The organism is Massilia eurypsychrophila, from assembly GCF_002760655.1.
GTDB lineage: Bacteria > Pseudomonadota > Gammaproteobacteria > Burkholderiales > Burkholderiaceae_D > JAFCUW01.
On sequence record NZ_PDOC01000005.1, the window covers coordinates 57546 to 112597 of the forward strand.

Consider the following 55052-nt stretch of genomic DNA (forward strand, 5'->3'; position numbering starts at 1 on the left):
GCGCGAGAGCGTGTTGGTGCGGCTTTCCTGGTCGGCGTCGTTAGGCTGGGCGACCAGGAAGCGGCCGGGGAACTCGCGCTCCAGTTCAGTGGCCAGCGCGCGTTCGAAGGCGCCGCGATCGACGCCCTCGCGCAGCTTGAGGTCGATGCGCGAGAGCTTGCCGGCCAGGTTGAAGCGCCACTGCGTCGCGCCGATGTCCATCACGCCGAGGCGCTGGCCGGCGCGCGCGCGCAGCAGGGGGCCGGCCACGCGCAGCTTGAAGTCGGTGGCGCCGGCGCGCAGCACGACGCTGCTGCCGGTCGACGCTTTGAGCCACGTCATCGCGGCCGGCGACAGGAACACGGCGTCGTCGGCCAGCACGTCCATGCGGCGCTCGGCCGGCGGCACGCCCATCAGGTCGGGCGAAATGGCGCCGGCGCGAAACGGATCGAGGCCGATGATCTCGAGGGCGCCGCGCACGCCCGGGACGCCGGCCTCGATGGCGAGCACAGGGGAGGCGAGCGCCACACCGTCGCGCTGGGCCAGGCGCGGGTAGATCGCTTCGTCGAACAGCGCCTCGCGCCCGCTGACCTGGATGTCGGCCTGGCCAGCCAGGCTCTTGACGGCGGCGGAGAACTCGTTGAAGGCGGCGGCGTTGATCAGATGGATGGCGAAACCCATGGACACGCCGACGGCGATGGCGGCGATGGCGAGCAGGGCGCGCACCGGATGGGCGCGCCATTCGCCAAACAGCAGCCAGCGCGACAGCAGGCCCGGCCCCGTCACAGTACTTTGCCGGGGTTCATGATGCCGAGCGGGTCGAGCGCGCCTTTAATGGCGCGCATCATGTCCAGTTCCACCTTCGATTTGTAGCGCGCCAGGTCGTCGCGCTTGAGGGCGCCGATGCCGTGTTCGGCCGAGATCGAGCCCTGGCAGGCGTCGACGCTGTCGTGCACGATGCGGCTGATGGCGGCCTGGTTGGCGAGGAACTGCTCGTGCGGTTCGCCGTCGGGCGGGGCGACGTTGTAGTGCAGGTTGCCGTCGCCGAGGTGGCCGAAGCAGACCACTTGGCACTGCGGGAAGGCCTGCTGCAGTTTGGCGCCGGTGCTGTCGATGAAGTCGGCGATGCTGGACGCCGGCAGCGAGATGTCGTGCTTGATGTTCTTGCCGGCGGCCGCCTGCGCCAGCGGAATGTGTTCGCGCAGCTGCCACAAGGCGCGCGACTGGGCGCTGGAAGTGGCCAGCACGGCGTCGTCGGCGAGGTCGAGTTCGACCGCTTGCTCGAGCCCGCCTTCCAGCAGCGCGACCGCGTGCTGCTCCGATTCGCTGCTCGACACTTCGAGCAGCACATAGTGCGCGTGGCGCTGGACGAACGGCTTGGGCAGGTGCGGAAAATGGGTGGCGACGAGCCGCATGCAGTAGTCCGACATCAGCTCGAAGCCCGTCAGGCTGGCGCCGCAGCGGTCCTGCATCAGGTTCAGCAGCGACAGCGCGTCGCGCGGCGAGGCCAGCGCGACGAGCGCGGTGAGCGTCGATTCGGGCAGCGGAAACAGCTTGAGGACGGCGCCGGTGATGATGCCGAGCGTGCCTTCGGCGCCGATGAACAGGTCGCGCAGGTCGTAGCCGGTATTGTCCTTGCGCAGGCCGCGCAGGCCGTTCCAGATGTCGCCGTGCGGCGTGACCACTTCGAGGCCGAGGCACAGTTCGCGCGCGTTACCGTAGCGCAGCACGGCGGTGCCGCCGGCATTGGTCGACAGGTTGCCGCCGATAGTGCAGCTGCCTTCGGCCGCCAGCGACAGCGGGAACAGGCAGTCCTGCGCGGCCGCGGCCTGCTGGATGTCGAGCAGGATGCAGCCGGCGTCGACCGTCATGGTGCGGTTGACGGCGTCGATGGCGCGGATGCGGTTCAGGCGCGCCGTTGAGAGCACCACGGCCTGGCCGCTGGCGTCGGGCACGCCGCCGAGCACCAGGCCGGTGTTGCCGCCTTGCGGCACCAGCGCGATGCGCGCGTCGCTGCAGGCGCGCACCAGCGCCGCCACCTGCGCGCTGTCCTTCGGGCGCAGCACCGCCAGAGCGCGGCCAGTGAAGCGGCCGCGCCAGTCGGTCAGGTACGGCGCACAGTCCTGCTGCGATGTCAGCACGTAGTCGGGGCCGACGATGGCGCGGCAGCGCTGCAGGAAATCAGCACTCATTTTTGGCCGGCTTGACCTTGTCGATCAGTTCCTGGGCGAGCTTCTTGGCGGCCTTCTTGTACGGCCGCAGGTACAGCAGCGCGCACACGAAATAGATCACGACCAGGCCGACTTCGCCCATCGCCATGGTGCGCGACAGCGGCAGCAGGTCGCTCCAGGCGCGCACCACGCCTTCGGTGAAGTACAGCAGGATCACCATCGCCGACCACTGCAAGGTGTAGATGTCGCGCTTGATGACGCCGCGCAGCGGAATGAGCAGCAGCACCGCCTTGAGCGCCAGGATCGAACCGCCCGGGCGCAGCGGCGCGACCCACATTTCCCAGGCAACCAGCCAGGCGATCAGCAGCACCAGGCTGATGATAGCGCCGAGGTGAAAATATTTTTGCGAAGTCATCATCGTGCTCCCTGCAGGGTAGCCGCGGTTAGCGCCAGGCGTCGTCCAAGCGCGATCGCGAGCCGTTTTTCGTCGTCGGTGACGGCCTTGTCGCCGTCGATGCCAGACCAGTGGGTGGCGCCGTACGGGCTGCCGCCACTGGAGGTGGTCATCAGTTCAGGGTGGGTGTAGGGTAGGCCCATCACCATCATGCCGTGGTGCAGCAGCGGGATCATCATCGACAGCAAGGTCGATTCCTGGCCGCCGTGCAGGCTGCCGGTGGATGTAAACACCACCGCCGGCTTGCCGGACAGGGTGCCGGCGAGCCACTCGGCGGCGGTGCCGTCGAGAAAATACTTGAGCGCCGCCGCCATGTTGCCGAAGCGCGTGGGCGAGCCGAGCGCCAGGCCGGCGCACTCGGCCAGGTCGGCCAGCTCGACATACGGCGCGCCGCTGGCCGGGATGTCCGGCGCGGTCGACTCCGCCACGGTCGACACGGCCGGCACGGTGCGCAGGCGCGCGTCGACCCCGGGAACGCTTTCGATCCCCTGGGCGATCAGCTCGGCCAGCTTGCGCGTGGCCCCATGGCGTGAGTAGTACAAAACGAGAATTGTCGGAGTGGGTTGGTTCATCGTTGGTATTATAGGGCGCTTTACACTCTGATATAACCGCTGCCGGATGCTTTCTAAAACAGTCCATTCACTTTCGAGGTCGACCAGCGAGATGATCAACGTCAGCGTGGATATTGTGCGCGGACTGACCTGGAGCGAGGCGCGCGATTTGCTGCGCTTCGCCGGGCGCCGCCTGAACGAGGAGAAATTGCCGCAGGTGGCGGGCAGCCTCACCTTCACCACCACCCTGGCGCTGGTGCCGCTGCTGACGATCGTGCTGGCAATCTTCACCACTTTCCCCGTCTTCAATTCTTTCCGCGCGTCGCTGGAAGGTTACTTCGTGCAGACGGTGATGCCGAAGGGTATCGCCAATACCGTCATCAACAATCTTACCCAGTTCGCCAGCAAGGCCACGCGATTGTCGGCGGTCGGCGCGGTGGCGCTGCTGTTTACGTCCAGCGCGATGATGGCGACGGTGGAACGCGCTTTCAACCAGATCTGGCGCGTGCGGCGCCCGCGGCCGCTGGCGCCGCGCATCATGATGTACTGGGCGCTGCTGACGCTCGGGCCGCTGCTGTTCGGCCTGTCGCTGACGGTGACGTCGCAGTTGTTCATGGCCACCAACGACTGGATGCGCCCGATGCCGGTGGTCGGCGCGCTGCTCTACACGCTGGTATCGGTGGGCCTGACGACCGGCGCCTACATGCTGCTGTACATGGCAGTGCCGAACCGCTACGTCGACTGGCGCGACGCGATCTGGGGTGGCCTGGTGGCGGCGGTGGCGTTCGAAATCGCCAAGCGGCTGTTCGGGATTTTCATCAAGCAGTTCCCCAACTACACGATGATCTACGGCGCGCTGGCGGCGCTGCCGCTGTTTCTGCTGTGGATTTACCTGTCGTGGATGATCACGCTGGTGGGCGCCTTGATCACCGCCGCGCTGCCGGTGGTGAAGTACGAGCGCTGGTGGTACGAGCCGGTGCCCGGCGGCGCCTTCGTCGACGCGGTGGCGATCCTGAAGGTGCTGCACGACGGCGCCAGGGTGGCCGATTCGGCGCTGGTGTCGTCGGCGTCGATCCGCGCGCATACCAGGATCGGCTACGAGGAGATGACGTCCTTGCTGGACCGGATGGTCACCGAGGGCTGGGTAGGGCGCGTGCAGGCTGACGTGCCGGCGCGGCTGCGCTGGGGCAAACGGGTCAGGGAGAGCGACGACAACTGGGTGCTGCTGATTAATCCGGACAAACTCAAGCTGTCGGACGTGTACCGCCTGTTCGTGTTCGGCGGCAGGCCGGCCGATGCCGGCGCGGCCAAGGACCTGGACCAGGCCTCGGCGATGACGCTCGATACGCGGGCGCTGGCCGGGAAAGTGGAGGAGGCCGTCGAGCGCGGGCTGGAACAGACGCTGGCCGAGCATTTCGGCGTAGGCGCGCGGTAACGCAAGCGCATTTACGGCGTTACCAGCTGAGTTTGCCGGTCAGCATCTGCCAGTACATGATCCAGTCGGCGCGCAATGAAAACAGCGGCTGCGCGAACGACGCCGGCATGTTCTTCTCGAAGACGAAGTGGCCGATCCAGGCGCCACCGTAGCCGGCTATCAGCGCGGCAAGAATCCACCACGGCCTGCCGGTCACCACCAGCATCGCCAGCGCAACGAGCGCCAGCGACGAGCCGATGAAGTGCGTGCGCCGGCACATGCGGTCGGCATGCTGGGTCAGGTAGAACGGATAGAACTCGGCGAAACTGGCAATCTTGGCGACCATGCAATGCTCCTGGTTTTAAACGCTGGTGGCGGCGAACGCGAACAAGGCGTCGAGCACCGCGCCGGGCTGCTCGCTCATCAACGAGTGGCCGGCGTCGACGTGAACGATTTTGCCATGCGCGACGCACGACGTCAGCATTTTCGTCGAGCGCGCCGGCGTCATCATGTCCTTGCTGCCGACGATGAACAGCGTCGGGCACTGCAGCGCGCGCGCGGCCGCTTCGCCGTTGGCGTACGCATTGCAGGCGGTGAAGTCGGTGTGGAACAGGTGCTGCGGGTTGATCGCCGACATGCGCTGCATCAGCCGGCGCGACACGCCCATCGTGCTCACGCCCGCCGACGGACAGGATGGATTTTGCGCCCGCATCGAATGCGAGAAGATATTGACCATGTCGATGGCGGCCGGTTCGTCGCTGCGCGAGGTCTCGAGCAGCGCGTCCGACACCTTCATCGGGTAGGTCGTGCCCAGCATGGCGACGCCGCTGACGCGCTGCGGCGCCAGGTACGACGCCTCCAGCGCCACCAGCGAGCCCATGCTGTGCCCGACCAGCATGGCGCGCTCGACGCCGGCCGCGTCCAGCACCGCCAGCAGCCAGCCGGCCATGTCTTCGACGCTGGCCTTGGCGGCGCCCTTGCTGCGGCCGTGCCCGGGCAGGTCCACCGCCAGCACGTTGTAGCCGTGATGGGCGAAGTAGCGGGTCTGCTGGCTCCATACCGAATGGTCGTTCTGGGCGCCGTGGATGAACACCACGGTCGGTCGCTCGGCATCGAAGGGCCGCCCGCCGGTGTAGCAGTATGCCTGCGCGCTTTCTGCAAGGAGGATCATGTCAGGCTCCTTTCTGCGACAGCTTCAGGCCGCGCGCGAGGTCTTCGATCAGGTCGTCCACATCTTCCAGGCCGACCGACAGGCGCATGGTGCCTTCCTTGATGCCGGAGGCGGCCAGCTGTTCGGCCGGCACGCGGAAGTGGGTGGTCGAGGCAGGGTGGATCACCAGCGACTTGGCGTCGCCGACGTTGGCCAGGTGCGAGAACACCTGCAGCGCGTCGACGAAGCGGCGGCCGGCGGCGCGGTCGCCCTTGAGGCTGAACGAGAACACCGCGCCGCAGCCTTTCGGCAGCAGCGTCTTGGCCAGTTCGTAGTCGGGGTGCGAATCGAGTTCCGGGTAGGAGATTGAATCGACCGCGGCGTGCGACTGCAGGAATGCGACCACCTTGCGGGTGTTGGCGACGTGGCGGTCCATGCGCAGGCTGAGCGTCTCGATGCCCTGCAAAATGGCGAAGGCGTTGTGCGGGCTCATGACGGCGCCGAAGTCGCGCAGGCCTTCGCGGCGGGCGCGCAGGGCGAACGGCGCCACGGTCGACTCTTCGGCGAACACCATGCCGTGGAAGCCCTCGTAGGGTTCGCACAGTTCGCCGAAGTGGCCGTGTTCCTCGTAGGCGGCCTGCCAGTCGAAGGTGCCGCCGTCGACCAGCAGCCCACCGATGGCGGTGCCGTGCCCGCACAGGAACTTGGTGGCCGAGTGGAACACCAGGTCGGCGCCGTGATCGAAAGGACGCAGCAGATACGGCGTGGTGAAGGTCGAGTCGAGCATCAGCGGCAGCTTGTGCTCGTGGGCGATGGCGGCCACGCGCGGGATGTCGAGCACGTCGAGGCCCGGGTTGCCGAGCGTCTCGGCGAACAGTACCTTGGTGGTCGGGCGGATCGCCGCGCGCCAGGCGTCGCCGTCGCGCGGGTCGACAAAGGTGGTGTCGATGCCGAAGCGCTTGAGCGTGTAGGCCAGCATGTTGTGCGAGCCGCCGTACAGCGCGCGCGAGGCGACGATGTGCGAGCCGGCGCCGGCGATGGTGGCAAGGCCGAGGTGCATCGCGGCCTGGCCGCTGGCGGTGGCGATGCCGGCCACGCCGCCCTCCAGCGCGGCGATGCGCTCTTCCAGCACCGCATTGGTCGGGTTCGAGATGCGCGAGTAGACGTGGCCGGCGCGCTCCATGTTAAACAGCGAGGCGGCGTGGTCGGAGTCCTTGAAGGCGAACGACGACGTGAAATACAGCGGCGTCGCGCGGGCGCCGGTAGTGGGGTCGGGCGTGCTGCCGGCGTGCAGCGACTGGGTGTCGAAACCGGGGTATTTCGGACCGCTCATGATGGGCTCATCGTGTGGAAAGGATGGGCCGAATCGTAGCACTGATTATGCGGTTGCGAAACCGCCTCGCCTGGCGGACCGAAGCTTTCGGTGCTCAGGCGAGCGCGGTGTCGAGGATCATCATGACGATAAAGCCGGTCACCAGCGAGCCGGAGGCAAATTCATTCAGGCCGTCCTTGTGCGATTCCGGGATGATGTGGTGGCAGATCACATACAGCATCGCCCCCCCGGCGCACGCCAGGCCCCACGGCAGCAAGCCGGCCGACACTTCGATCAGGGCGGCGCCCGCGACGGCGGCAATGGGCTCGATGATGCCCGATGCGACACCGAGCGCCACCGAGAACACTCGGCCATAACCGACCGCGCGCAGCGCCATGGCCACCACCAGTCCTTCCGGGATGTCCTGCAGGGCGATGCCGGTGGCCAGGCCGGCAGCCTTGGCCGGTTCGACGCCGGCGTAGGCGACGCCGATCGCCAGCCCTTCCGGCAGGTTGTGGATGGCGATGGCGGCGACGAACAACCAGGCGCGCTTGATCGACTTGCCGTTGCTCGCTTCGTGCACCTGCAGTTCGGCGCCGGCGAGCCGGTCGAGTCCCATCACCAGGGCCATGCCGATCAGCAGGGCGGCGGCGGTGATGGCCGACGCCTCCCATGCGCCGGCCCCCGCAGCCCGGCTCGCCGCGAGCGAAGGGATGACGAGGGAGAACGACGTCGCCGCCAGCATGACGCCGGCGCCCAGACCGAGAAACGCATTGCACAGCCTGTCCGATAGTTTTTGCGCGAACAGGACGGGCATCGCGCCGAGCGCCGTGGCGAGGGCCGCGATGGCGCCCCCTTGCAGCGCGCCGAGCAGGCTGGGCGGCAAGCGCATCAACGGCTTCGCAATCTCGTCCATGAGGACCAGCAGGCCGGCGACGGCGATGGCGCCGCCGACCAGCAGACGCGGGACCTGACTCAGGCGCACGTTCATGGGCGCTCGGTCAGTGAGGCTTGGAACCGGCCTGCGGGCTCGCACCCATGCCCAGTTCGGCGCCCGTCGTCGGGTCCTTGCTGGGATCGGACGCCGTGCGCGCAGCCATCTGGGCCAGCGTGGTGTCCTCGTCCGGCGTGACGTTGACCGAGGCATGGCCATCGCCGCCGCCGACAGCGACCTGTTGCTCGCGATCGCTGACGACGTTCCAGTCCGGGCCGCTGTTCCAGGGACCGTTGACCTCCGGTCCGCCCTGCGACATGTCGTAATAGACGCTACTAAATTCAGGCCGGCCCGGAAGCTTGCCAGGAGGGAAGTTCGGCGTGATCGAATACAGCGCTTTTTCGAACGACTTCTGATGGGCCACTTCCCGCGTCATCAGAAAACCGAGGGCTTCCTTGACGCCGGGATCGGTGGTCAGGTTGATCAGCCGTTCATAGATGATCTTTGCGCGCGCTTCAGCGGCGATGTTCGAGCGCAGGTCGGCCGTCGGCTCGCCGATGGTGTCGATGTAGGCCGCGCTCCATGGTACGCCGCCCGAGTTGGTCAGCGGCGGGCCGCCGCCATACAGCACCTGGGTCAGGTGGCTGTCGTTGCCGGCCCCGGTAATGGAGCGATAGATTTCACCTTCCTCTTCGACCCCTTCGGCAAGCCGGCCCTTGGCGCCCTTGTTGAGCATGACGACGATGTTGCCGATGACTTCAAGGTGACTCAGTTCTTCTGTCGCGATGTCGAACAGCATGTCCTTGCGGCCGGGATCGTCCTCGCCGATTGCCTGGGTAAAGTAGCGGCATGCGGCGGCAAGTTCTCCCTGGGGGCCGCCGAATTGTTCGAGCATCAGATTGGCCAGGCCAGGATTGGACTCGCTGACCCGCACTGTGTATTGCAGACGTTTGTTGTGAGCGAACATAACCTTCCCCCATTGACTTCCGCCATCCGGCGGTGGATGCATGGCGACATGCCAGCATCAGTCAATGGTGCGCCACATGCCCGGCCGTTTCGTCGGTAACTTGCTGATTTGATTGTAGGAGGGGCGCGCACGAAGCTGCCGGAACGGGTGCCGAGGTGTCCGAACAGAAATAACCCACCGTGACGGCATGCGCGCGCCGAGCGGCTTTGATTACCCGCAACGCTGGATTTTTTGCTACGCTTAGGCTACATTCGGTACGAGCCTTTTACACAACGCAATCGGCCTTACCAAAATCCGCAGACAAAGGTGCCATCATGAAAGTCTCTGAAATTCTCCAAGTGAAGGGCAACATCCTTTACACCGCAACTCCCGAGATGGCGCTGGTCGACGCGGTCAACACGATGGCCGAGAAGGATATCGGCTCGCTGGTGGTGATGGAGTTTGGCGACCTGGTCGGCATGCTGACGTTCCGCGAGGTGATCAAGGTGCTGCACAAGAACGGCGGCTCGGTCGGCGCCGGCACCGTGCGCAAGCACATGGACGACCATCCGATCACGGTCACGCCCGACACCGAAGTCAACGAAGTGCGCCGCATGATGCTCGAGAAGCACGCGCGCTACCTGCCGGTGATGAACGCCAAGACGCTGCTGGGGGTCATTTCGTTTTACGACGTCGCGCGCGCCGTGCTCGAAGCGCAAAGCTTCGAGAACCGCATGCTGAAGGCCTACATCCGCGACTGGCCGGCCGAGGTCGAGCAGGAAGACTAGCGTCCGACCCAGGGTCATGGCCGCAACGGAACAACCGGGGTCAGACTCCGACCGCGTTCTCGCTTAGCCATTGGTACAGGCCTTCGGGCGGCATCGGCCGGGCGAACAGGAAGCCCTGCGCCATCGGGCAGCCGAGCGCCTGCAGGATCTGCGCCTGGCGCTCGTCCTCCACGCCTTCGGCCACCACCGACAAGCCGAGGTTGCGGCCGAGCTGGATCACCATCTCGGCGATGCTGCTGCCGCGCGCCGAACCGGTGATCTCGGTGACGAACGCGCGGTCGATCTTGAGGCGGTCGATCTGCAGCCGCTGCAGGTACGACAGCGACGAAAAGCCGGTGCCGAAGTCGTCGATCGCGATCGACACGCCGGTGCGCTTGACGTCGGCCAGCATCTGGATCAGCAGGTCCGGCTCTTCCATCGCCATCGATTCGGTGATCTCGAGCTCGATGTATGCGGGCGGCGCGCCGCTGTCGTCGAGCGCCGTGCGCAGCATCTCGAGAAACACCGGATGGCGGAACTGCACCTGCGAGACGTTGACCGACATCGTGAAGTCGCGGTGGCCGGCCGCGCGCAGGCGCACCAGCTCGGCGCAGGCGGCGCGCAGCACGTACTCGCCGATCTCGATGATCAGGCCCGAATATTCGGCAATCGGAATGAAGCGCGCCGGCGAGACGAATTCGCCATCGGCAGGGCGCCAGCGCAGCAGCGCTTCGGCGCCGACCGGACGGCGCGTGGTCAGGTCGATCTGCGGCTGGTACACCACCGACAGCTCGCCCTTGGCAAAGCCGGTGCGCAGCGCGTGCATCATGCGCACCCGCTCGCGGATCTCGACGCCCATGCAGCGCGTGAAGTAAAAGTGGCCGGTGCGCTGCTGCATCTTGGCGCGCTTGAGGGCGATGTCGGCGTCCTTCAGCGCATCGGCGCCACTGCCGTCGTGTTCCGACAGGCGCACCAGGCCGAGCGTGGCCGACAGCTGCACGTCCTGGCCGTCGATCGAGAACGGCGTCTGGAACAGGCCAAGGATATTTTCCGGATTGACCGAGGCCGAGTCGCCCAGCACGCTGAAGATGTCGCCGCCGATGCGCGCGATGGTCAGGTGGCGGCCGAGGCGCGCCTGCAGGCGCGTTGCCACCGCCACCAGCAGCAGGTCGCCGAACTGGTGGCCGAGGGCGTCGTTGGTTTCGGCGAAATGGTCAAGGTCGACCAGCGACAGCGTGGCGTTGTCGCGCAGCGGACCGACCAGCGTGGCGTCGAGGATTTCGACCAGGCGGGTGCGGTTGGGCAGCTTCGAGAGCTGGTCGTAGAACGCGGCGTTGTGCAGGTGCGAGACCAGTTCGACGTTTTCCAGGCCGACCGAGACGTTGCTGCAGAAGACTTCGAGCAGGCGCTTTTCGATGTCGCCAAGCGGGCGCGCCAGCCGTACGTAGGCGGCGAAGTCGCGGCTCGATTTGCCGCTGAAGTAAAGCGTGGCGTGATCCATCTCGAACGTGCTGGCGCGCCGCGCCAGCGTGCGGCCGATGGCGTCGGCGACGGGGGCGTCGTCGTGCGCATCGAGCACGCCGCCACTGAGGCGGCGAAAGGTGCCGGCACAGGCCATCACCTGCAGGCGCTCTGCGCGCACGGCGCCTGGCTCGTGCACGCACAGCACGCCGTCCGCTTCGGCGCCGAGGATATCGGCGATCTGCGTCAAGACGCCGGAGGCGAAGTTTTTCACGCCGTGCAGCGACATCAGCTCGGTGCTGGCGCGGACGATCTGGTCGAGGCCGCGCCGGCTGCTGTTGATCGCGCGGATCTGCTCATACGAGCGGATCGCCGCCGTCACCGTCGTGTACAGCTTGATGCGGGTCAGTTCGGACTTGGTCTTGTAGTCGTTGATGTCGAAATCGCGGATGGCATCGATTTCGGGGGCGTAGCCGGGCTGACCGGTGCGCAGGATGATGCGCACGTCGGCCAGCTTGAGCGTTTCGCGGATGTAGCGCACCAGGTGCAGGCCGGCGTCGTCCTGTTCCATGACGACGTCGAGCAGGATGACGGCGATGTCGTCTTCAACGGCGAGCAGTTCGCGCGCCTCGGCGGCCGAATAAGCGTGCAAAAATTGCAGCGGGCGATGCTGCATGTCGAGGTTGCCGAGGGCGAACGTGGTGGTGGAGTGGACGTCTTCGTCGTCGTCGACGATCAACACCCGCCACACCGCCTCGGAAGTGCTGCCGGCAACGGGCAGCGCGTGCTCTTCCAGGAATATCAGGTCGTCTTTATCGTCCTGGACATCCTCCAAAGGCTCTGTCGCGGGATGCATGTAGGGGCTTCTCCTGGCTTGACTCAGTATGTTGTGTTCTTAAGTATATAGCGGTTTGCCGGGCGGAAGCATATTTGAATGTTGCTATATAAAAATATTTTTGACTCATAGTAACTTTTCCGCGACGCGAGCGACCGGCTGGCCATGCTATTTTACCAGCCGACTCAGGGGCGCCCCGATGCTTGCGTGCGCAGGCTGGTAGAATTGGTGTTTCCGCCACTCGCACCTATCCCCATGTCCGGCAATACTTTTGGCAAGCTGTTTACAGTCACCACCTTTGGCGAATCGCACGGTCCGGCGATCGGCTGCGTCATCGACGGCTGCCCGCCTGGCATGGCATTGTCGGAAGCGGACATCCAGCCCGAACTCGACCGGCGCAAGCCGGGCACCTCGCGCCACGTCACCCAGCGCCAGGAACCGGACACGGTGCAGATCCTGTCCGGCGTCTACCAGGGCGTCACCACCGGCACCCCGATCGCGCTGCTGATCCCGAACGAGGACCAGCGCAGCAAGGATTACGGCAATATCGCCGAGAGCTTCCGGCCCGGCCACGCCGACTACACCTACTGGCATAAGTACGGCGTGCGCGATCCGCGCGGCGGCGGCCGCTCGTCGGCCAGGCTGACGGCACCGGTGGTGGGCGCCGCGGCAATCGCGAAAAAATGGCTGCAGCAGCAGTACGGTACCGTCTTCACGGGCTGCATGAGCCAGCTGGGCGACATCGAGGTGCCGTTCCAGGGCTGGGAACACGTGCGCAACAATCCGTTCTTCGCCGCCAGCGGCGACGCTGCACTGATCGCGCGGATGGAAGCGGCAATGGACGAGCTGCGCCGCGCCGGCGACTCGATCGGCGCGCGCATCGACGTCGTCGCGCGCAACGTGCCGGTCGGCCTGGGCCAGCCGATCTACGACAAGCTCGACGCCGACATCGCCTACGCCATGATGGGCATTAACGCCGTCAAGGGCATCGAGATCGGCGCCGGCTTTGGCGCGGTGACGCAAAAAGGGTCGGAGCATGGCGACGAACTGATGCCGCAGGGCTTTGTCGGCAACAACTCCGGCGGCATGCTGGGCGGGATTTCGACCGGCCAGGACATCACGGTGTCGATCGCGATCAAGCCGACGTCGTCGATCCGCACGCCGCGCCGTTCAATCGACAAGGAAGGCAATCCGGTGATGGTGGAGACGTTCGGCCGCCACGATCCGTGCGTCGGCATTCGCGCCACGCCGATCGCCGAAGCAATGCTGGCACTGGTGCTGATGGATCATGCGCTGATGCGACGCGCGCAGTGCGGCGATGTGCAGGTGGCGACGCCGGATATCGCCAGAGGCTTATCTTAACGGCGTCTCGGTCGAAACCGGGACGCTACGCGACGCGGACAGACGTCACCAGTTCGACCGGCTTGCGCTGTTCGACGCTGCGCACCACCAGCGAGCGCACGTCGTTGAGCAGGGCGAACTCGATCTGGCTGAGGGCAATCGGCGGGAAGCTGTCGTCCCAGTCGCCATAAATGAAGCCGGCCGGGTGGCCATTGGCGCACAGCGGCAGGATGACGAAGCTGCGCGCCTCCGACAAGGTCGACTTCCACCACTGCGGCAGCTTGGCGGCAAACTTCGGATCGCGCGCGTTGTCGATGAAGATCACGCGGTCGCTATTGAGGGCGGCGTGGAACACGTTCGGCTCGTAGACGTCGCTGAACGTCATCGACGCCAGGCGCTCGCGCACGCCGTCGCCGAAACCGACCTTTGCCGAGTACTTGCCGTCGCGCCGATGGCGCAGGAAGGCGACCGCGCGCGAAAACGTCAGGCCCTGGTAGACCGTCTCGAGCGCCATCGACATCATCTGGCCGGCCGTGCCGGTGGCGACCAGCTCGCGCATGTCGGCCACGCCGCTGATCAGGATGCGGTTGCCTTCGGCGCGCTTGCGGGTCGACGCCAGCGCCTTGGCGCGCCGTTCGACCGGCTTCGACAGCGGCGCAATGGTCAATTCGTCCGCCGCATCGGCTTTGGCGATGTCGACCGCCTTGACGATCGCTTCGGGCGAGACGCCGAGCATGGCCGAAAAGCTCGCGGCCAGTTCCTGCACGCGCGCCGCGCCGCCCTGGTCGTCGTTCCACAGCGCGTCGGCGCAGGCCGACGACATCGAGCCTATTGCCGCCAGCCAATCGCCGTGGCTGAATTTGGCGCCGCGTTCGCCCGGCGCGACGCGGCGCATGCCGTCGACCAGGTTGCGCGGCAGGCCCCAGTGTTCGGCAGCGGCGCAACCGAGCGCTTCGAGCGTGATGCCGAGGACCTCGAGCGCGGCGGCGTCGCCGTCGGCGTCAGGGTGCTGCTGCAGCCGCGTCCAGGTGTCGGGCATATAGAACGACACCATCATGCGCCCCAGGGTGTGCAGCATCGAGCACACCACCGCTTCCTCCGGGTCGCGCGCGCTGGCGCCGATGGCCAGCTGCTGCGCCACCATCCCGGCCAGCACCGCCTTTTCCATCTCGGCGTGGGCGGACGACGAATCGTTCGACGCCGCCGCCAGCTCCTCGATCAGCTTGAGGCCCAGCGCCAGGTGGCCGATGGCGTCGGTACCAAGCACCAGCATCGCCTTGGTGACCGTATTGACGCGCTGGCCGAAGGCCGAATACATGCCGCTGTTGGCAAGGCGCAGCACCTTCTGCGTCAGCACCGGGTCGGTCAGCACGGTCTGCGCCATGTCGAATTCGTGCTCGTCCTCACCGCGCATGGCGCCGAGGATGGCGCCGATGGCCCGCGCAAAACCGGGCATGTCGCCTTTTGCGCGGATCCGGTCCCACAGGAAGGCGAGGGTGGCGTCGGCGCTGATCGCGGCAGCCGGCTTGGCGAGATTGGTCATGGGGTATCCGCCCTTCTATCGGTTGGCTGGAGCGTGGCGTACTTGTCTTCCTTGAGCGCGGCCATGGCGACGTGCGAGGTCATCGGCTTGCCGGTCAGGTAGCCCTGGATGTAGTCGCAGCCGCGCTGCTCGAGAAAGGCCAGCTGCGGCTCGGTCTCGACGCCTTCGGCCACCACCGACAGTCCGAGGTGGCGCGCCAGGTCGAGCACGGCGTTGCAGATGGCGCCGTCCTTGAGCGACTCGGGCAGGTCCTTGATGAAGGCGCGGTCGATTTTCAGCACCGAGATCGGGAAGCGCTTCAGGTAGGCCAGCGACGAGTAGCCGGTGCCGAAGTCGTCGATCGCGATGCGCGCCTTGCGTTCGGCCATGCGAGCGAGGATGGTCTCGGCGTGGGCCGGGTCGATCATCAGGGTGCCTTCGGTGATCTCGAGCACCAGCTGTTCGCCGCGCAGGCCGGAATAGGCGAGGGCGTCGTCGAGCACATCGAGGAATTTGTCGTTGCGGAACTGGCGCGGGCTGATGTTGACCGAGACGTACAGCGAGCGCCGGGCCGCTTCTTCGAAGCACTTGAGCTGGACGCAGGCTGCCTTCAGCGCCCATGCGCCGAGCAGGTTGATGAGCCCATTGGTCTCGGCGATCGGGATGAAGCGCACCGGCGGCACCATGCCCAGGGTCGGATGCTTCCAGCGCATCAGCGTCTCGAAGCCCTGGATCTGGCGCGTGCGGGTGTCGACGATCGGCTGGTAGTACAGCTGGAATTCGCCTTCGCGCACTGCCTGGAACATCGCCGCCTCGAGCGAGATGTCGTATTCGGGCGGGCCGCTGCGCAGCGGGCTGTAAACCACGCAGCGCGCCTTGCCGGTTTCCTTGGCGCGCGACATGGCGGCATCGGCCAGCGCCACCAGCCGCACTTCGTCTTCGGCGTGCCGCGGGTAGATCGACACGCCGGCCGAGGCGCCGACATAGATCGTGTGGCCTTCGACCTCGAACGGCGTCTGGAAGGTCGCCAGCAGGCGGCCGGTCACCAGCTTGACCTGGGCGTCGGCAAAGGTGCCCGGCAGGACGGCGACGAATTCGTCGCCGCCGACGCGCGCCAGCGTGTCGGAGTCGCGCAAGGTCTTGCGCAGGCGCGCGGCGGCCTGGCGCAGCACGGCGTCGCCGATCGGGTGGCCAAGGCCTTCGTTGACCTTCTTGAAGCCGTCCAGGCCGACGGTGGCGACCGAAAAGGCCTGGCCGGAGCGGCGCGCGTTGGCGATCACCATGCGGATCCGGTCCGACAGCAGCAGCCGGTTCGGCAGCCCGGTCAGGGCGTCGTGGGTGGCCATGTGGCGCAGCCGTGCTTCGGTCGCCTGCTGCGCCGTCATGTCGCGTCCGACCGCCAGCAGCCCAGGCGCGCCGCCGGCGCCGGCCAGGCTGGCGATGCGCAGCTCGAACCAGACTTCGGCGTCGGGGGTTTTCAGGCGCACGGGAACGTGTACAGGGTCGCCGGCGTCGAAGCCGGCGATGGCGGCGGTCAGCGCCGGCTGGTCGGCGTCCGCGGCGAGGGCGGCGAGCATCATGCCGCACAGCGGGCGCGCCTGCCCGAGCAGGCCGACGGCGCGCGCGCTGGCGCCGACGATGCGCCCGTCGAGGTCGAGCCGGAACACGATATCGCCGGCAGCGTCCAGCAGCTGGTCCAGGTTTGGCTCTTGTTCCGGCATGGGTAGAATCGGTGAACTAGCGCGCATCGTTAGAATACTGGGCTGTCAGCAGTGGGCGGTCAAAAGCCGCGGCGACCGTGCGGCGGTTTGATTCCGTAACGCAATTATTTCAAAATATTATGGAATGTATCATTGAATCATGCCTAAACGCATTATAAATAGCGGCGCGCCGCCCGGAGCGGCGATTCATTGACGCAGCGCAGGGGCAGAAGAGCGCCGCCACGGTATCGCGCTTGTGGTATTAATAAAGCAAAGCTATTTCCAGGAGAGGCAGCATGAACGAATTCGACACGCACGAGGTGTTCAACCAGGCCTCGGCGTTTGCCGACATCAATCTGTTCGATTGCGACCCGGCGCTGCAGGAAGCGCTCGAGCGCGAGGGCGGCGGCTGGGATGCGGCAGCGCTGCGCGCGCTCGGCGCGATCCTGGGCGAGGCCGCCACGCTTGACCTCGGCCGCCAGGCCAACGCCAATCCGCCGACACTGATCAATTTCGACCGCGGCGGGCGCCGCGTCGACGAAGTCGAGTTCCACCCGTCGTGGCACCAGCTGATGGCGCTGATGATCGGCGCCGGCGTGCACGCCACGCCGTGGGACAGCGGCCAGCGCGGCGCCCAGGTTGCGCGCGCGGCCAGGTTCGTGCTGTTCGGCCAGGTCGAGAATGGCGCCCAGTGCCCGGTGACGATGACGTTCGCCTCGGTGCCGGCGCTGCGCCACGCCGGCGCCATCGCCGAGCAGTGGCTGCCGAAGATCCTGTCGCGCGAGTACGATCCGCGTTCGCTGCCGATCGGCCAGAAGCGCGGCGCCCTGATCGGCATGGGCATGACGGAAAAGCAGGGCGGCACCGACGTGCGCGCCAACACCACCCGCGCCGAATTGTTCGACCCGGCCGAAGCGCGGCACCGGTTTGGCGAGGAGGGCGCCGGCGCCTACCGCATCGTCGGCCACAAGTGGTTCTTTTCGGCGCCGCAGTCGGACGCCCACCTGATCCTGGCGCAAACGGAGCTTGAGGGCAGCGCCGGCCTGTCGTGCTTCTTCGTGCCGCGCTTCCTGCCCGACGGCAGCCGCAACGACATCCGCGTGCAGCGCCTGAAGGACAAGCTGGGCAACCGCTCGAATGCCTCGTCCGAGGTCGAATTCTGCGGCGCCTTCGGCTGGATGGTGGGGCCGGCCGGACGCGGCATCCCGACCATCCTCGAAATGGGCGGTTATACGCGGCTCGATTGTGTTCTGGGCAGCGCCGGCATCATGCGCGCCGCGCTGACCCACGCGCTGCACCACGCCAGGGAGCGCGCCGCGTTCGGGCGCAAGCTGGCCGACCAGCCGCTGATGCAGAACGTGCTGGCCGACCTGGCGCTCGAATCGGAGGCGGCCACCGCGTTCGGCATGCGCCTGGCGCGCTGCTTCGACGACAGCGCCGACCCGGCGCAGGCGCTGCTGGCGCGCATCCTGACACCGGCTGGCAAATACTGGATGTGCAAGCGCGGCCCCGGCTTCTGCTTCGAGGCGATGGAAGTGGTCGGCGGCAACGGCTACGTCGAAGACGGCCCGCTGGCGCGCCTGTACCGCGAGGCGCCGGTCAATTCGATCTGGGAAGGCTCGGGCAACGTGATGTGCCTCGACCTGCTGCGCGCCTTCGGCAAGACGCCGGCCGCGCGTGACGCGCTGGCGGCGGAGCTGGCGCTGGCCGGCGACGCCGATGCCGACTTCAATGCGTATGCCGGCGCGCTGCTGGCCGACCTGGCGGGGCAGCAGGGCGACGAGTACGGCGCGCGCCGGCTGGCCGAGCGAATCGTCATCGCGGTGCAGGCCGCGCTGCTGCTGCGCCACGCGCCGGCCTATGTATCGTCGGCTTTCGTGCGCTCGCGCGTGACGCTCGATGTGGGCGGCGCCTACGGCCGCCTGCCGGCCGGCGTCGATTGCGCGGCGATTTTGGCGCGCGCGCTGGTCGAGAAAGAAAAAAGCTGATATTTCTGATATTTATTTTCCAAACTGCGGACAAGGGGCGCAATGGCTGGGATAATGCCGCCACAAGTCACCATAACCACTGAATGCCGCTCATGAAACAAGATCCACGCTTCCCCAATCTGTTCATCCTGGATCACCCGCTGATCCAGCACAAGCTGTCGCATATGCGCGAGCACGACACGTCGACCCGCACCTTCCGCGAGCTGCTGAAGGAAATCACGCTGCTGATGGGCTACGAGATCACGCGCGACCTGCCGATGACGACGCGCTCGATCACCACGCCGCTGGTGACGATCGACGCACCCGTCATCGCCGGAAAAAAACTGGCGATCGTGCCGATCCTGCGCGCCGGTATCGGCATGAGCGACGGCCTGTTAGAGCTGGTACCGTCGGCGCGCGTGGGCCACATCGGCGTGTTCCGCGACCCGGCCACCCACAAGCCGGTGGAATACCTGGTGCGCCTGCCCGATACCGCCGATCGCATCTTCATCCTGTGCGATCCGATGGTCGCCACCGGCAACTCGGCGGTGTACGCGATCGACGTGCTGAAAAAACGCGGCGTCAAGGATGACCAGATCATTTTCCTGGCGCTGGTGGCCGCACCGGAAGGCGTGACCGTGTTCCAGGCCGCGCACCCGAACGTCAAGCTGTACGTCGCCTCGCTCGATTCGCACCTGAACGATCACGCCTACATCGTGCCGGGCCTGGGCGATGCCGGCGACCGTATCTTCGGCACGAAATGACAGGACGATGGCAACTCTGATCGACCAGGACTTTTTCGCCCGCCTGCGCGTGCTCAACGACAAGTTCGCCAGCGGCGTGCCGGCGACCTTGGCGCAGCTCGGCGCCTTGCGCGCGGCGTTCGAGCCGAAATCGCCCGACCCGCACATCGTCACCGAGCTGCACCAGATCCTGCACACGATCGCCGGTTCGGCCGCGACCTTCGGCTTTCGCACCATGGGCCAGCAGGCGCGCGCGCTCGAGCAGCGGCTGCGCGTGCTGATGGCGTTCGAGGTGATCGCCGCGCGCGACTGGCAGCACTGGCTCGATGGGCTCGACGCGTACCGCGCGTGGGCGGCGATCGATCCGCGCGCCGACGAGTATCCTGATGGAAGCGGGCAACAGTAGTCTCTAGCGTGGCGGGCGACGTTTGACATACCGCAAACTTGGCCCTTCTCAATGGCCTATATTTGACCTGCCGCAGCCGAGAACGTGGGCCCGCAAAAGTTGATGTTCGGAATTATTAGGGTGCGGCGCATTTTTATTTTGCGAAGTAGGTGTTTTTTTGGTTTTATTCGGTATAATACGGGATCGTTGGATTCGAGGTAGTAAGTGCAGTCTGTCTGTCATTTCTTTCTTGCTTCTTTAAACGATCTAAAACGGGCGCAAGCCCAACTTAACTGAAATAGGAAATTGTAATGGCAACTGGCATCGTAAAATGGTTCAATGATTCGAAGGGCTTCGGCTTTATTACCCCTGACGAAGGCGGCGAAGATCTGTTCGCTCACTTCTCGGCTATCCAGTCGAACGGCTTCAAATCTTTGCAAGAGAACCAGCGCGTCTCTTTCGAAGTAACCGCTGGCCCTAAAGGCAAGCAAGCTTCGAACATTCAGCCTATCTAATCGCTGAGTCAACGAAATAAGAAAATCCTCGGTTTCCGGGGATTTTTTTTCGCCTGAATATTTGTAACGAGGACGTTTGCCTTCCTCACTGAGCACCGGTGGTAGGGATTAGTGAGAACAGATCACGCAGCGCGCCAGTAATCCGGCTGGTTATACGTGTGCCGCAGGAAATCGACGAACGCGCGTATGCGCAGCGGCAAGTGCCGCCGCTGCGCGAACACCGCGTGAATATCATTGCCCGGCGCGGCAAACTGATCGAGCACCGTCACCAGCCGCCCCGCGCGGATCTCCGGCCCCACCTCCCACATAGACCGCCACGCCAGCCCTTTGCCGGCGAGCGCCCAATCGTGCAGCACCTCGCCGTCGTTGCAAACCATGTTGCCGGCCACTTTCAAGGTCACCGGCTTGCCATGGTCGAGGAAGGTCCAGCCGCGCTGGCTGCCTTCGCTGCTGATCGCCAGGCAGTTGTGGCGCGCCAGGTCGGCGAGCGCCTGGGGCATGCCGTGCCGCTTGAAGTACGCGGGCGAGCCGACCAGCACGCGCTGGTTGTCGGCCAGCTTGACGCCCACCAGGTTCGAATCAGACAAGCTGGCAATCCGGATGGCGACGTCGATGCCTTCGCCGACCAGGTCGACCAGCCGGTCATTCAAGTTGAGGTTGATGGTGACGTCGCGATGTTCGGCGAGGAAGGATGGCAGCAGCGGCGCCACGTGCTGGCGGCCGAAGCCGGCCGGCGCCGACACCAGCAGGTGCCCGCTGGCGCGCGCGCTGCGCTCGGCCACCGCGCTCTCGGCTTCCTCCAGCTCGCCAAGGATGCGCTGGCAATCTTCGAGGAAAGCGGCGCCTTCGTTGGTCAGCGCCAGCTTGCGCGTGGTGCGCTGCAGCAGCTTGACGCCGAGCCGGGATTCGAGCGCATCAAGCCGGCGTCCGATCATCGCCGGGGCGATACCTTCCGCGCGCGCCGCCGCCGACAGGCTGCCGCGGGCGACAACCTCGACAAAGGTGGAAATCTGGCGAAACTGGCCCATGCAGCGCACTCCTGTTATCTGTGACAAAAACGCACAGATGAATGTATTTATTGTCTCGTTTAACTACTGTTTAGTGAATATACTTGAAATCATATCAAACGCCAAACGCCCTATACTGAGGGTATGGCGCGCGCTCGCAGCGGTTCGGTTTGCTGCGTCGCGGCAGATCCGATCATTCAACTACAACAGGAGTCACGCATGAGCATCGCCACCCCGGACGGTATGGAAATTACCGGCGCCATCGAGCCAGGATTCGACCAGGTTCTTACCGCTGAAGCGCTGGCGCTGGTCGCCCAACTGTCGCGCGCCTTCGAGCCGCGCCGTCAGGAGCTGCTCGCCGCCCGCGTCGAACAGGCCAGGCGTCTCGACGCCGGCGAGCGCCCGGACTTTCGCGCCGACACCGCGCACATCCGCGCCAGCGACTGGCAGATCGCGCCGATCCCGAAGGCGCTCGAGCGCCGCCGCGTCGAAATCACCGGCCCGACCGAACGCAAGATGGTCATCAACGCGCTCAATTCCGGCGCCGATGCCTACATGACCGACTTCGAAGACTCGCAGACGCCGAACTGGGACAACCAGGTCACCGGCCAGATCAACCTGATGGAAGCGATCCGCGGCACCATTTCGCTCGAGCAGAAGGGCAAGACCTACAAGCTCAACGACAAAGTCGCCACGCTGATCGTGCGCCCGCGCGGCTGGCACCTGGACGAAAAGCATGTGCTGGTCGACGGCAAGCGCGTCTCCGGCGGCATCTTCGACTTCGCCCTGTACATGGTGCACAACGCGCGCGAATTGCTGGCGCGTGGCGCCGGCCCGTATTTCTACCTGCCGAAGATCGAATCGCACCTCGAAGCGCGCCTGTGGAACGACATCTTCGTGATGACTCAGGAAGAACTCGGCCTGCCGCAGGGCACCATCAAGGCGACCGTGCTGATCGAGACGATCCTCGCCGCTTTCGAAATGGACGAGATCCTGTACGAGCTGCGCGAACACAGCGCCGGCCTGAACGCGGGCCGCTGGGACTACATCTTCTCGTGCATCAAGAAATTCAAGCTCGACAAGAATTTCTGCCTGGCCGACCGCGCCAAAGTGACGATGACGGCGCCGTTCATGCGCGCCTACGCCTTGCTGCTGTTGAAGACTTGCCACGCCCGCGGCGCGCATGCAATGGGCGGCATGGCCGCGCTCATTCCGATCAAGAACGATCCGGAAAAGAACGAGACCGCCATGGCCGGCGTGCGCAACGACAAGGGCCGCGACGCCACCGACGGCTACGACGGCGGCTGGGTCGCGCACCCGGGCCTGGTCGAACTGGCGATGACGGAATTTACCAAGGTGCTCGGCGACCGCCCGAACCAGCTCAACAAGCTGCGTCCGGACATCGACGTCACCGCCGCGCAACTTCTCGACTTCAAGCCGGAGGCGCCGATCACCGAAGCTGGCCTGCGCTACAACATCAACGTCGGCGTGCATTACCTCGGCGCCTGGCTGGCCGGCAATGGCTGCGTGCCTATCCACAATTTGATGGAAGATGCGGCCACCGCCGAGATCAGCCGTTCGCAGGTGTGGCAGTGGATCCGTTCGGACAAGGGCGTGCTCGACGATGGCCGCAAGGTCACCGCCGAGATGGTGCGCGCGATGATTCCGCAGGAGCTGGCCAAGGTCAAGGGCGATGCGCCGAATGGCGACAACCCGACTTACGACCGCGCCGCCAAGATCTTTGAAGAAATGGCGACATCGGAATCGTTCGCCGAGTTCCTGACCTTGCCGCTGTACGAAGAAATCTAAGGGCTAGCGCTTGCGCTCCGCAAGGGGCGCCTGCGCCAGAAAATCGGCGAGCACCTGCTCGTCGATCCGTCGGCCCTGCAGGTGCCGGATCAGCGCATCGATCCGGTCGCTGCCCCAGAACAGTTCATTGCCGACCCTGAAGGTCGGCACGCCGAACAGGCCGTCGGCGATCGCCTTTTCGGTGTCCGCCGCCAGCTGCATCTTGATGGCAGGCTGCTGCGCCGCCGTTTGCATCACCGCCGCGCTCAAGCCGCAATCGGTCGCCAGCTTCAGCAGCACCGTCGTGTCCGACACATCCTCTCCACGTTCCCAGCACGCGTTCATCACCGCCGTGGCGAAGCGCCGCCGCTCGTCCTGGCGCGTCAGCGACAGGCACATGCGCATCGCCTGCAGCGGATTGAACGGATGGCCAGGCGGCCCCTTGAAGCCGGCGCCGAGCGCTTCGCGCATCACGTCACGGAACATATACGCGCGCTTGGCGGGAATTTCCGCCGGCCCGATGTTGCCGTGCGCGTTGAGCAAAGCCGCAAACAAGACCGGCTGGAACACGATCTGCGCGCCGGCTGCTTCGATGCGCGGCAGTGCACTGGCCGCCAGCCACGCGTACGGGCTGACCGGGTCGAAGTAGAACGTGACGATCTGAGTCGAGTCCATTGGCGCCTAGAAGGTGTTTTTCCACTCGCGCAGCGCCGCAAAGGCGGCGAGCGGGGCGGCGTCGGCCGCCAGCTTGTCCGCAGCGACCAGGCTGGCGACGATTTCAGCCTCCCGGTAGCGCAGGAAGGGATTGGTGGCTTTCTCCAGGCCGATGTTGGACGGCACGGTTGGCTCGCCGGCGGCGCGTTTAGCGCCCTCGACCGAGACGCGCCGGCGCAGCGCTTGGTTGCCCGGTTCGACCGCGCTGGCAAAGCGCAGGTTGGCAAGCGTGTATTCATGCGCGCAATAAACGGCCGTGTCGTCGGGCAGCGCGGCCAGCTTGCCGAGCGAATCGGCCATCTGCGCCGGCGTGCCTTCGAAGATGCGGCCGCAGCCGCCGGCGAACAGGGTGTCGCCGCAAAAGAGCCAGTGCGCGCCAGGCGTTTCCCGCACATACGCGATGTGGCCGCTCGTGTGGCCAGGCACATCGAGCACGCGCAGCGTCAAGTCAAGGCCGGGAACTGCGACCTGATCGCCTTCGCCGAGTGGCTGAGTGAGCGCGGAGATGTTATCGTTGCGCGGGCCGAACACCGGTACCGGCGCATGGGCGAGCAATTTGGGTACGCCGCCGATATGGTCAGCATGGTGATGCGTGAGTAAAATAGCAGTAAGTGTCAGCTTGTGCGCTGCCAGTGCTGCCAGGATGGGTTCGCTGTCGCCGGGGTCGACCACGGCCGCGTTGACGCCGTCATGCACCAGCCACAAGTAGTTGTCCTTGAACGCGGGCACGGTCAGCACGCGCAAGGCGCTACGGGGTAGATTGATCATAGTGTTGTTGGTTTCGACGAAAAGGCAGGCATGGACAGCGCGGCATCACAAAAATCCATTATAGCGCTCGACGGCTGGCTGCAAACTCCGGCCGGCGTCTACGTGCGTGCTTGGGAACAAGCGTGCCTGGACGAATTAACGGCTGATATTTTCGGCTACAACGCCGTGCAGATCGGCCTGCCGCAGATCGACGCGCTGGCGGCCAACCGCATGCCCAACAAATGGCAGGCGGCAACGCGCGCGTCGTCGCTAGACCAACTGGCCGTGAGTGCGGCGGGCAAGCAGATCGCGGTGGCGCTCGACTTTGCCGAATTGCCGTTCGCCTCGCAAAGCCTGGACCTGGTGGTGCTGCCGCACGTGCTCGAGTTCGCCGCCGAGCCGCACCAGGTGTTGCGCGAGGTCGAGCGCGTGCTCATTCCCGAAGGCCAGGTCATCATCTGCGGCTTCAATCCGGCCAGCCTGTGGGGCTTGCGCCAGGGCATAGGGCGCATCGCGCGCAGCCCGTACCTGCCGGTGGCCGGGGAATTCATTTCTTTGCCCCGCATGAAAGACTGGTTAAAATTGCTGAACCTTGGCGTTACCCGCAGTCATTTCGGCTGCTATGCGCCGCCATGCCGCAGCACCAAATGGCTCGACCGTTTCGCTTTCATGGAGCAGTCCGGCCAGCGCTGGTGGCCATACCTTGGCGCCGTCTACATGGTGCACGCGATCAAGCGCGTCAAGGGCATGACCATCATCGGACCGGCGTGGAAAAAATCAGCAACGGCGCCCAAAGCGGTGCCGGCAACTAACAGAGAGTAAAAGCAGACGGATGAGTAAAGTAGAAATTTTCACCGACGGCGCGTGCAAGGGCAATCCTGGAGCCGGCGGCTGGGGCGCCTTGCTGGTGGCAGATGGTCACGAAAAGGAAATCTTCGGCGGCGAACTGAACACCACCAACAACCGCATGGAGTTGCGCGCCGTGATCGAAGCGCTCACCACCCTGACGCGGCCGTGCGAAGTGGTGCTGCACACCGACAGCCAGTACGTGCAAAAGGGCATTTCCGAGTGGATCCACGGCTGGAAAAAGCGCGGCTGGAAGACCGCGGCCAAGGAGCCGGTCAAGAACGAAGACCTGTGGCGCGCGCTTGACGCCATTCAGGCAACCCATGCGGTGGACTGGCGCTGGGTGCGCGGCCACAACGGCCATCCCGGCAACGAGCGCGCCGACGTGCTCGCCAACCGCGGCGTCGAGACGTTACGCAAATAATTTCCCATTCGAATTAGCGGACGCGGCACTGCTATACTGCGTGCCGCGAGCCCACTCTTTTACTTGCCTGTACCCACTGAGTCTTTATGCGTCAAATCGTCCTCGATACTGAAACCACCGGCCTGAACCCGCGCACCGGCGACCGCGTCATCGAAGTTGGCTGCGTCGAGCTGCATAACCGCATGCTGACGGGTAACAACTTCCACCGCTACATCAATCCCGAGCGCGATTCGGAAGAGGGCGCGCTGGCGGTGCACGGCCTGACGAGCGAGTTCCTGCGCGACAAGCCGAAGTTTGCCGAGATTGCCCAGGAGCTGCGCGAGTACATCCAGGGTGCCGAAGTCATCATCCACAACGCGCCGTTCGACCTTGGATTCCTGAATGCCGAGTTCAAACTGCTGGGGTTGCCGACGTTTACCGAGCACTGCTCAGGCGTGATCGACACGCTGGTCAACGCCAAGGAGATGCATCCGGGTAAGCGCAACTCGCTCGACGCGCTGTGCGATCGCTACGGCGTCTCCAATGCCCACCGCAAGCTGCACGGCGCGCTGCTCGACGCCGAGTTGCTCGCCGACGTCTACCTGTCGATGACGCGCGGGCAGAATTCGATGTGGATGGAGACCGAGGAAGAGTCGAGCGCCGGCGGCGAACTGCTGGTGGCGGTGCCGCTGGCGGCGATCATCGTGCTGGCCGCGAGCGCCGACGAAGAGAGCGAACACCTGAGCGTGCTGGGCGGGCTGGACAAGGCCGTCAAAGGCGCCTGCATCTGGAGAAGTTACGCGGACGCATAAGTTTTCGTGACGTTTTCGCAGCGCTATGCGATAATACGACCCGCTTCGGGAGGTTAGCTCAGGGGTAGAGCACTGCATTCACACTGCAGGGGTCGCAAGTTCGAAACTTGCACTTCCCACCAAAATACTACGTAAAATCAAGGGCTTACCGTTTTCGGTCGGCCCTTTTTTTTGATGTACGAAAAATGTACGGAAATGCGCGCGCTCAGACTATTTGCCAGAGCGCTCACTGTCCGCGCCACTAGCCATAGAAGATGATCGAGGTTTCTTCGATTTCTCGCTCAGTCGTGGAGTGTAATTGAATGCTTACCGGTCTGCGCGAGATCATCGCACCTGTAATGCTCACGTTTTTTACGCCACCCTATACGTTCGGCTCGATTATCGCTGGCGTTAGCATGAAACGTTTTTACCTCCAATTTCTCATCCCACACGATTGTCCCATCAGCATCGATTGAACGGCCGTGGGAAATATAACGCAGGTCGCGAAGGCCAAAGTGGTAACTCTTCTCAATAGAGACCACAAAAGTGGCGAGCACCTCAAATTTTGTATCGAACTGTTTTCCGAAGACTGCCATATTCCATCCACCAAAGTGTCGTACACTTGGATCCAAAATAAGCGCATCTCCTGCGTGAATTGTTTCTGCAAATAGAGCTGTGATTACATATTTTTGATTATCCTCTCCGTCCACCTCTTCACGTAACCATTCGGCTAAGGTCGCTTCAACAAAAACATTCTGGCGATATAATTCGAACTTCTCACTACGCATCGCCTGGATGTAGTTGTTGAGGCCCGTTCCAAAACGATCAACACTACCAGTCGCAAAATGCGTCTGGAATGCCCCAACAACGTGTGCCTTGAAGGACTTCAACGACTCTCGAACTCAGCTATAACTTCAGGGGGACGCCGGCCTGAGATCCTTGCCGCATAGCATTAACAATGCCTTCGGAAGCTTCATTTGATCCGGCAACTCGGAGGGAGATGATCTGAACTATGTCTCCCTCTACAACCTTAATCTCATCCAGGGCGACCTTCTCATCCCATGCGGCGTAAAGTACTTCAGATTTAGGACGACTTGCCCGACCATAACGTTCGCTTCCGCCGCCACGGTATATTAGCTTATGAACATTAACAATTCTCTTGCCGGCTTCCAATTTTTGAGCGCGTAGCCAAATATTCTTATAACTTTCGAATATCTGGGGAGCACCATATCCGCGTGTGAAATCTGCGAGCAAGCCCCCCGATACCTCTTCACTCACTTTACCGGCCAATGCACTGTTGATCTCGGATCGAAGTCTGACTAAATCTGATAAGTCATGACGCGGAGTCGTAGGCGTGAACATAATGAATCTTTCAAAGTTGTACGAAAAACGTTACTTCCGTGTGAATTATCCTGGATATATTGAAATGAAAGCCTTCGACTTATGGTTTCAACAAGCCAGTTTATCTTGTTTTGATGTTCTAGATTACTTGGTCTTTTGTCGTCGCCGACGTTTGGCTCGAACTATGCGTTACCGGGTCCCCAAAAACTAAATTCTCCGCAGTCATACACGCTGCCGCGTTGTTCATCCGCTTGCATCATGCGGCCGAGCGCCATCAGCGACGCAACGATAACGGCAGTGTCGTTTTCGGATATTGGAGGCACGTTTGTCTCGAACCGTTTATATTTCCGTCTGGATCGCGCAGGGTCCACACCTTCTCCTTGGAACTGGCACTATGGCAAAATACCTGATCTCCTTTCCCAGCGCTGCGATGGTCGTGCCCGATGGCGAGTTCGAAGCGGTAGTTCGCGACTCGCACGCCATCATCGAAGAGACGAAAGCCGCCGGCGTCTACGTCTTCGGCGGCGGCATCGATGAAAGCGTGCCGCCGGTGCTCGTCGCAGCAGACGGGGCGGTCGCCGAGGGCGGCTATCCGTGGGCGCCAACTCTTGACGGCGGATTCGCCGTTCTTGAAATTTCCTCGCGCGATGAGGCGGTCAAGTGGGCCGCGCGCATCGCGAAGGCCTGCCGTTGTAGCCAGGAGCTACGCGTCTTCGGGTTCGACCCGCAGTCCTGAGGACGTCGCTGCGCTACCTGAACGCGTTCGCACTGGCATCAACACCCGTGCCGCCAAGCAAGCGCGTATTCAGACTGCCCCCGGAAAACAACATCTCGTGCAGCGCCGACTCGGCCGTTTCCCGCGACACCGCATCGTCACTTCGCGTCTCCAGATGACGCTGAGCGATCCGTCGCATCAATTCCTTGATGAATGCGGGGCTGGCCTGGTCGGTGCGCCGCGCCAGCTCGTCCATGATTTTTGATGGCACCGGAAGCGTCTTTGCGTACAGCTGAATCAGGCGCCGCCGATGATTCTCGTCCGGCAAAGGGAACTCGATGGTCTGGTCGATGCGGCCTGGCCGGCTGGCGAGGGCGGGCTCCAGCGTCTCGGGCCGGTTGGTCGTGAGAATAAAAAACACGTCCGCCCGTTCACGCAATCCATCCATTTCATTGAGCAGCCGGTTGAGCATGACTTCGTCGCAGGCGTTGGCACGCTCAGAGCGATCGCGCGCGATCAGGTCGGCATCCTCGATGACAACCAGCGCCGGCTGCAGCAGTCTTGCCAGCGCCATATATTCAGGCAGCAAGCCGGCTCCCTCCGCGGTAATCAGGAATGTCGTGTGACCCTTCAGGGCTCCGGCGAGATACCGGATGCAGTGCGTCTTGCCGGTGCCCGGCGCGCCATGGAACAGTAGGCCCTTCTGCGTGGACAAACCCATGTCGCGCAAGGCCTGGCGCTGCTCGGCGAACTGCAAGATGTTGCGCTCGACCGCACGCAAAGTCGATTCGGGCAGGATGACATCCTCGCGGGATACAGGTTCCAGTGTGTGGACGGAAATGCGCGCCGAATGGCCAGATGACATATATGGCTGCTCCAGCGACAGGACTCTGCCGCGATAACAACTGCCTTTCGATAGGCGCTGCTCCAGGGCGTCAAAAATGTACGTGCACAATTCGGCGCCAACCTGGCCTGGAGGCGCGGCCACCTCGATGACCAGGTCGCCGCCGCCGTGAAAATCGTTCTTCTGCGTCAGCACGACTGCGTACGGGCCACGCTCATCGGCAGGAAGCCAGAGGCCGTTCTTCAGGCAACGCGCCGTCTCGCCATTGCCGATCGCCACTTCTTCGTACTGGGCGGGTGCGGCTTCCAACGCACTGTGGCCTCGCTCCAGCAATTTCGAGAAGCACAGTTCGTCGTGCCGGTACTGTTGATGGATGCCGACAAAATTTGTCGGAATAATCCGTTCGCCGAGCAATTCGTCGACTGCATTTTGTAAATCGGCTTGCTGCCGCAACGGATAGGTACGCGATGTGGCCAGCAGCTCTTGCGGAGGCAGCGGCGCGAAATGCTTGGCGATGCGCTGATGCAGATATCGGTCCTTCGATGGCTTCGGCTTTTCGTCCTGCGGCGACGCGCGCAGCGCCGTGCCACAAAGTTCCACGCATTCATCGCAGATAAACCCGGAGTTCCCGGCGATAAGCCGTTTCTCATCACTAGCACTACCCAAACAGAACTGGCATCGTCCGCCGCCAAATATCTTCAAATCGGTCATGAATTCTCCATGTAAATTTCGTCGCGTAAAGAGGGTGTCTGTACAGAGAAAATACGATACGAGATATCAACAGCAGAGGTATTAAAAATGGTCAAGTGAACAAGGGTCAGCCATGGAGTCGAGCACGATTGACCTTGCGAATATCGCCTGCGATCAGCGGCCGCCCGACACGTCGATGAACGTCCCGGTGCTGTACGAAGCATCATCCGATAGAAGCCATAACGCGGCCTTGGCCACTTCGATCGGTTCGCCGCCGCGCTCCATCGGCACGAATGACTTCAGCCGGTCGATGCGGCCCGGTTCACCGCCGCTCGCATGCATCTCGGTATCGATCAGGCCGGGACGCACGCCGTTGACGCGAATGCCTTCACTGGCGACCTCTTTCGACAGCCCGATCGTGAGCGCATCCATTGCCGCCTTGGAGGCGGCGTAGTCGACATACTCTCCGGCGGAGCCAAGTACCGCCGCCCGCGACGAGATATTAACGATGCTGCCGCCGGCGCCGCCATGTTTGGTCGACATTCGCCGCACCGCTTCGCGCGCGCACACAAAACTGCCGGTGACGTTGGTGGCCATGATGCGGTTGATCCGCGCTGCGTCCATCTGCTCGACGCGCATCTGGCGCGACAAGATGCCGGCGTTGTTGATGAGCGCATCGAGCCTGCCGAATCGCTCGTCCACCAGCGCGAACATGCGTACGACCGCGGTCTCGTCGGATACGTCGGCCTGGATTGCCAGTGCTGTGCCGCCGGCATTTTCAATGGCAGCGACCACGTTCAAGGCTGCCGCCGCGTCAGTCCTGTAATTGACGCAGACTCTATATCCGTGTTGGGCGGCGAGCAGCGAGCAGGCCGCGCCGATGCCGCGCCCACCGCCGGTGACAAGAATTATTTTTTCCATCGTGCGATTTCCATTGGAGTCGGTCAGGGCGAAGCGAATGGACAGATTACCAGAACAGCTCGTCATCTGGACGCGCCATCTTGACATCGCTTCGATGTTCGGCAAACGCTTCCAGCATGAAATTCACCATCGCCCGGGTGCGCGCCTGCAGGTGCGCCTTGGTCGCGAACAGCAGATAGATGTCGGCCGGCGGCGCCGACCAATCCGCGAGAATGCGGCACAGCCGGCCCGATCGCAGATAGGGCGCGACGTCCCACTCGGATCGCAGCACGATGCCATGGCCGTCGAGCGCCCACGCCACCGCACCGTCGCCGTCGTTGGTACTTAACGGCCCGCGTACCTTCACCGTTTCCTGCCGCGTGCCGGAGCGGAAATGCCAGCTGCCGTAAGTCTCATCGCTCTCGCGCAGCACGATGCAGCTGTGGTCGTGCAGGTCGCGCGGCGTGGCCGGCACTCCGCGCTGCTTGATATAGGCGGGCGACGCACACAGGAAGCGGCGATTGTCGGCCAGCTTGCGCGCGGTGATCCTGGCATCGGGCTGTTCGCCAAAACGGATGCCGATGTCGAAGGCCTGCTCGACCAGGTTGGCGGGCCGCTCGCTCAGGTGCAGCTGCACCTCGACTTCCGGATACTGCAGCGCGAAACGCGACAACTGCGGCGTGATATGGCGCCGGCCAAATCCGAGCGTGGCGTTTATCCGCAGCAGCCCTTGCGGCACCACGCTGCCGCCGGCCAGTTTGCGCTCGAGCGAATCGAGGTCGGCGGTGATACGTTCGCCTTCGGCCAAGTACATTTCGCCTTCAGGCGTCAGGCTCATGCGGCGCGTGGTGCGGTTCAGCAGCCGCACCCGCAAGCGCTCTTCGAGTCCGGCGAGGCGCTTGCTGACGGCCGGCGGGGTGATGCCAATCTCCTGAGCGGCCGCAGCCAGGCTGCCGCGCCGTACAACGAGAGCGAAAAACGATAGGTCCGAAAGTATGTCCATTCGTTACCTTTCCGACCGAATGAATTGCTAATAACTGCATTATAGCGTGTTGATTTTCGAATATGATCGACGCACTGGCTTCAAAAGCCCGACCTATAAAACGATAATTGGAGACGACAAATGAAACTGAAATTGGGCATACTTGCCGCTGCTATCTTACTGTCCGCAAGTGCCAGCGCGGCGGATGTCTATCCCGCGCGCCCGGTCAGGCTCATCGTGCCGTACGCGCCAGGCGGCAGCGCCGACATCGTCGCCCGCCGCATCTCCGATGAGTGGGCGAAGGCCCTGGGCGGCAGCATCTTCGTCGAGAACAAGGGCGGCGCAGGCGGCAACCTCGGCGTCGATGCGGTCGCGAAGGCGGCGCCCGACGGCTACACGATCGGCTTGCAGACGGTGTCACTGGCAATCAACCCGTCGCTGTTCGCCAAGATGCCATACGACACGCTGAAAGACCTCGCGCCGATCGGCATGATCGCGTCGTCGCAGCACGTGCTGGTCGTCAATCCCAAGCTGCCGGCCAATAACACGCAACAGCTCCTGGCGCTGCTGAAAGCGAATCCGACGAAGCACAGCTATGGCTCGGCCGGCGCCGGCAGCACCTTCCACATGTCGGCGGAACTGTTCAAGACGGTAGCCAAGGTCGAGATCCTGCACGTGCCGTACAAGGGCGGCGGACCAGCGCTGCTCGACACGATGGCCGGCATGGTCGACATGAGTTTCCCGGTGCTGTCGGCCGCGGTGCCGCACGTGAAGGGCGAAAAGCTGCGCGCCATCGGCGTGACCGGCACCAAGCGCTCGCCGCTGCTGCCGAATGTTCCGACACTGGCCGAGTCCGGCGTGCCTGGCTACGCGTTCGACACCTGGTTCATCGCGTTTGCGCCGGCAAACATGCCGAAGCCGATGATCGACAAACTCAATGCCGCACTGAACACCGCACTCAATTCGCCGGAACTGAAAGCGAAGTTGATCAACGATGGTTTCGATCCGACCCCATCGTCGCCGGCCGAAGCCCAGGCGCGCGTCGCCAAGGAACTGGTCACTTGGAACAAGCTGATCAAGGATCGCGGCATCACCGGCGAGTAATCGACACATAACGGGGAACAACAATGCAACGCACGCTATACCGAAAGCTGGTGGACTCGCACACCGTGGCCACCATCGACGCCCAGCACATCTTGCTGTACGCGGACTTTCACATCATGAACGAGTACACCAGCCCGCAGGCGTTCACCGGGCTGAAGGACAAGGGGCGGCCCGTGCTGCGCCCCAGCCAGCACATGGCGGTGGTGTCGCACATCATTCCTTCCGATCCGGACCGCGTCGGCGAGCGCGTGATCAACGATCCCTCGTCGTCGCTGCTGGCGATTAATTTGCGGCGCAACTGCGAGCAGTTCGGCATCCGGCTGTTCGACACCAACGACCCGGACCAGGGAATCGAACACATCATCGCGCCGGAACGCGGCTATGTGCGGCCAGGCATGGTGATCCTGTGCGGCGACAGCCATACGACCACCTACGGCGCCCTGGGCGCGCTCGGGTTCGGCATCGGCACGTCGGAAGTCGAGCACGTGCTGGCGACGCAGACGCTGGTGTATCGCATCGCCGGCTCGATGCGGATCCGTATCGACGGCGCGCTGCCGCCGGGCGTGTCGGTGAAGGACCTGACCTTGTACGTTATCGCCACGATCGGCGCCCAGGGTGCCCGTGGTTTTGCGGTTGAATTTTGCGGCAGTACGATCGACGCGTTGTCGGTCGAGGCGCGCATGACCTTGTGCAATATGGCAGTGGAGGCCGGCGCGCGCGCAGCGCTGATTGCGCCCGACGAGACCACGCGCCACTACATCGCCGAGCATGTTGCGTCGGCTGTCGACGCGGAGCGCGGTGGCGTGCCGCAGGCGGCCTGGGACGACCTGCGTTCCGACGACGGCGCCGTGTTCGACGTCGAACACAGCTTGCTCGCAAGCGACGTGGCGCCTTTTGTCACGTGGGGCACGAGTCCGGACCAGGGCATACCGATTACCGGGCTGATTCCATCTGCGGAGGAGGGCGACTCCGCCACCCGCGCGCTCAACTACATGGGCCTGAAGGGCGGCGACTCGCTGTGCGGCACGCCAATTGACCGGGTGTTCATCGGCTCCTGCACCAACAGCCGCATCGAAGACCTGCGCGCGGCGGCGGCTATCGTCGGCAGCAACAAGGTCGCCCCCGGCGTGCGCGCGATGGTTGTGCCCGGTTCGGGCGCGGTGCGCAGGCAGGCGGAAGAGGAGGGCCTGGCCAAGGTGTTCATCGATGCCGGTTTCGAATGGCGCCAGCCGGGCTGCTCGATGTGCCTGGCCATGAACAACGACATCCTCGAGCCCGGTGAGCGATGCGCATCGACCACCAACCGCAATTTCGAAGGGCGCCAGGGTCGCGAAGGCCGCACCCACTTGATGAGTCCGCAAATGGCGGCTGCGGCGGCAATTGTCGGCGCCATCTGCGACGTCCGCAACTTTGGAGAACAACATGGCTGACATTGCTAACCGGATTGGCGGCGTTGCTGCGGCGATTCCGATCGATAACCTCGACACCGATCAGATCATGCCGAAGCAGTTCCTCCGAATTATCGGCAAGGAAGGCCTGGCCAAGGGTGCGCTGTACGATTTGCGCTTTGACGGGAATTGCGTTCCACGGCCCGATTTTGTGCTGAACCGCCCAGGCTACGAGAAGCCGGCAGTCCTTATCGGCGGCGCCAATTTCGGCTGCGGCTCGAGCCGGGAGCATGCCGTGTGGGGACTGCAGCAGCTGGGCGTACAGGCGGTCATCGCGTCCAGCTTCGGCGAGATATTTTTCGGCAATGCCTTCAATAATCGGCTGTTGCTGATCACGCTCGACCAGGCGTCGGTCGACGCGCTCGCTGTCGAGGTCGCCGCCGATCCGGCGCGCCACCTGCAGATCGATCTTGAGAGTATGCAGGTCTACTCGCCGTCCGGCCGCGCCTTCGCTTTCAGCATTGGCGAACGCAACCGTCGGATGATTGTCGAAGGCCTCGACATGATCGGCTTGACGCTGCAGCATCATGGCGCCATCGAACAGTTCGAGGCGCGGCATTTTGCCGCCGCGCCGTGGATGCGCGTGCTCAATCATGGGTAGGAAAGCTGACAACGGCCCTGCCAAAAAATCGGGGTCAGACCCGTTTGATATTCGCCCTAACGCCGAGCGACCATTTTTTAAACGGGTCTGACCCCAATTGTTAACAACTGACTTCTTCCCGTAGTTGCAGGCCTCCCGCGAACCCAAAAATTCGGGGTCAGACCCGTTTGATATTCGGAGCAAGGCATGCCAGTTTGTTTTTTAAACGGGTCTGACCCCATTTTCGTTCATCTGAGATTCGCGCGCCGATAAATGTGGTTCTGATACACTTTTCGGCATGGACATCAAATTTTTGACATACATCAACGACTTTGTTGGTCTCCATCAATAAACTTCCTCTCATACAAACGAAGAGGAAAAATAATGTTCAAGCGTTCAATGATTGCAATAACGGTGAGTTTGCTCGGTGTGTTCGGCGTAACGGCGCAGGTGCAAGCACAGGAAGGCCCATGGCTGGTGCGCGCCCGCGCCACGCAACTGTCGCCGGCCGATAAAGCGGCGCCACTGGGCGGTATCGGCGCGGCCGACCGGATCACCGTGTCAGACAAGACGATCGCCGAAGTCGATATCAGCTATTTCTTTACGCCGAACCTGGCCGCCGAACTGGTGCTGACCTATCCACAGAAGCACGACGTCATGCTCGACGGCGCCGTGATCGGCAGCTTCAAGCACTTGCCGCCGACCTTGCTGGCCCAATACCACTTCGATCCGATCGGACGCTTTTTGCCGTACGTCGGCGCCGGCGTGAACTACACGCGCATTTCCAGCGTGCATCTGCTGAACGGCGCGGGCGGGCTGGAAAACCACAGCTTCGGTCTGGCAGTGCAGGCTGGCGTCGACTTCAAGCTCGACAAGAACTGGTCGCTGAACCTGGACGTCAAGCGCGTCAACATCCGCAGCGACGTCACGGTCGCCGGCGCTGTCGTCAGCCACGTGAAAGTCGATCCGACCCTGCTGTCGGTCGGCGTCGGCTACCGGTTCTAGTCGCCGCGGCCCACGCGCGGCACGCATGAAAAACGCCACGCACATTGAGTGTGCGTGGCATTTTTTACGTCAGTCCAGATCGGCCGCATCGTGCCGTTCCGCCAACTGCTCATCAGGATTGCCGAACACCCGGTTCACCTTGCGGCCGCGGATGACGGCAGGGCGCGCATTGATTTCGTCAGCCCAGCGCTTGACATGTTTGTATTCGTGCACCGACAGAAATTCCGCCGCCTCGTACAACTTACCCAGCACCATCCCGCCATACCAGGGCCAGATCGCCATGTCGGCAATCGTGTACTCGTCGCCGGCAACAAAACGGTTGATCGCAAGATGACGGTCGAGCACGTCGAGCTGGCGTTTCGTTTCCATCGCGTAGCGGTTGATCGGGTATTCGTACTTTTCCGGCGCGTACGCATAAAAGTGGCCGAAGCCGCCGCCGAGGAAGGGCGCCGAACCCATCTGCCAGAACAGCCAGTTCATCGTCTCGGTGCGCGCCACGATTTCCTTCGGCAGGAAAGCGTCGAATTTTTCCGCCAGGTAGACCAGGATCGAGCCCGATTCGAACACGCGCACCGGTTGCTCGCCGCTATGATCGACCATTGCCGGGATTTTCGAATTCGGATTGATCTCGACGAAGCCGCTCGAAAACTGCGCGCCTTCGTCGATGCGCACCAGCCAGGCGTCGTATTCGGCGCCGGCGTGGCCAAGCGCGAGCAGCTCTTCGAGCATGATCATCACCTTCACGCCGTTCGGCGTGGCCAGCGAATACAGCTGCAGCAGATGCTTGCCGACCGGCAGCGCCTTGTCGTGCGTAGCGCCGGCAACAGGGCGATTGATATTGGCGAACTTGCCTCCGGAGGCGGCCGGTGCCCACACTTTCGGCGGCACGTAGGTGGAATCAGTCATCGAAGCTCCTTGCATTTGCGATCACCAATCATACCTCGCCGATCGGGCATGCGCTGGCGGCAGCCAATTCGCGTCCCGGCTATAATGGCACTGTAATTGGAAGAACGACTTCCCCCGTTTCGGGCGCCAATGTCCGGGACGGCCCGGCTCTTTAAAAGGAGCCGTCATGGCCTGGATAATGTTGGTAGTTGCGGGACTGTTTGAAGTCGTGTGGGCATTCTCGATGAAGCAATCGGAAGGCTTCACCAGACTCGTCCCCACCGTTGTCACCATCGTCGGCATGCTGATCAGCTTTGCCTTGCTGGCCCTGTCGATGCGCACGCTGCCGCTCGGTACCGCCTACACCATCTGGACCGGCATCGGCGCCGTCGGCGCCTTCATCGCCGGCATCGTCTTCCTTGGCGAGCAATGGAACCTCACGCGCGCTTGCGCCGCCGTGTTGATCGTCTCCGGCCTTATCCTGATGAAAGTGTCGTCGTCGCACTAGCCTGCGTGCCGGCCAATCGGTGGCGCTCTTAGGTGCGCCGTCGCGTACTGCATGAAGCCTTCCGCCGGCAAACCTGGCCTGTAAAGGAAGCCCTGGTAGGCATCGCAGCCGGCGTCATGCAGGAAATCGCGCTGGCCGATGCTCTCGACGCCTTCGGCCAGCACCTCCAGTCCCAGGCTGTCGCCAAGCGCGATGATCGAGCGCACGATCGAGGCGTCGCTGCGGCTGGTCAGCACATCGCGCATGAAGGTGGTGTCGATCTTGAGCTGGTCGAGCGGCAGCTTGCGCAGGTACGACAGCGACGAGTAGCCGGTGCCGAAGTCGTCGAGCGCGAACATCACGCCGAGCGCTTTCAGGTGCTCCATCTTTTCGGCGGTGCTGACGACGTCGGTCACCAGCAGGCTTTCGGTCAGCTCGAGCTTGACGCGGCGCGGGTCGACGCCGGTGGCGGCAAAAATTTCCTCGGTGTCGGTGACGAAGTCGGCTTCGAGGAACTGCAGCGCGCTGATGTTGATCGACAGCGTCAGGTGCTGCGTGGCCGCGCAGCGCGACCAGTGCGCCAGCTGCTTGCAGGCGGTCGCCAGCACCCAGTGGCCGATTTCGACGATCTGCCCGCTCGCTTCGGCCGCGTGAATGAAGTCGCCCGGCAGGATCATGCGCCCGTCCTTGCACTGCCAGCGGATCAGCGCCTCGGCGCCCAGCACCGCGCCGTCCGATCCCACCTGCGGCTGGTAGTACAGCACGAACTCGTCGTCGGTCAGCGCGCTGCGCAGCGACAGCTGCAGGTTCAGCTGCGCCACCATCGACTCCTGCATCACCGGGTCGAAAAAACGGTAGGTCTTGCGGCCTGCCGATTTGGCCTGGTACATCGCCGCGTCGGCTTTCATCAGCACCGATTCGACCGTCTCGTTGGAGCCGGAGAACAAGGTGATGCCGATGCTGGCGGTGATCGACTCGGAGTCGCCGGCCAGCCGCACCGGCGTTGCCATCAGTTCGAGGATGGTGCTGGCGACTTTTTCGGCACGCCGCGCGCCGCCGAGAAAGGTCTCGTCCTCGGCCGGCAGCAGCACGACAAACTCGTCGCCGCCCAGCCGCGCCACCATGTCGGTGGCGCGCACGCTGCGTTCGAGTCGGCGCGCCACCGCCTGCAGCAGGCAGTCGCCGGCGGCGTGGCCGCGCGTGTCGTTGATCGACTTGAAATTATCGAGGTCGCAGAACATCAGGACGCCGACGCGGTTGTTGCGCGCGCTGCCAAGCAGCGCGTGGTGCAGCGTGTCGAGAAAACGGGCGCGGTTCGGCAGGTCGGTCAGCGGATCGAAATATGCCATGCGGTGCACGCGCGCTTCGGCATTTTTGCGTTCGCTGATATCGGAGCTGATTACCAGGATCTTCGCCGACGTGCCGGCGTCCGCGTCGGCCGGCACCAGCGTCCAGCGCATCGCGGTATGCACGGTGGTGTCGTCGTGCAGCGCCAGGCTCATTTCACCGCGCCATTCGCCTTCGACCATCACCGCGTGATGAGCCTTGCGGTAGCCCGAGACCGGAATGGCAAACAGGTCGGCGTAGCGGCAGCCGATGGCCTGCTGCGGCACGACGCCAAACAGGCCTTCGGCGCCCTTGTTCCAGAAGATGATCGTGCCGGCCAGGTTCATGACGAAGATCGCGTCGCTCGCCTTGTCGAGCATCGATGCATGCTCGCGGATGGTCGCATCGGCGTTCTTGACGCTGGTATAGTCGGCCAGGAAGCCTTCCAGCGCGACGATCGCGCCGCTGGCGTCGACCACGGCGGCGCCTTGCTCCCAGATCCACTTGGTCGCGCCCTTCGAGGTCAGGATCCGGTACGACACCTGGTACGGTTTGCCCTCGGCGATGGCCGCCTCGATCTGCGCGGCCACCGCCACGCGGTCGTGCGGCTCGATGATGCTGGCGTAGGTGAGCTTCGAGGGCGGGCGGAACGCGTCGGGCGGATAGCCGGTGAGCGCTTCGATGCCGGCGCTGGCAAACTGCATCGTCGAATGCGCATCGTTGAGGCAGCGGTACACCGCGCCGGGCAGGTTCGACAGCAGCATTTCGAGCGACAGCGCGCCCCAGCCGGACTGCCGGGGTGGATGCGAAAGAGAGGTGCGGCGCTTGGTCATCGGTGGCCGTTTCTTGTGGCAGCCTTCACGGTCTTTGGCTTGGATTCGCGGTACGGATGAGTCCGTAACCGTGTAGCTAATATACGCAAAACTTGCGCGCATGTCGCGTCTCGCGTGAATCAGGCCATCACTATCGACCTCGAATACGCACACCTGGCCGCACGCTAAATTTTGCTAAGATACAACTAACAGCATTGGTAAGCTGGCGCGGCAAAAACGGAGGCGGACAGAGTGAACATCGAGCAGGTATCAACGGCGGCGGGCGGCCATAACGAGGACCTGGTATCGGTCTTTCGCGGCGAGCACTGCACCGATATTGTGATCATCGATGGCGGCACCTCGGTCGCCAAGCGCGACTACATCGACCCGGATGGCAGCGACGTTGTGTGGTTCGTCACACAGTTTTCGGCGGCGCTGCGGCAGTCGATCCGCGCCGGCCGGTCGCAGGACGACAGCGTGGCGATGGCCGCGGACGCGATGCGCTCGCAATTTGTGCCGCGCGCGCAGGCCGCGTCGATGCCGCTGTATGCATATCCGATCGCCGCGATGACGTGGGTGCGCGTGACCGAACACGATGCCGGCGCGACGCTCGACCTGTACTGTCTCGGCGACTGCAAGGCGATCCTGCGCCGGCCCGACGGCCAGGTCGTCGACCTCGACCCGTTCAGCAACCCGCAGGAACTGGTGCTGCAGGGCGAGATGGACCGGCTCAAGCGGGCCGGGGTGACCGATCCGGCGCAACGGCTGGCGGCGCTCATGCCGATGCTGCGCTCGCGCCGCGAATCGCAGCATGCGGCGCCGGCGCCGCAGGTGCTGTGCCCCGCGCCGCGCGGCCCGTTCCAGGCACGCCGCACCACCGCGCAGGCCGAACCGGGATCGATGCTGCTGGCGATGACGGACGGCTTCTCGCGCATTTACGATACCTACCATTTGCGCTGTCTCGATAGCCTGGTGCAGTGGTGTTTGCACGAAGGCCTGGCGCCGGCGCTCGCTTCCTTGCGCGCCTTCGAGGCCGACGGCGGCGACACCGGCCAGCAGTCGGTCAAGCGCGCCGACGATGCATCGGCAGTGCGCTGCATATTCGGCGCCGGCTAATTTTTTTGTGTGTGGGGATTGACCGGCACTGAGTCCATTGCGCTATGCCGTGTTTATATACAGTGGTTGATGGCGGCGGTATGTTGGTGAAAGTGGCTCGGATGTTCGAGGATGGCGGCTAAGGGAAGCGGTATTACGAATTAGGGACGACGATTGGAAGCTCGCAAAGTTAGTCACGCCAGGCGTCTCCAGCGCCGCCCACTTGTCCAGCTCCATGCTGAATGAAACAACTGCACACCTCGCTTTCGCACGGGGCCGGTTTCAGGTGACAAACCGGCCAAGATAGTTGTCGTCTTGAAAGAAGGGTAGCTCCCGCTAATGCGCTACCCGAAAAAATGAAGTGCCGACGATGCACGAGAGGCCTTTCCTGAACAGTTTCTGCGAACGCGCCCCAACGACACAGTAATGAACATTTGCGACTCGCGCTGCCCAGAATGCGCGGTTACATGTTGGTGGCGCGGACTAACCGAACGCCCCAATCCTCATCGGGATTGGTTGTGCCGTCCCCAAGGCGCTTCTGCATGACCGCAACGCCGAGGTCACGGCGCTGCGGCAACCTGTCTCGCTCAGCGGCATCCAGGGCAGCGCCGATCTCAGCATAGGAAAGATCGGTGCAATAGACTGGGGCTCCCGGCTGCTGGCGCCACGAGTCTGCGAGGGAGCCGGCGTCGAAGGCATCCAGACCGGTATCATTGACCAGTGACATGGCTACCTTTCGACCGTGATCTCGATCTGCGGCAACTGGAATGGCGATCCGATCGAATGCTCCGGCCGGCTTGGCCTTCTTGGCCAGTGAAGCTGAGCCGATTGCATTCCATGCTTTGGCGATAGGGCGACCAAGCTGCTCGGCGACCCAGAGGCTTTCCGCCTGTCCGCGCTCGATGGCGTCGATCTTTTCGTCGCGGAAGGGATAATAGTTGGAGGTGTCGATAACCACTGTCTCCTCCGGGAGACGAGCGACCAGCGGCGCGATTTCGATAAGTGCGTTTTCAGTGGTCACAGCGTGTGCGCCGGAGGCCAGAAGTTCTGGATCAATCGTCTCAGGCCCGCGCGAATTAGCGACTTTCACATCATGCCCGGCCTGGCTTAAGCGCAAGACGAGCGTCTTGCCGATGTTTCCCGTACCCAAAATTCCAGTTTGAGCGAACATCGACGCGGCTGGCGCAGATCATCTTCGACCCGCACGACTGAGGCTCAACCAGGCGCTTTCGAACACAGACGTTGAGCTTGTGGCCACATCGTGCTAAAGTCGTTAACACGTTAACGATATATCCAGGCCATGACCAGCGAACCACATCGTATTGCGCTACCGAACGGCGACGTCGTCGAGGCGACTCTTTGGGAAGTGCCGGGCGCGAAAGCGGTCATCCTGGTGCACCCGGCCACCGCCGTGACGCAGCGGTATTACGAACCATTTGCGCACTACCTGTCGCAACTGGGGTTCAGCGTAGTCACGTACGACTACCGCGGCACCGGCCGCGCGCGGCCCGCGCTGCGCGGGTTCGCGGTATCGATGTCCGACTGGATCGACCAGGATGTGGGCGGCGTTACGCGCTGGGCTGCCGGGCGCTTTCCCGATGTACCGCTGCTCGCTGTGGGACACAGCCTTGGCGGGCACGCGCTGGCCCTGGGCGTCGGTATCGGTGCTCTGCGCGCCGGCGTGATGATCGCCTCGCACGCGGGCGTGACGGCCACCATTCGCGGCGCCGCCGAGCGCGCTCGGGTCTGGCTCGTCATGCGCGTCCTGACGCCGCTTTTGTGCCCGCTGTTCGGCTACATGCCGGGCCGTCGATTTGGCCTTGGCGAAGACCTGCCGCGCGGTGTCATGCAGCAGTGGAGCCGATGGACGGCGATGCCCAACTACTTTTTCGACGACCCGAACATGGACGCGGCGCGGCGCATGGCGACGGTGCGCCTGCCGCTGCTGGTGTTGGGATTCGAGGACGACCCCTGGGCCAACCGCGTCGCCATCGACAAGCTGACGGCGCCGCTGCTCAACGCGCAGATGGAGCGCCGGCACATTACGCCAGCCGAAGCGGGCCTTGCCGCGATAGGGCATATGGGGTTCTTCCGCAAGCGCGCCGAAGCGACGCTGTGGCCCCTGGTCGGGAACTGGTTGCTGGCGCAGAGCAGATGAGCGGACCTCGGAGCCCGCCTCGCTTTGTCATGCTGCTCAATCGCGCGCAGCGCGTGGTGCAGCGATGGATAGAAACGCGTCCCGGTGCGTGGGACGGCGCCAGTTCGGCGCAAGCTGGCATGCTGTTCTTCCTCGCCTCGCGCAACGGTGCGGTCATCGGCGAAATCGCCCAGGCTTTGCAGGTAGCGCCCGCCGCGGTGACGAACCTGTCGAAACGCATGGAAGCGGCAAATCTGGTCGAGCGCTTCGCCGACGCCGACGACGGCCGCCTGACGCGGCTGCGCCTCTCGCCAGACGGCCAGCGCGCCAAGGACAAGGCTACGAAGGTGCTTGAGGACTTGAACGCGCGCCTGAGCGACGGCTTCTCGCCGGATGAACTGGCGACCGTAGCCAGGTGGCTGGCGCATGTAGTGGAACTAGAAAACGACATCGCCCCGCGCTAGCGCTCTCTTGGGCCGATGGCCACTCTCGCGCATAGGGTCCGTCAGATCAGGTTGCGCGCAGCGCGGCCTGCAGGTCAGCCATCGCCACCGGCTTGACCAGGTGGAAGTCGAAGCCGGCGTCGCTGGTCTTTTCGCGGTCGTGCGGCGCGCCGTAGCCAGTGTGGGCCACCAGGCGCGTATGCGCCAATGCCGGCAGCGCGCGCAGGCTGCGCGCCAGTTCGGCGCCATCCATGTCGGGCAGGCCGATGTCGAGGATCATCACGTCCGGCGTGCGCAGCGCCGCCAACGCGAGCGCGCTGGCGCCGTCGTGCGCCAGTTCGACCGTGTGGCCGAGCGCGACTAGCAGGTCGCGCATCATCTCGGCCGAATCGACATTGTCGTCAACCAGCAGGATCGACAGCGCCGAACCGGCTCCCGGCAGACCTCCCGCACGCGGCACTGGCGTGGCCTCGGCCGGCGCCGGCATCAGCGGCAGCGCGATCGTGAACGCGCTGCCAAGGCCGATGCCGGCGCTGCTGGCCGTCAGGCGGCCGCCGTGCATCGTTACCAGGGTCGACACCAGCGACAGGCCGATCCCGAGACCGTCGTGCGCGCGGTCCGGCGCAAAAGCGCCTTGCGCAAACATGTCGAAAATGCGCGGCAGGTTTTCGGCGCTGATGCCGATGCCGTTGTCGTGCACCGTGATGTGGACCATCGCGTTGGACACCACTTCGACCACCAGCCGCACCGCGCCATTCGGCGACGTGAACTTGGCCGCATTGTGCAGCAGGTTGCCGATCGACTGCGCCAGCCGGACCGCGTCGCCCCATACCCACAGCGGCTGCGCCGGCGCCGTCACTTGAATCTGGTGATGGCGCGCCTGCAGCACCGGCGCAGCCGTCTCCAGCGCCGCCTTCAGCACGCCGTCGAGTTCGACCGCCTCCTGGCGCAAGGTAAGTTTGCCTTCCGAGATGCGGGCGACGTCAAGCAAATCGTCGACCAGCCGGGTCAGGTGGTCGACCTGGCGCGTGATCACCGCGCGCGCCTTGAACTGCACCGACACCGCGTCCGGTCCGGCGCGCCCCAATAGTTCGACCGCGGTGCGGATCGGGCTGAGTGGATTGCGCAGCTCGTGCGCCAGGGTAGCGAGGAAGTCGTTCTTGTTCTCGTCGGCCGCGCGCAGCCGGCTTTCCATCGCCTTGCGCCCGGAGATGTCGCTGGTGATGCGCGCGATGCGGTACGGCTGGTCCATCGCGTCCTTGACGACGAAGGCGCGGTCGCGCACCCAGCGCATGGCGCCGTCGGGCTGGGCGACGCGGTACTCCTCGTCGTAGGCGCCGTGCTCGCGCAGGCCTTCCCAGCGCTGCAGCAGCGCGGCGCGGTCGTCCGCATGGACGCTGGCGGTCCAGTCGCCGGGCGCTTCGGCCAGGCGCGCGCTGTCGCGGCCCCACATCGCGTCGTAGGCGGCACTGACATACAGCAGGGCGCCGTCGGTCAGCGAGAACATCCAGAACACGTCGTCGATGTTCTCGGCCAGCTGGCGGAAGCGCTCCTCGCTGTTTTTCAGGTCGGCGCGGGTCTGCTGCAGGCGCAGCAGGGCGCGCACGTTGGCCACCAGCTCGTCGGCCTCGATCGGCGCAGCCAGGTAGTTGTCGGCGCCGCCTTCGAGGCCGCGGATCTTGTCGTCGCGCCCGGTCAGCGCGGCCGACGTTTGCAGCACCAGCACGTCGCAGGTGGCGGGATTGCCCTTGATCCGGCGGCACACTTCGATGCCGTTGATATCGGGCAGTTTGACATCCAGCAGCACCAGCGCCGGCTCGACCCGCGTGACCATCAGCAGCGCGTCGGTGCCGTTGGCCGCCTCCTCGACGCGAAAGCCGGCGTTGAGCAGGATGCGCGTCTTGACGTAGCGCGCGCCGTCGTTGTCGTCGACGTTGAGGATCAGGGTGTCTTGGTTCATGTCAGGCGGTCCGTTCTGGCTGGAGTGCGGAACGACGAGGAAGTGTCAGGGTAAATGTGGAACCGGCGCCGGCAGTGCTGCGCACTTCGACCTGGCCGCCGAGAAGCGCGGCGAGCTGGCGGCACAGCGGCAGACCCAGACCGGTGCCCTTGGCGCCGCGCTGCAGCGGATGCTCGATCTGGCTGAACTCTTCGAATATCAGGTGCAGGTGATCGGGTTTGATGCCGATGCCGGTGTCGGTCACGGCAAAGCGGATCAGGTCCGGATCGGGATGGGCTTCCAGGCGCACCGCCACTTCGCCGTCTTCGGTGAACTTGAGCGCGTTGGAGACGAAGTTGCGCAGTATCTGCGCCACCTTGCCGTCGTCCGACATGAACGTCACCGGTTCGGCCGGCTCGACGAATTGCAGCTCCACCCGCGGGTTCTGCGCCAGCGGCCGCAGCATCCCCTTCAGGGCGCTGAACAGGTTGCCGACGTCGATCGGCGCGATCGAGATCTCGACCTTGCCGGCCTCGATCTTGGCCAGGTCGAGCAGGTCGTTGACCAGCGTCGACAGGTCGTTGGCGGCGCTGGCGATGAACATGATCTGGCGTTCCTGCTCGACCGAGAGGTCGCCGTCCATGCGGTCGAGCAGCAGCTGGGCCAGTGCGCGGATCGACGACAGCGGCGTGCGCAGTTCGTGGCTGGTGTTCGATAAAAAGCGCGACTTCATTTCGTCGGCCTTGCGGATGCGCTCGGCCTTTTCCTCGATCTCGGCGTACAGCGCCACCACGCCGCGGTTGGTGTCTTCCAGTTCGCGCGTCAGCGCCAGCAGGTCGTCCTGGCGTTCGCGCAGTTCGGCCAGCGCGCCGGCCAGTTCGTGGTTCTGCTGCTGCACTTCCGAAAAACTGGTTGCGGCCGGACTTGCCGCCAACTGCGCGCCCAGCGCGGCCAGGTGCTCGGGATCAACCGGCTGGCCCGGCCGCAGCGCTTTTACCATCGACACCGTCAGCGCATGGTCGGACTGATAGCTCACTTCGCAGCTATCCATCAGGCGCCGCGCGGTGATGATGGCGGTATCGAACTGCTTGCCCAGCACGTCCGGCTCGGCGCCGCTTTGCAGCGCCACCCGCTCGGCGCCGCCGTTGTCGCGGATCGTCACCACCAGCTCGCGCCGGCGGCCGGTCTGCTCCAGGGTGAACAGCGCGCGCCCGCCGTACACGTGGCGGCACACGCAGCGCGCCACTTCCGACACCGCGGTGGCGATGCGCACCTGCTCCTGCTGGCCGAAGCCGAGCATGCTTGAGAGCTGGCGCGCGCGCTGGCGCACCGTCACCACGTCCTGCGGACCCTCGATGCCGAGGTTGAGGATGCGGGTGCTGTCCATGTCAGCCGTGGCCGAGGTAGCGCATCACCAGCACGCTGGCGTCGTCGCGCGCGCGGCCGAAGTCGCGCAGCAGCACCGCCGCGATCAGCGCCGGGTTGCAGGCGGCCAGGCCAGGGTAGCTGGCCAGGTCCCACTGGGTGCTGATGCCGTCCGACGCCATGATGATCAACGACCCTGGAGGGCAGGGGTGGATGAACTCCTGCACCTTGCGCATGTTGTGGCCGACGATGCCGTTGTGCGACACCATCTGCTTGCGTACGTCGCCGTCGATGATGCAGGCGGCGATATTGCCGATGCCGGCAAAGCGCAACTCGTCGCTGGCGAAATCGAGCTGCGCCACCGCCATCGCCGCGCCGCGCGTGGCGCGCATGGCCAGGTGGCAGTGGTCGATCTGCGCGGCGGGACCCAGCGCCGGGCGTGCCGCCAGCGCCGCCAGCGCGGTGCGCGCCGCGGTCGCCGCATCGGCGCCGTGGCCGAGGCCATCGACCGACATCAGGCTCACGCCGCCGCGCAATTCAGCAATCGCCCAGGCGTCGCCGCATTCGTCTTCGCTGGCGATCGGAATGCACACGGCGCCCACTGCCAGCTTGTCGGGCGGCGCGGCGCCGTTCCACAGCCGCATGAAGAACACCGCGCCTTTGTCGCGCGGCGCGTAGGCGTCGAATTCGTCGGCCAGGCGCCGCATCGCGCCCAGTCCGGTGCCGGCGGTGCCGACACTGGACACGCCATCTTGCAGCGCGTTCGACAGGTTGGCGATGCCCGGTCCGCGGTCGAACGCGAGCACGTCGATGCCGCGCACCGGGCCCACCTGCGCCTGCGACAGGAACAGCCGGCCTTCGCCGGCGTGCTTGAGGATGTTGGTGGCAGCTTCGCTGATCAACAGCGCCAGCCGGCCGGCGCGGGTCTCGTCGAGGCCGATTTCGTCGGCCATGCGCTGGCCGGCGCGGCGCGCCGCGGCGATATCGCTGGAGTGGGTGATGGCGAAGGCATGATGCGATTGCAGCGAACTGATTAACGTTTCCATTTTACGATCACAACGACTGTGCCTTCCCCATGCTTGCTATCAATATCGAAGTCGTCGACCAGGCGCTTGGCGCCGGACAGGCCCAGGCCCAGGCCGCCGCCGGTGGTGTAGCCATCGGTCAGCGCGAGGCCCAGGTCGGCAATGCCGGGTCCGTCGTCGGCGAATGCCAGCCGCACGCCGTGGCGAAAGCCATCGGTCAGGCAGGCGACATGCACTTCGCCGCCGCCGCCGTACTTGATGGTGTTGCGCGCCAGCTCGCTCGCCGCCGTCACCAGCTTGGTCTGGTCGACCAGACTCAGTTTAAGCTCGATGGCGCGTTCGCGCACCACCCGGCGCAGCAAGACGACATGCTCGTCGGTGGTGAGCGGCATTACACTGTGCGACGTCATGCCGGCGCCGGGCTCGAGCATCGGCGATACGTAGCGCACGGTGGTCTGCGGCGCGGAACGGTCGCTCATTTCAGGTAGTTCTTCCCGAGCAGCGCCATCCCGCGTTCGACGTTAAGGGCGGTCTTTACGCCCGGCAGCGTCAGCCCCAGCTCGACGAGCGTGATCGCCACCGCCGGCTGCATGCCCACGAGCACGGTCTGGGCGTCGAGCACGCGCGCCATCGACGCCGTGTTGCTGATCATGCGGCCGATAAAGGAGTCAACCAGGTCTAGCGCCGAAATATCGATCAGCACGCCCTTGGCCTCGTCGCTAACGATGCGCTCGGTCAGGTCGTCCTGCAACGTCATCGCCAGGCGGTCGTGCATGTCGACCTGGATCGTCACCAGCAGCAGGTCGCCGATGCGCAGAATCGGAATACGTTCCATGATTATTCCTTAAGCGCGCGTGATCGTCGCGCCGACCCGTGCCAGTGCGACGACAAAGGCGTCGGCCAGGGTTGCCTTTGTGACGACGTCTTCCAGGCTAACGCCCAGGTGGACGATGGTTTGCGCGATCTGCGGGCGGATGCCGCTGATGATGCAGTCGGCGCCCATCAGGCGTGCCGCGGCGATGGTTTTCATCAGGTGCTGGGCGACTAGCGTGTCGACGGTCGGCACGCCGGTGATGTCGATGATGGCAATCGCGGCGCCGGTGTCGACGATCTTTTGCAGCAGGCTTTCCATGACCACCTGGGTACGGGCGCTGTCGAGCGTGCCGATCAGCGGCAGCGCCAGGATGTCTTGCCACAGCTTCACGACCGGTGTCGACAGCTCGAGCAGTTCCTGCTGCTGACGAATAATGATCTGGTCGCGGCTCTTCTGGAATACTTCAATCGTAAACAGGCCCAGCTTGTCGAGCAGCGTGCTGATGCTCCACAGCGCGGCGGCGAGTGCCTCCGGCTCGTTGCCGAGCTCGTTGCGCATTGTGCCGAACAGCGATTGCTTCAGTGAGAATATGAATGTTGCCGTCTCGCTTGGAGTCGAACCCTGCTTGGCGCGCGCGGCCGAGATTTCGGTCAGCATGTCGCGAATTTCGTCCCATGAGCGGCCGTCGATATCGTCGGTGCCGCCGGTGCGGGTGGCCTGGGCGAGCAGGGCGAGGAACTGGCTGCAATGGCGCCTGAGCTGCTCTTCCGAGCTGGCGTCGCTGCGTACCATCACTTTTTTGAGGTTGGCAATCCAGTCCGCCTGGATTGCTGCCTGCTGCTGCTCAATTAATGCGCTGATACGGTTGCTGCTGTCATTCGTGCTCATTAGGTTCCCCGTTGAAACTGCTCAGCCGCGCTCAACGCAGGCAGGCAGGAGTTTGTTTGGCTTCATATCGTGGTGATGGTTGACAGCCCGAGGCCGGCCGCTGAATTGGCCGCCCATAACGGTATGTGCGTTCCCGAAACTGTACATAGGCATTGATGCTTTTAGTAAAATTTCGTCAACCGTGCGCAACGATATTTAGGGGGCTTCCAGTGCGGCAATTCGAGGGGGCGTATGGTGTGGCGAGCCCGGCGCTGAGTTAGAATGCGTCGTTACGCTGGGCGGCCATCCGGCCAGTCCACCCCATCACCAGAAGCGAAGTTAGCGACGGTTGCCACGCGCCGTTGCACGCACCATTCATGAAAACACCAAAAAGATTACAGCCCCTGGTTGACGAAGGCCTCATCGACGAAGTGTCGCGCCAGCTCATGAGCGGCAAGGAAGCCATCGTTTATGTGGTGCGCAGCGGCGACGACGTGCGCTGCGCCAAGGTCTACAAGGAGGCCAACGAGCGCAGCTTCCACCAGGCCGTCGCTTACCAGGAAGGCCGCCGCGTCAAGAACAGCCGCCAGGCGCGGGCAATGGAAAAGGGCACCCGCTACGGCCGCAAGATGGCCGAGGAAGTGTGGCAGAACGCCGAAGTCGATGCGCTGTACCGGCTGGCCGCGGCCGGCGTGCGCGTGCCCACGCCGTACGTCTGCTTCGAAGGCGTGCTGCTGATGGAACTAGTCACCGGCGCCGACGGCAACGCCGCGCCGCGCCTGAACGACGTGCCGCTCACGCCCGAGCTGGCGCGCCAGTATCACACCGCGCTGCTGCGCCAAGTGGTGCTGATGCTGTGCGCCGGCGTGATCCACGGCGACCTGTCCGAGTACAACATCCTGGTCGACGCCGATGGCCCGGTCATCATCGACCTGCCGCAGGCGATCGATGCGGCCGGCAGTTCGGTGGCCGGCGCCATGCTCGAGCGCGACGTCACCAACCTTGCCAATTTCTTTGGCGCCGTGCTGCCCGAACTGATCGGCAGCCAGTACGGCGAGGAAATCTGGAACATCTACCAGGCCGGCCTGCTGACGGCCGACACGGCGCTGACCGGCCATGTCGCCGCGCCCGACACGCCGGCCGACGTCGGTGCCGTCATCCGCGAGATCGCGCTGGCGCGCGAGGAAGAGGCGGACCGGGTGGTGTATTCCGGCGCCTAGCCGGGCGCGATTGACCAAGATCAAACCGCGCATTGAGCTTCCGCCGATAGACTGGTCTTTTCAAGCTGGGCGCGATGGCGCCTGGCTGCAGCTGTCGAGCGTTCAGGAGACCAGCACCATGATGTCGATTCGGCCGACCACGCCGGCCACCGAGCGCGAGGTCAGCATCGCCGCCGGCGCGGTGCAGCTCGAAGCGATCCTCGGCGAGGTGCCGGACCCGGTCGGCGTGGTCGTCTTCGCCCACGGCAGCGGCAGCGGCCGCAAGAGCCCGCGCAACCACTACGTCGCACGGCAGCTGCATCGGGCCGGCATCGCCACGCTGCTGATCGACCTGCTTTCGGTCGAAGAGGACCGGGAATTTCGCATGCGTTTCGACATCGGCCTGCTGCAGCCGCGCCTGGTGGCCGCCTGCGCCTGGGTGCGCGGCGTCGACCGCTACGCCGGCCTGCCGCTGGGCCTGTTCGGCGCCAGCACCGGCGCTGCCGTCGCCTTGCGCGTCGCCGCCGCGCTGCCGGACGACATCTCGGCGGTGGTCTCGCGCGGCGGCCGGCCCGACCTGGCCGGCGTGCCTGCGCTCGAACTGGTACGCGCGCCGACCTTGCTGATCGTCGGCGCCAACGACCAGCAGGTCATTTCGCTCAACGAGGCGGCGCTGGCCGAACTGCGCTGCGACGCGCGCATCGACATCATTCCCGGTGCCAGCCACCTGTTCGAGGAAAGCGGCACGCTCGAAGCGGCCGCGGCGCTGGCGGTGGCCTGGTTCGCGCGCCATTTCGCCGGCGTCGCGGGCGGCGCCGTCCGTCCCTGAGCGCTGCCACAAAGCGCTTCGTCGCGACCGCGAGCGACGCAATAAATTCGCCCTCGCAGCTTGAGAAACATCAAATTAACGAAGGGTTGCGCTCTTATGATGGGAAGTGCCTGGCCAGTCCAGGGCTTTTTATTGGAAAGGAGCTTTTACCATGGCAAACAGTCTCAGCCGTTTCGATCCTCTCGCCGAGCTTGCCCGCATGGACCCGTTCCGCGGGCTCGACGAGATCTTCAATCAATCGCTGCTTGGCCCGCGCCTTCGCGCGACCGGCATGACGCCGCGCATGGACGTATCGGAAAACGACCAGTCGTACATCGTCAAGGCAGAAATCCCGGGCGTCAAGAAAGAGGACATCAAGGTCAATATCGACGGCAACCAGGTGTCGATCAGTGCGCAGACCGTGCAGGAAACCGAGCAAAAGCAGGAAAACATGCTGATGACGGAACGCTCGATGGGCCAGTTCTATCGCAGCTTTACCTTGCCGCAAACGGTGGACGACAGCCAGGCCAAGGCTGAGTACCACGACGGCATCCTCGAGCTGACCTTGCCCAAGAAAGCCGGCGGCAGCGCCAAGACGCTGCAGATCGACTGATGTCGGCGGCGTGGGCGGTTGCGGCTCCGCCCACGCCTGCATTAACAGCCGTCATCCTCGCAACTGGCGGCGGTGATGTGCGGCGCCGGCCAGCCGAGTTCTCGTCTCAGCACGCCGGGCCCAGGCGCGCGGTCGCGCCGTCGATGACCTTGGCCGAAAACATGCGCCGCTGCGGCGCCGCGGCGCCCGCGCCGATCAGTCCCATCAGCATCTCCACGGTGGCCTGCGCCATCTGCGGCACCGGCTGGCGCAAGGTCGTCAGGTTGTAGCTGAGCCAGCCGGCCGGCCCGCTGCCGTCAAAGCCGGTCACCGACAACTGGCCCGGGACATCGATCTTGAATTCGTGCCGCGCGGTGTCGAGGCAACCGATCGCCATCGCGTCGTTGCTGCAGATGATGGCGTCGGGCACCTGGCCGAGCCGTCCGATGATTTCGCGCAGTCCGCGCGCGCCGCTGGCGTAGTCGTGCTCGCCGCTGACGCGAAACGGCGGCGCCAGGCCCAGTTCGGCGAGCCGATCGGCAACGCCGCGCATGCGCTCCTGCGCGATCGCCGAGCGCGCCGGCCCATCGATCAGCGCGAAACGCTGGTGGCCGGCGGCAGCCAGCCGGCTGGCCAGCGTACGGGCAGCGCCGGCCTGGTCGCACACGATGGCGCTGACGCCGCCGTCGCCCAGATGCCGGTTGAACAGCACCACCGGCACCTGGCGCCGCTCGAATTCGCCGGCCTGCGCGCCGGACAAATGCGCCGCCACCACCGCGCCGTCGACCTGGTGCTGCCACACATCGGCCAGCGTCGCGCCCAGGTCCGATCCGCGCGGCTGCGAAAACAGCAAGATGCGCATGCCGAACAGGGCGAACTGCCGGCTCAGTTCGGCCAATAGCTCCGGATAGTGCAAGGTGACCATGTGCGACACCACCAGCGCGACCAGGTTCGAGCGGCGCGTGTTGAGGCTGCGCGCGGCGGCATTCGGCGTGTAGTCGAGGTCGGTGGCGGCTTGCATCACGCGGGCGAAAGTTGCTTTCGAGACGCTGGCGCCGGGCTTGAAACAGCGCGATACCGCCGACTGCGACACCCCGGCCACGATTGCCACGTCGTATGACGTGACGCGCCGCGATTCCCGGTGGATCAATGCCTTGATATCGGCCACGGTGTGGCTCTGCTGAGGTAGCGTGATGGTCATCGGGCAAGTGTAACTCAAATTATTACCTTACGGCAATAATATGTCTGTACAGCACTACACCGAGCCGATCCGTGTCACGCTTTCGTCCCCATTAAGGCGCAGGCAACGCATACAATAGTGACGCAGCTCATCAAATCTCACCATTCGGTGGAACGACAAGGCAGCCTATGACGGCAAGAATTCTATTAATCGAGGACGACTCTGCCAGTATGGAGTTGATGCTTTATTTGCTGAAAAGCTTCGGCTTTACCACCATCTTCGCGTTCGACGCCGAGGATGGCCTCAGACTTGCCGGCTCCACGGCCCCCGATCTGATCCTGTGCGACGTGAACCTGCCCGGCATGTCGGGCCTTGCCTTGATGCGCAATCTGAAACAACTATCCGGATTGCGCCGAGTGCCGATTATCGCCGTGACGGCGATGGCGATGGCCGGCGATGAAGATGGCCTGATGTCCCTGGGATTTGACGGCTACATTGGCAAGCCGATCGATCCGGAGCAGTTGCATGAGCAACTGCTGAGCTACCTGGAATTGGATCAGCGCGCGAAATAGCCGGACACGGTTGGCCAGGCTCCTCTGCAGCATGGCGCGATAGCTTTTTGACACCCATCTTTCGAGCAATAACCATTCGCCGGGTCCGCTTGAATCTGGTAACATACCGCCCCTTAATCCATTGAAGGGTCACATGGCCAACGCTTGCGGCGTCGACTTCGGCACGTCAAATTCCACGGTGGGGCTGGTGCGACCAGGCCACACGTCTTTGCTCGCGCTCGAGGATGGCAAACCGACCCTGCCGTCAGTGGTGTTCTTCAACGCCGATGACGAGGAAGTCAGCTATGGCCGGGCGGCACTGACCGACTACCTGGCCGGCTACGAAGGGCGCCTGATGCGCTCGCTCAAGAGCCTGCTCGGCACCAGCCTGATCGACGGCCAGACCGAAGTGGGCGGCCGCGCGCTGCCTTTCCGCATGCTGTTGTCGCACTTCATCGGCGAGGTCAAGCGCCGCGGCGAGCACGCCGCCGGCCACCCGTTCGACTCGGCCGTGTTCGGCCGCCCGGTGTTTTTCATCGACGACAGCAGCAGCGCCGACCAGCTCGCCGAAGACACGCTGGCCGAGGTGGCGCGCGCGATCGGCTTCAAGCACGTCGCCTTTCAGTACGAGCCGATCGCCGCCGCGTTCGACTACGAGTCGCGCATCGAGCGCGAGGAACTGGTGCTGATCGCCGACATCGGCGGCGGCACCTCCGACTTTTCGCTGGTGCGCCTGTCGCCGCGGCGCGCCGCCAAGGCCGAGCGGCGCGACGACATCCTCGCCACCGGCGGCGTGCACATCGGCGGCACCGATTTCGACAAGTACCTGAGCCTGTCGTCGGTGATGCCGCTGCTCGGCTACGGCAGCCGGATGAGCAACAACAGCGAGATCCCGTCGAGCTATTACTTCAACCTGGCGACCTGGCACACCATCAACCTGGCCTACACCAAGAAGACCTGGACCCAGCTGGCCGACGTCGTGCGCGACGCCCGCGAGCCGGACAAGCTGGGACGGCTGCAGCGCCTGATCGATGAGCGCGCCGGCCACTGGCTGGCAATCAAGGTGGAGGAGGGCAAGATCGCGCTGTCCGACACCGCCAGCGCCACGCTTGAGCTCGACCGCCTGTCGCCGCCGCACACGCTTACCCTGCAGCGCCACGAATTCGACGCCGCCATCGGCCACCTGATCGACAGCGTCGACCAGACCGTGCTCAAATTGCTGGCCGATGCCGGCGTGGCTGCCGGCGATGTCGACACGGTGTTCTTCACCGGCGGCTCGAGCGGCGTGATCGCCCTGCGTGAACGGATCGGCGCCTTGCTGCCGGCCGCGCGCAAGGTCGAAGGCGACCTGTTCGGCAGCATCGGCTCGGGCCTGGCGCTCGACGCCGTCCGCAAATTCGGTCCGGGGGCGCCATGAGCGTCTTCGATCAGCCGATCGTCATGCTCGACTTCGAGACCACCGGCCTGTCGCCGGC

Annotated in this window: 56 protein-coding genes and 1 tRNA gene (2 of these 57 cut by a window edge); 27 read left to right on the forward strand and 30 right to left on the reverse strand. The window is 64.3% G+C overall.

Going from position 1 to position 55052, the window contains the following annotated elements; all coding sequences use genetic code 11:
- The 4 genes in view from CR105_RS10420 to wrbA are tightly spaced (each overlapping or abutting the next) and all read right to left on the reverse strand, a layout consistent with a single transcriptional unit that may run on beyond the window.
- A protein-coding gene (locus CR105_RS10420) for an FtsX-like permease family protein (protein WP_229413873.1) crosses the window boundary here: on the reverse strand, window positions 1–765 show its start. The gene continues 1785 nt to the left of window position 1, outside the view; the window shows 765 of its 2550 coding nt (coding positions 1–765); the start codon lies at window positions 763–765; its stop codon lies beyond the left edge, outside the window.
- Window positions 762–2171: an FAD-binding oxidoreductase gene (locus CR105_RS10425; RefSeq protein WP_099788391.1), complete on the reverse strand. Its 1410-nt coding sequence runs from the start codon at window positions 2169–2171 to the stop codon at window positions 762–764. The genes CR105_RS10420 and CR105_RS10425 overlap by 4 nt, the downstream gene beginning before the upstream one ends.
- Complete coding sequence (locus tag CR105_RS10430) at window positions 2161–2568, reverse strand: DUF2069 domain-containing protein (RefSeq protein WP_099788392.1); 408 nt, start codon at window positions 2566–2568, stop codon at window positions 2161–2163. The genes CR105_RS10425 and CR105_RS10430 overlap by 11 nt, the downstream gene beginning before the upstream one ends.
- Window positions 2565–3176, reverse strand: a complete 612-nt coding sequence (gene wrbA / locus CR105_RS10435; protein ID WP_099788393.1) for an NAD(P)H:quinone oxidoreductase — start codon at window positions 3174–3176, stop codon at window positions 2565–2567. The genes CR105_RS10430 and wrbA overlap by 4 nt, the downstream gene beginning before the upstream one ends.
- Before the next feature lie 91 nt (window positions 3177–3267).
- Between wrbA and CR105_RS10440 the strand changes: the two genes are divergently transcribed.
- The gene (locus CR105_RS10440) at window positions 3268–4590 is read left to right on the forward strand and encodes a YihY family inner membrane protein (RefSeq protein ID WP_099788394.1); all 1323 of its coding nucleotides are present in this window, start codon (window positions 3268–3270) and stop codon (window positions 4588–4590) included.
- 19 nt (window positions 4591–4609) lie between these two features.
- On the opposite strand, the gene CR105_RS10445 is transcribed toward CR105_RS10440, so the two are convergent.
- The 5 genes from CR105_RS10445 to CR105_RS10465 form a co-directional block, all read right to left on the reverse strand.
- The gene (locus CR105_RS10445) at window positions 4610–4915 is read right to left on the reverse strand and encodes an Mpo1-like protein (RefSeq protein WP_099788395.1); all 306 of its coding nucleotides are present in this window, start codon (window positions 4913–4915) and stop codon (window positions 4610–4612) included.
- Window positions 4916–4930: 15 nt separating this feature from the next.
- Complete coding sequence (locus tag CR105_RS10450; protein ID WP_099788396.1) at window positions 4931–5740, reverse strand: alpha/beta fold hydrolase; 810 nt, start codon at window positions 5738–5740, stop codon at window positions 4931–4933.
- Window position 5741: 1 nt separating this feature from the next.
- Window positions 5742–7052 carry an O-acetylhomoserine aminocarboxypropyltransferase gene (locus CR105_RS10455; protein ID WP_099788397.1) on the reverse strand — a complete coding sequence of 437 codons (1311 nt, stop codon included), beginning with the start codon at window positions 7050–7052 and terminating at the stop codon, window positions 5742–5744.
- A gap of 94 nt (window positions 7053–7146) precedes the next feature.
- Entirely contained in the window at window positions 7147–8022 is an 876-nt protein-coding gene (locus CR105_RS10460; protein ID WP_099788398.1) for a ZIP family metal transporter, read from the reverse strand.
- A 10-nt stretch (window positions 8023–8032) separates the two neighbouring features.
- Window positions 8033–8932: a manganese catalase family protein gene (locus CR105_RS10465; RefSeq protein ID WP_099788399.1), complete on the reverse strand. Its 900-nt coding sequence runs from the start codon at window positions 8930–8932 to the stop codon at window positions 8033–8035.
- A gap of 314 nt (window positions 8933–9246) precedes the next feature.
- On the opposite strand from CR105_RS10465, the gene CR105_RS10470 reads away from it, so the two are divergent.
- Window positions 9247–9699 carry a CBS domain-containing protein gene (locus CR105_RS10470; RefSeq protein ID WP_099788400.1) on the forward strand — a complete coding sequence of 151 codons (453 nt, stop codon included), beginning with the start codon at window positions 9247–9249 and terminating at the stop codon, window positions 9697–9699.
- 40 nt (window positions 9700–9739) lie between these two features.
- Here the strand turns inward: CR105_RS10470 and CR105_RS10475 are convergent, their stop codons facing one another.
- A complete protein-coding gene (locus CR105_RS10475; RefSeq protein ID WP_099788401.1) occupies window positions 9740–11995 on the reverse strand; it encodes an EAL domain-containing response regulator in 2256 nt (751 codons plus the stop codon).
- A gap of 234 nt (window positions 11996–12229) precedes the next feature.
- Here CR105_RS10475 and aroC point away from each other — a divergent pair, with 234 nt between their 5' ends.
- The gene (aroC, locus tag CR105_RS10480; protein WP_099788402.1) at window positions 12230–13336 is read left to right on the forward strand and encodes a chorismate synthase; all 1107 of its coding nucleotides are present in this window, start codon (window positions 12230–12232) and stop codon (window positions 13334–13336) included.
- 25 nt (window positions 13337–13361) lie between these two features.
- On the opposite strand, the gene CR105_RS10485 is transcribed toward aroC, so the two are convergent.
- Complete coding sequence (locus CR105_RS10485) at window positions 13362–14858, reverse strand: HDOD domain-containing protein (protein ID WP_229413876.1); 1497 nt, start codon at window positions 14856–14858, stop codon at window positions 13362–13364.
- On the reverse strand, window positions 14855–16558 hold the full coding sequence (locus CR105_RS10490) for a putative bifunctional diguanylate cyclase/phosphodiesterase (protein WP_099788403.1): 1704 nt from the start codon (window positions 16556–16558) through the stop codon (window positions 14855–14857). The genes CR105_RS10485 and CR105_RS10490 overlap by 4 nt, the downstream gene beginning before the upstream one ends.
- Window positions 16559–16833: 275 nt before the next feature.
- Here CR105_RS10490 and CR105_RS10495 point away from each other — a divergent pair, with 275 nt between their 5' ends.
- The 4 genes from CR105_RS10495 to CR105_RS10510 all read left to right on the forward strand — a co-directional run bounded on the left by CR105_RS10495 (window position 16834) and on the right by CR105_RS10510 (window position 20147).
- Entirely contained in the window at window positions 16834–18525 is a 1692-nt protein-coding gene (locus tag CR105_RS10495) for an isovaleryl-CoA dehydrogenase (protein WP_099788404.1), read from the forward strand.
- 92 nt (window positions 18526–18617) lie between these two features.
- A complete protein-coding gene (upp, locus tag CR105_RS10500) occupies window positions 18618–19268 on the forward strand; it encodes a uracil phosphoribosyltransferase (RefSeq protein WP_099788638.1) in 651 nt (216 codons plus the stop codon).
- 7 nt (window positions 19269–19275) lie between these two features.
- Window positions 19276–19653: an Hpt domain-containing protein gene (locus CR105_RS10505; RefSeq protein WP_099788405.1), complete on the forward strand. Its 378-nt coding sequence runs from the start codon at window positions 19276–19278 to the stop codon at window positions 19651–19653.
- A gap of 290 nt (window positions 19654–19943) precedes the next feature.
- The gene (locus tag CR105_RS10510) at window positions 19944–20147 is read left to right on the forward strand and encodes a cold-shock protein (RefSeq protein WP_010398811.1); all 204 of its coding nucleotides are present in this window, start codon (window positions 19944–19946) and stop codon (window positions 20145–20147) included.
- Window positions 20148–20269: 122 nt separating this feature from the next.
- Here the strand turns inward: CR105_RS10510 and CR105_RS10515 are convergent, their stop codons facing one another.
- Entirely contained in the window at window positions 20270–21175 is a 906-nt protein-coding gene (locus CR105_RS10515; protein ID WP_099788406.1) for a LysR family transcriptional regulator, read from the reverse strand.
- Window positions 21176–21373: 198 nt separating this feature from the next.
- Here CR105_RS10515 and aceB point away from each other — a divergent pair, with 198 nt between their 5' ends.
- On the forward strand, window positions 21374–22963 hold the full coding sequence (gene aceB, locus CR105_RS10520) for a malate synthase A (protein WP_099788407.1): 1590 nt from the start codon (window positions 21374–21376) through the stop codon (window positions 22961–22963).
- Between the two features lie 3 nt (window positions 22964–22966).
- Here aceB and CR105_RS10525 read toward each other — a convergent pair whose 3' ends face one another.
- Window positions 22967–23617: a 2-hydroxychromene-2-carboxylate isomerase gene (locus CR105_RS10525; RefSeq protein WP_099788408.1), complete on the reverse strand. Its 651-nt coding sequence runs from the start codon at window positions 23615–23617 to the stop codon at window positions 22967–22969.
- Between the two features lie 6 nt (window positions 23618–23623).
- The gene (gene gloB, locus CR105_RS10530; protein ID WP_099788409.1) at window positions 23624–24424 is read right to left on the reverse strand and encodes a hydroxyacylglutathione hydrolase; all 801 of its coding nucleotides are present in this window, start codon (window positions 24422–24424) and stop codon (window positions 23624–23626) included.
- A 30-nt stretch (window positions 24425–24454) separates the two neighbouring features.
- Here gloB and CR105_RS10535 point away from each other — a divergent pair, with 30 nt between their 5' ends.
- The 4 genes from CR105_RS10535 to CR105_RS10550 all read left to right on the forward strand — a co-directional run bounded on the left by CR105_RS10535 (window position 24455) and on the right by CR105_RS10550 (window position 26586).
- Window positions 24455–25225 (forward strand): class I SAM-dependent methyltransferase, encoded by a 771-nt coding sequence (locus CR105_RS10535; protein ID WP_099788410.1) that lies wholly within the window; start codon window positions 24455–24457, stop codon window positions 25223–25225.
- Between the two features lie 10 nt (window positions 25226–25235).
- The gene (rnhA, locus tag CR105_RS10540; protein ID WP_099788411.1) at window positions 25236–25673 is read left to right on the forward strand and encodes a ribonuclease HI; all 438 of its coding nucleotides are present in this window, start codon (window positions 25236–25238) and stop codon (window positions 25671–25673) included.
- 86 nt (window positions 25674–25759) lie between these two features.
- Window positions 25760–26464, forward strand: coding sequence for a DNA polymerase III subunit epsilon (dnaQ, locus tag CR105_RS10545; RefSeq protein WP_099788412.1), 705 nt, complete (start codon window positions 25760–25762; stop codon window positions 26462–26464).
- Window positions 26465–26511: 47 nt separating this feature from the next.
- A tRNA-Val gene (locus tag CR105_RS10550) sits at window positions 26512–26586 on the forward strand.
- Between the two features lie 159 nt (window positions 26587–26745).
- On the opposite strand, the gene CR105_RS27760 is transcribed toward CR105_RS10550, so the two are convergent.
- Both CR105_RS27760 and CR105_RS27765 read right to left on the reverse strand, forming a co-directional pair.
- Window positions 26746–27333 carry an RES family NAD+ phosphorylase gene (locus tag CR105_RS27760; protein ID WP_131021683.1) on the reverse strand — a complete coding sequence of 196 codons (588 nt, stop codon included), beginning with the start codon at window positions 27331–27333 and terminating at the stop codon, window positions 26746–26748.
- Window positions 27334–27349: 16 nt separating this feature from the next.
- The gene (locus CR105_RS27765; protein WP_131021682.1) at window positions 27350–27805 is read right to left on the reverse strand and encodes a hypothetical protein; all 456 of its coding nucleotides are present in this window, start codon (window positions 27803–27805) and stop codon (window positions 27350–27352) included.
- A gap of 373 nt (window positions 27806–28178) precedes the next feature.
- On the opposite strand from CR105_RS27765, the gene CR105_RS10555 reads away from it, so the two are divergent.
- Window positions 28179–28520, forward strand: a complete 342-nt coding sequence (locus CR105_RS10555; protein ID WP_099788413.1) for a YciI family protein — start codon at window positions 28179–28181, stop codon at window positions 28518–28520.
- Between the two features lie 13 nt (window positions 28521–28533).
- Here the strand turns inward: CR105_RS10555 and CR105_RS10560 are convergent, their stop codons facing one another.
- From CR105_RS10560 to CR105_RS10570, 3 genes are all read right to left on the reverse strand, one after another.
- Entirely contained in the window at window positions 28534–30054 is a 1521-nt protein-coding gene (locus CR105_RS10560) for an AAA family ATPase (RefSeq protein WP_099788414.1), read from the reverse strand.
- Between the two features lie 153 nt (window positions 30055–30207).
- Entirely contained in the window at window positions 30208–30954 is a 747-nt protein-coding gene (locus CR105_RS10565; RefSeq protein ID WP_099788415.1) for an SDR family oxidoreductase, read from the reverse strand.
- Window positions 30955–31000: 46 nt separating this feature from the next.
- On the reverse strand, window positions 31001–31936 hold the full coding sequence (locus CR105_RS10570; RefSeq protein WP_099788416.1) for a LysR family transcriptional regulator: 936 nt from the start codon (window positions 31934–31936) through the stop codon (window positions 31001–31003).
- A 120-nt stretch (window positions 31937–32056) separates the two neighbouring features.
- On the opposite strand from CR105_RS10570, the gene CR105_RS10575 reads away from it, so the two are divergent.
- The 4 genes from CR105_RS10575 to CR105_RS10590 all read left to right on the forward strand — a co-directional run bounded on the left by CR105_RS10575 (window position 32057) and on the right by CR105_RS10590 (window position 36052).
- The gene (locus CR105_RS10575) at window positions 32057–33019 is read left to right on the forward strand and encodes a tripartite tricarboxylate transporter substrate binding protein (protein ID WP_099788417.1); all 963 of its coding nucleotides are present in this window, start codon (window positions 32057–32059) and stop codon (window positions 33017–33019) included.
- A gap of 23 nt (window positions 33020–33042) precedes the next feature.
- A complete protein-coding gene (gene leuC, locus CR105_RS10580; protein WP_099788418.1) occupies window positions 33043–34449 on the forward strand; it encodes a 3-isopropylmalate dehydratase large subunit in 1407 nt (468 codons plus the stop codon).
- The gene (leuD, locus tag CR105_RS10585) at window positions 34442–35068 is read left to right on the forward strand and encodes a 3-isopropylmalate dehydratase small subunit (protein ID WP_099788419.1); all 627 of its coding nucleotides are present in this window, start codon (window positions 34442–34444) and stop codon (window positions 35066–35068) included. Before leuC ends, leuD begins: the two co-directional genes overlap by 8 nt.
- Window positions 35069–35431: 363 nt before the next feature.
- On the forward strand, window positions 35432–36052 hold the full coding sequence (locus CR105_RS10590; protein WP_099788420.1) for an OmpW/AlkL family protein: 621 nt from the start codon (window positions 35432–35434) through the stop codon (window positions 36050–36052).
- A 69-nt stretch (window positions 36053–36121) separates the two neighbouring features.
- Here the strand turns inward: CR105_RS10590 and yghU are convergent, their stop codons facing one another.
- Entirely contained in the window at window positions 36122–36958 is an 837-nt protein-coding gene (gene yghU / locus CR105_RS10595) for a glutathione-dependent disulfide-bond oxidoreductase (protein WP_099788421.1), read from the reverse strand.
- A gap of 166 nt (window positions 36959–37124) precedes the next feature.
- On the opposite strand from yghU, the gene CR105_RS10600 reads away from it, so the two are divergent.
- Complete coding sequence (locus tag CR105_RS10600) at window positions 37125–37445, forward strand: DMT family transporter (RefSeq protein WP_099788422.1); 321 nt, start codon at window positions 37125–37127, stop codon at window positions 37443–37445.
- Here the strand turns inward: CR105_RS10600 and CR105_RS10605 are convergent.
- Window positions 37442–39583 carry a putative bifunctional diguanylate cyclase/phosphodiesterase gene (locus CR105_RS10605; protein ID WP_099788423.1) on the reverse strand — a complete coding sequence of 714 codons (2142 nt, stop codon included), beginning with the start codon at window positions 39581–39583 and terminating at the stop codon, window positions 37442–37444. The genes CR105_RS10600 and CR105_RS10605 overlap by 4 nt on opposite strands.
- Before the next feature lie 231 nt (window positions 39584–39814).
- Between CR105_RS10605 and CR105_RS10610 the strand changes: the two genes are divergently transcribed.
- Window positions 39815–40678, forward strand: coding sequence for a protein phosphatase 2C domain-containing protein (locus tag CR105_RS10610; RefSeq protein ID WP_099788424.1), 864 nt, complete (start codon window positions 39815–39817; stop codon window positions 40676–40678).
- A 442-nt stretch (window positions 40679–41120) separates the two neighbouring features.
- Here the strand turns inward: CR105_RS10610 and CR105_RS10615 are convergent, their stop codons facing one another.
- Window positions 41121–41828, reverse strand: coding sequence for an NADPH-dependent F420 reductase (locus CR105_RS10615; protein ID WP_099788425.1), 708 nt, complete (start codon window positions 41826–41828; stop codon window positions 41121–41123).
- A 129-nt stretch (window positions 41829–41957) separates the two neighbouring features.
- On the opposite strand from CR105_RS10615, the gene CR105_RS10620 reads away from it, so the two are divergent.
- Window positions 41958–42815 carry an alpha/beta hydrolase family protein gene (locus CR105_RS10620; protein ID WP_099788426.1) on the forward strand — a complete coding sequence of 286 codons (858 nt, stop codon included), beginning with the start codon at window positions 41958–41960 and terminating at the stop codon, window positions 42813–42815.
- Between the two features lie 29 nt (window positions 42816–42844).
- Window positions 42845–43258, forward strand: coding sequence for a MarR family winged helix-turn-helix transcriptional regulator (locus tag CR105_RS10625; RefSeq protein ID WP_229413877.1), 414 nt, complete (start codon window positions 42845–42847; stop codon window positions 43256–43258).
- A 46-nt stretch (window positions 43259–43304) separates the two neighbouring features.
- Here CR105_RS10625 and CR105_RS10630 read toward each other — a convergent pair whose 3' ends face one another.
- Genes CR105_RS10630 through CR105_RS10655 form a run of 6 tightly spaced genes read right to left on the reverse strand, consistent with a single transcriptional unit; the run spans window position 43305 to window position 49268 of the window.
- A complete protein-coding gene (locus CR105_RS10630; RefSeq protein WP_099788428.1) occupies window positions 43305–45197 on the reverse strand; it encodes a hybrid sensor histidine kinase/response regulator in 1893 nt (630 codons plus the stop codon).
- A 1-nt stretch (window position 45198) separates the two neighbouring features.
- Window positions 45199–46563 carry a sensor histidine kinase gene (locus CR105_RS10635; protein ID WP_099788429.1) on the reverse strand — a complete coding sequence of 455 codons (1365 nt, stop codon included), beginning with the start codon at window positions 46561–46563 and terminating at the stop codon, window positions 45199–45201.
- Window position 46564: 1 nt separating this feature from the next.
- A complete protein-coding gene (locus CR105_RS10640; RefSeq protein ID WP_099788430.1) occupies window positions 46565–47587 on the reverse strand; it encodes an ATP-binding SpoIIE family protein phosphatase in 1023 nt (340 codons plus the stop codon).
- On the reverse strand, window positions 47575–47997 hold the full coding sequence (locus CR105_RS10645; protein ID WP_229413897.1) for an ATP-binding protein: 423 nt from the start codon (window positions 47995–47997) through the stop codon (window positions 47575–47577). The genes CR105_RS10640 and CR105_RS10645 overlap by 13 nt, the downstream gene beginning before the upstream one ends.
- 44 nt (window positions 47998–48041) lie before the next feature.
- Window positions 48042–48401 (reverse strand): STAS domain-containing protein, encoded by a 360-nt coding sequence (locus tag CR105_RS10650; RefSeq protein ID WP_099788432.1) that lies wholly within the window; start codon window positions 48399–48401, stop codon window positions 48042–48044.
- A 9-nt stretch (window positions 48402–48410) separates the two neighbouring features.
- Window positions 48411–49268 (reverse strand): STAS domain-containing protein, encoded by an 858-nt coding sequence (locus CR105_RS10655; RefSeq protein WP_099788433.1) that lies wholly within the window; start codon window positions 49266–49268, stop codon window positions 48411–48413.
- A gap of 356 nt (window positions 49269–49624) precedes the next feature.
- Here CR105_RS10655 and CR105_RS10660 point away from each other — a divergent pair, with 356 nt between their 5' ends.
- The 3 genes from CR105_RS10660 to CR105_RS10670 all read left to right on the forward strand — a co-directional run bounded on the left by CR105_RS10660 (window position 49625) and on the right by CR105_RS10670 (window position 51867).
- A complete protein-coding gene (locus CR105_RS10660) occupies window positions 49625–50467 on the forward strand; it encodes a PA4780 family RIO1-like protein kinase (RefSeq protein ID WP_099788434.1) in 843 nt (280 codons plus the stop codon).
- A gap of 118 nt (window positions 50468–50585) precedes the next feature.
- On the forward strand, window positions 50586–51275 hold the full coding sequence (locus tag CR105_RS10665; RefSeq protein WP_307189620.1) for a dienelactone hydrolase family protein: 690 nt from the start codon (window positions 50586–50588) through the stop codon (window positions 51273–51275).
- Window positions 51276–51426: 151 nt separating this feature from the next.
- On the forward strand, window positions 51427–51867 hold the full coding sequence (locus tag CR105_RS10670; RefSeq protein ID WP_099788435.1) for an Hsp20/alpha crystallin family protein: 441 nt from the start codon (window positions 51427–51429) through the stop codon (window positions 51865–51867).
- A gap of 106 nt (window positions 51868–51973) precedes the next feature.
- Here CR105_RS10670 and CR105_RS10675 read toward each other — a convergent pair whose 3' ends face one another.
- Entirely contained in the window at window positions 51974–53065 is a 1092-nt protein-coding gene (locus tag CR105_RS10675; protein WP_229413878.1) for a LacI family DNA-binding transcriptional regulator, read from the reverse strand.
- Window positions 53066–53214: 149 nt separating this feature from the next.
- Here CR105_RS10675 and CR105_RS10680 point away from each other — a divergent pair, with 149 nt between their 5' ends.
- The 3 genes from CR105_RS10680 to CR105_RS10690 form a co-directional block, all read left to right on the forward strand.
- Window positions 53215–53598: a response regulator gene (locus CR105_RS10680; protein WP_099788437.1), complete on the forward strand. Its 384-nt coding sequence runs from the start codon at window positions 53215–53217 to the stop codon at window positions 53596–53598.
- Between the two features lie 133 nt (window positions 53599–53731).
- Window positions 53732–54994, forward strand: a complete 1263-nt coding sequence (locus tag CR105_RS10685; RefSeq protein WP_099788438.1) for an Hsp70 family protein — start codon at window positions 53732–53734, stop codon at window positions 54992–54994.
- Window positions 54991–55052 carry the start of a 3'-5' exonuclease gene (locus CR105_RS10690; RefSeq protein ID WP_099788439.1) on the forward strand. 586 nt of this gene lie beyond the right edge of the window, so the window shows 62 of its 648 coding nt (coding positions 1–62); the start codon lies at window positions 54991–54993; its stop codon lies beyond the right edge, outside the window. The genes CR105_RS10685 and CR105_RS10690 overlap by 4 nt, the downstream gene beginning before the upstream one ends.

What these genes read in the sequence shown, in the direction of transcription:
- CR105_RS10470 (WP_099788400.1), top strand. Translation starts at nt 9,247, where the DNA reads ATGAAAGTCTCTGAAATTCTCCAAGTGAAGGGCAACATCCTTTACACC.
- CR105_RS10605 (WP_099788423.1), bottom strand. Translation starts at nt 39,583, where the DNA reads ATGACCAAGCGCCGCACCTCTCTTTCGCATCCACCCCGGCAGTCCGGC.
- CR105_RS10465 (WP_099788399.1), bottom strand. Translation starts at nt 8,932, where the DNA reads ATGTTCGCTCACAACAAACGTCTGCAATACACAGTGCGGGTCAGCGAG.
- CR105_RS10485 (WP_229413876.1), bottom strand. Translation starts at nt 14,858, where the DNA reads ATGACCAATCTCGCCAAGCCGGCTGCCGCGATCAGCGCCGACGCCACC.
- CR105_RS10650 (WP_099788432.1), bottom strand. Translation starts at nt 48,401, where the DNA reads ATGGAACGTATTCCGATTCTGCGCATCGGCGACCTGCTGCTGGTGACG.
- yghU (WP_099788421.1), bottom strand. Translation starts at nt 36,958, where the DNA reads ATGACTGATTCCACCTACGTGCCGCCGAAAGTGTGGGCACCGGCCGCC.
- upp (WP_099788638.1), top strand. Translation starts at nt 18,618, where the DNA reads ATGAAACAAGATCCACGCTTCCCCAATCTGTTCATCCTGGATCACCCG.
- CR105_RS10565 (WP_099788415.1), bottom strand. Translation starts at nt 30,954, where the DNA reads ATGGAAAAAATAATTCTTGTCACCGGCGGTGGGCGCGGCATCGGCGCG.
- CR105_RS10635 (WP_099788429.1), bottom strand. Translation starts at nt 46,563, where the DNA reads ATGGACAGCACCCGCATCCTCAACCTCGGCATCGAGGGTCCGCAGGAC.
- dnaQ (WP_099788412.1), top strand. Translation starts at nt 25,760, where the DNA reads ATGCGTCAAATCGTCCTCGATACTGAAACCACCGGCCTGAACCCGCGC.
- aroC (WP_099788402.1), top strand. Translation starts at nt 12,230, where the DNA reads ATGTCCGGCAATACTTTTGGCAAGCTGTTTACAGTCACCACCTTTGGC.
- CR105_RS10665 (WP_307189620.1), top strand. Translation starts at nt 50,586, where the DNA reads ATGATGTCGATTCGGCCGACCACGCCGGCCACCGAGCGCGAGGTCAGC.
- CR105_RS10440 (WP_099788394.1), top strand. Translation starts at nt 3,268, where the DNA reads ATGATCAACGTCAGCGTGGATATTGTGCGCGGACTGACCTGGAGCGAG.
- CR105_RS10450 (WP_099788396.1), bottom strand. Translation starts at nt 5,740, where the DNA reads ATGATCCTCCTTGCAGAAAGCGCGCAGGCATACTGCTACACCGGCGGG.
- CR105_RS10630 (WP_099788428.1), bottom strand. Translation starts at nt 45,197, where the DNA reads ATGAACCAAGACACCCTGATCCTCAACGTCGACGACAACGACGGCGCG.
- CR105_RS10490 (WP_099788403.1), bottom strand. Translation starts at nt 16,558, where the DNA reads ATGCCGGAACAAGAGCCAAACCTGGACCAGCTGCTGGACGCTGCCGGC.
- leuC (WP_099788418.1), top strand. Translation starts at nt 33,043, where the DNA reads ATGCAACGCACGCTATACCGAAAGCTGGTGGACTCGCACACCGTGGCC.
- CR105_RS10645 (WP_229413897.1), bottom strand. Translation starts at nt 47,997, where the DNA reads ATGCTCGAGCCCGGCGCCGGCATGACGTCGCACAGTGTAATGCCGCTC.
- CR105_RS10460 (WP_099788398.1), bottom strand. Translation starts at nt 8,022, where the DNA reads ATGAACGTGCGCCTGAGTCAGGTCCCGCGTCTGCTGGTCGGCGGCGCC.
- CR105_RS10425 (WP_099788391.1), bottom strand. Translation starts at nt 2,171, where the DNA reads ATGAGTGCTGATTTCCTGCAGCGCTGCCGCGCCATCGTCGGCCCCGAC.
- CR105_RS10680 (WP_099788437.1), top strand. Translation starts at nt 53,215, where the DNA reads ATGACGGCAAGAATTCTATTAATCGAGGACGACTCTGCCAGTATGGAG.
- CR105_RS10535 (WP_099788410.1), top strand. Translation starts at nt 24,455, where the DNA reads ATGGACAGCGCGGCATCACAAAAATCCATTATAGCGCTCGACGGCTGG.
- aceB (WP_099788407.1), top strand. Translation starts at nt 21,374, where the DNA reads ATGAGCATCGCCACCCCGGACGGTATGGAAATTACCGGCGCCATCGAG.
- CR105_RS10655 (WP_099788433.1), bottom strand. Translation starts at nt 49,268, where the DNA reads ATGAGCACGAATGACAGCAGCAACCGTATCAGCGCATTAATTGAGCAG.
- CR105_RS10510 (WP_010398811.1), top strand. Translation starts at nt 19,944, where the DNA reads ATGGCAACTGGCATCGTAAAATGGTTCAATGATTCGAAGGGCTTCGGC.
- CR105_RS10600 (WP_099788422.1), top strand. Translation starts at nt 37,125, where the DNA reads ATGGCCTGGATAATGTTGGTAGTTGCGGGACTGTTTGAAGTCGTGTGG.
- CR105_RS10525 (WP_099788408.1), bottom strand. Translation starts at nt 23,617, where the DNA reads ATGGACTCGACTCAGATCGTCACGTTCTACTTCGACCCGGTCAGCCCG.
- CR105_RS10475 (WP_099788401.1), bottom strand. Translation starts at nt 11,995, where the DNA reads ATGCATCCCGCGACAGAGCCTTTGGAGGATGTCCAGGACGATAAAGAC.
- CR105_RS10670 (WP_099788435.1), top strand. Translation starts at nt 51,427, where the DNA reads ATGGCAAACAGTCTCAGCCGTTTCGATCCTCTCGCCGAGCTTGCCCGC.
- CR105_RS27765 (WP_131021682.1), bottom strand. Translation starts at nt 27,805, where the DNA reads ATGTTCACGCCTACGACTCCGCGTCATGACTTATCAGATTTAGTCAGA.
- CR105_RS10660 (WP_099788434.1), top strand. Translation starts at nt 49,625, where the DNA reads ATGAAAACACCAAAAAGATTACAGCCCCTGGTTGACGAAGGCCTCATC.
- CR105_RS10430 (WP_099788392.1), bottom strand. Translation starts at nt 2,568, where the DNA reads ATGATGACTTCGCAAAAATATTTTCACCTCGGCGCTATCATCAGCCTG.
- CR105_RS10620 (WP_099788426.1), top strand. Translation starts at nt 41,958, where the DNA reads ATGACCAGCGAACCACATCGTATTGCGCTACCGAACGGCGACGTCGTC.
- CR105_RS10625 (WP_229413877.1), top strand. Translation starts at nt 42,845, where the DNA reads ATGCTGCTCAATCGCGCGCAGCGCGTGGTGCAGCGATGGATAGAAACG.
- CR105_RS10505 (WP_099788405.1), top strand. Translation starts at nt 19,276, where the DNA reads ATGGCAACTCTGATCGACCAGGACTTTTTCGCCCGCCTGCGCGTGCTC.
- CR105_RS10555 (WP_099788413.1), top strand. Translation starts at nt 28,179, where the DNA reads ATGGCAAAATACCTGATCTCCTTTCCCAGCGCTGCGATGGTCGTGCCC.
- CR105_RS10685 (WP_099788438.1), top strand. Translation starts at nt 53,732, where the DNA reads ATGGCCAACGCTTGCGGCGTCGACTTCGGCACGTCAAATTCCACGGTG.
- gloB (WP_099788409.1), bottom strand. Translation starts at nt 24,424, where the DNA reads ATGATCAATCTACCCCGTAGCGCCTTGCGCGTGCTGACCGTGCCCGCG.
- wrbA (WP_099788393.1), bottom strand. Translation starts at nt 3,176, where the DNA reads ATGAACCAACCCACTCCGACAATTCTCGTTTTGTACTACTCACGCCAT.
- CR105_RS10590 (WP_099788420.1), top strand. Translation starts at nt 35,432, where the DNA reads ATGTTCAAGCGTTCAATGATTGCAATAACGGTGAGTTTGCTCGGTGTG.
- CR105_RS10560 (WP_099788414.1), bottom strand. Translation starts at nt 30,054, where the DNA reads ATGACCGATTTGAAGATATTTGGCGGCGGACGATGCCAGTTCTGTTTG.
- rnhA (WP_099788411.1), top strand. Translation starts at nt 25,236, where the DNA reads ATGAGTAAAGTAGAAATTTTCACCGACGGCGCGTGCAAGGGCAATCCT.
- CR105_RS10515 (WP_099788406.1), bottom strand. Translation starts at nt 21,175, where the DNA reads ATGGGCCAGTTTCGCCAGATTTCCACCTTTGTCGAGGTTGTCGCCCGC.
- leuD (WP_099788419.1), top strand. Translation starts at nt 34,442, where the DNA reads ATGGCTGACATTGCTAACCGGATTGGCGGCGTTGCTGCGGCGATTCCG.
- CR105_RS10575 (WP_099788417.1), top strand. Translation starts at nt 32,057, where the DNA reads ATGAAACTGAAATTGGGCATACTTGCCGCTGCTATCTTACTGTCCGCA.
- CR105_RS10495 (WP_099788404.1), top strand. Translation starts at nt 16,834, where the DNA reads ATGAACGAATTCGACACGCACGAGGTGTTCAACCAGGCCTCGGCGTTT.
- CR105_RS10640 (WP_099788430.1), bottom strand. Translation starts at nt 47,587, where the DNA reads ATGGAAACGTTAATCAGTTCGCTGCAATCGCATCATGCCTTCGCCATC.
- CR105_RS10455 (WP_099788397.1), bottom strand. Translation starts at nt 7,052, where the DNA reads ATGAGCGGTCCGAAATACCCCGGTTTCGACACCCAGTCGCTGCACGCC.
- CR105_RS10570 (WP_099788416.1), bottom strand. Translation starts at nt 31,936, where the DNA reads ATGGACATACTTTCGGACCTATCGTTTTTCGCTCTCGTTGTACGGCGC.
- CR105_RS10615 (WP_099788425.1), bottom strand. Translation starts at nt 41,828, where the DNA reads ATGTTCGCTCAAACTGGAATTTTGGGTACGGGAAACATCGGCAAGACG.
- CR105_RS10445 (WP_099788395.1), bottom strand. Translation starts at nt 4,915, where the DNA reads ATGGTCGCCAAGATTGCCAGTTTCGCCGAGTTCTATCCGTTCTACCTG.